We start from the raw sequence: 56521 nt of genomic DNA, 5'->3' as shown, positions 1-56521 counted from the left end.
TCCGCGCTCGCGTCGGGGCAGTGGAAGTCGTGGCCGTCGGTGGAGCCGTGGAGGTGCTGGGCGTGCGGCTGACCGGGTACCAGACCCGACGCCTCGATCTTGACGTTCAGTTCGCGGCCGTCGAGCGTCAGCATCGCGGTGCCGTGGGCAGGACGATCAGGGTGGTCAGACGCGCGGTACGCGGAGCTGTCACGAGGATGTTCCTTTCTCCACCCGGTCCGGCTGCCGCCGGGACGGGCGTCGCCGTCGGATACGGGGGGGAATCCGGGGCCGAGTGCGATGCGGATTGGTCCGCCCGTGTGAAGCCTTGCGAGTAGTCCTCGGCGCGTGACGGTGAGCGCACCGCCCCATCGGACGGCAGCCCCGCGCGGAAACACAGCGATGACACAGATAGGCGCCGCCGGTGAATTGCACTGACGGCGCCACCCATCTGTCCCTTAAATGAAGGCTAGCAAAAAAGCGCGGAATACGCCAAACATTTCACCGGGCCGCACACACGACAGAGCACCCCTTTCCGTGCTGTGCGGCACGAAAAGAGGCGCTCGAGATCATCCGGTCGTCAGTGCCGGAGACAGGTGGCTCAGAGGCCGGCGGCGACGCCGCCCAGCGACGTCTGCAGCGGCGCGGAGACACCGGCCGCGACACCACCGAGGTCGATGCCGCCCAGGTCCAGGCCGGTGGCCGGAGCGAGGTTGAGGCCACCGATGTTGCCGATGTTCAGACCGCCGGCCACGCCGTCGAGCTCCGCCTCGCCGATCTCGCGGGTCTCGATGGAGGAAGGAACGTGCTGCATATTCATGGTCCTTTTCTCAGAAAACACTTCTTGAACTCGACTCCCGTCTCCTCACGGAGAATCCGATGGCACGGACATGGCGCCAGCCGGGTGGAACCGATGAATCGTCGACCGGGAGTGCTTACTCATTGGACCATAAGATCCTGACCGAGTGAGCCTCGGCGAGCATTTTCGAGAACGTGACGGCACCCTCATGCGTGCACGGTGAAAGTATCGCCTTTCCAGCTTTTCTCAATCTTCACTGCCGCTCGCCAATCCGTTCTGCTGAACGCGGTGCGGCCTGGCAGTTCGAGCGGGCTCTCGAGGGGGTGCCGGAGGTGTGTCCGTCGCCCGACGCCACCGGCGTCACGAAGTCGTGATTCTGTGAAGGTCCTGGCGCAGCGGGTTCGGCAGCGGCAGGTAGCGGGCGGCCGCCCCGTCGGCGCCGGTCCAGCGCAGCAGGAGGTTGGTCTTGCCGGGCAGGGTGGGCGCTTGGAGCAGCTCCGGGATCTCCGGGAGCCGGTGGCGGGACAGCTCGGCGCGGACGGCGGGCCAGGGGTCGAGGCCGGGGTGGTGTTCGGCGAGGGCGCCGGCGATCTCGGTGAGGTGGTTGACGAGCAGGCAGTACACCAGCCGCTCCCACCCGGCGGCCCGCGTGACGTCGGACAGCAGCTTGGCCCCCTCGGCGTCCCGGAACAGGGCCTGCACGGGGGTGCCGGCGGCGTCGACGGCGACCAGGGTGTTCTGGAGGTGCGCCTCCAGCACGACGCCGTGCTCGTCGAAGGCGCGGAGCGCGGGCGGGACGACCTGGCGCAGGTACGCCGTCCACCAGGCGTCCGGATCGGGCGCGGCGGCCAGCGGGCTTCCGTCCCAGCCCTCCGCGAGCCCGGCCGCGAGGAGGGGGGTGGCGCCGGGCAGGAGGTGGCCGCGCAGGCCGTCGCGGACCAGGACGGCGAGTTCCTCGAAGGCGAACGCGGCGGTGCGGTAGCCGCGGTCGCTCAGCCAGGCGGCGGGCCGCCCCATGGCGGCGAAGGCGTCGCGGGCGGCGGTGTCGGTGCGGCCGAGTCTCTCCAGGTCGTGGCGCCACAGCCGGCGTATGTCGTTGGTGATGCGGACGTCCAGGCTGAACTTCAGGAACAGGTCGCGGGCGGGCTCGTACACCGTCCGCACGGCGGCCGTCGGCCACACGGCGAACCCGGTCGTGCCGAGCCGGAGCAGGCGGCGGTCCTCGAAGGCGGGGGCGAGCCGGTCGGCGAGGAGGTCCAGCTGCCAGGGGTGGGCGGGCAGCAGGCGGTAGCCGGGCGGGGCGGTGCCCAGGGCGTCCAGGGCACCGGTGTCGCCCTCCTCCGCGACCTGGTCCTCCCGGACGCCGAGCAGCGCCAGAGGGAACCGGGCGTGCGCCTCGGGGGCGTAGGGCAGCCAGGCCGCGACCGGGCCGCCGCCGCGCGCCTTGGGGGCCGGGTGGTGCGGGTGGCCGGTGATCAGCGACTGCTCGGAGCGCAGGTAGGGGTCCTCGGGAGCGAGGGTGCGGGCACGGGCGGTGAGCAGGGCGGCCACCGTGTCGCGGCTGTCCAGCATCTCGGCGGGCAGGTCGTCGCCGGGCAGCCCGGTGTGGGCGCGCAGTTCCTCGGCGACGAGTTTGACCAGTTCGGCGTGGGTCAGCCGGTGCCAGGCGCCGTCCGCGCGCACCTCGGGGCCGGCCGGGCGGCGGCCGGGGCCGACCCGCAGCAGCCTTCCGGTGCCGGGCAGCCGGTACACGGGCCGTTGCCCGTCGTCCGGGACCGGCCGGGCCACCTCGCGCAGCAGGCAGTTGAGCAGCGGCGCCGAGGCGTAGTCGTCGGCGCGCCGGGCGGCGTCGGTCGGGGGCTTGGGGTCCACGCGGTCCATTCGAATCTCGTCGTCCCGGCCGGCCTCACAGGGGCCGGCCGTGCTCGGTAAGTCTGCGGTATCCGACAATCGTGCCCTGAGCTGCCCGTCCCCGAGGAGCCGACCGTGTACCACTCCCCCACCGCCGAGGCCGAGGTCGCCGAGGAGCTGGCCGCCGTGCGGCCCGCCCTGCGCGACCGCTACACGGCCGCGCTGCCGGGAGCCCGCGCGGCGGTGCTGACCCGGCTGTGGCGGGCGCTGGCGCACGAACCGCTGCCGTGGGCCGTCTCCCGCACGCCGGGGGCGCGGGGGCTGACGGTACGGCTGGGGGACGGCCGCGCGCTGCACGGCCCGCCCTCGGACCCGTACGCCACCGGCGACCTGGTCACCGGGGTGCGTCTGGGCCGGGAGCGGTACGCGGACCCCGCGCGGCTGATGACGGACCTCGCGGTGCCGCACGCGGCCGCGTTCGCCGCCGAGCTGGCGAACAGCACGGCCTCGCTGGCGCTGTCCCGCGCGGGGGCGGCGGAGCCGGGCGCCGGTCTGCCGGAGCGGGACTGGGAGTGGGAGCAGCGGGTGGTGGACGGGCACCCCTTCCACCCCAACTGCCGTTCCCGGCCCGGTTTCTCGGTGGCCGACCAGCTGGCGTACGGGCCGGAGCACCGGCCGGTGGTGGAGCTGGGCACGGTGGCGGTGCCGGTGGACGAGTGCCTGGTGTCGGGTGCGTGGCCGGACGAACTGCGTTCCGGAGGCGACCTGTTGCTGCCCGTCCATCCCTGGCAGGCGGCGCATGTGCTCAAGCGGTCGGGCGTGCCGTGGCGTCCGGCGCATCCGCTGATGTCGCTGCGCACGCTGGCGCTGCCCGGCGGACCGCATGTGAAGACCGCGCTGAGCGCCCGGCTGACGTCCTCGGTGCGGGACATCTCCACGTACTCGGTCCGGGCGTCGGCCGCGCTGTCGGCGCTGGCGGCGGAGCTGACCGGGCGGATGGGCGGGCTGCTGGAGGTCACGCACACGATCGGCGCGGCCACGGCCCACTCGCCGGATCTGGCGGTGCTGCTGCGCGAGTCGCCCGAGGCGTACGCGGCTCCGGGCGAGCGGGTGCTCCCGGTGGCCGCGCTGGCCACCACCGCGCTGCCCGGATCGCCCGGCCTGCTGGCCGCGTTCACCCGGCTCGCGCTCACGGCGGGGCTGCGGATGCTGGATCTGGGGGTCGCGCTGGAGGCGCACGGGCAGAACCTCCTGGTGGTGCTCGGGCCGGACGACACCCCGTTGCGGCTGGTCTACCGCGACCTGGCCGACATCCGCGTCAGCCCGGCCCGGCTGGCCCGGCACGGCATATCAGCACCCGAGTTGACGGGGCGCCTGGTCACGGACGACGAACTCACCTTGCGGCGCAAGCTGTTCGGCTCATTGATCGGAGGCGCGCTGGCGACCGTGGCCGGTTCGGGGCCGGCTCTGGGTGCCGCGCTGCGGGCCGCGCTGCCGGATCTGCCCCGTACGCCCGACCTGACGGCACTGTGTGAAAATCCGCTGCCCGTCAAGGCGTTGACCCTGATGAGGCTGTCCCCCGAGACCCCGGGCGACCTGTGGACGGCGCTCCCCAGCCCCTTCGTTTTGGAGCCCGACACGTACGATCAATAAGATCCGCCGATGATCAGAAGACAACGGCTGGCGGCGGGCGTCTGCGCTCTGCTCGCCGCCCTGGCGGCCGGGATCGCGTGTCCCGGCGGGGCCGCAGCGGACGAGACCGAACCGCAGCCCGCTCCGAAGGTCGAACTCGTCCTGGATGTCAGCGGCTCCATGCGGGCGCGGGACATCGACGGCGGCTCCCGGATGGCGGCGGCCAAGCAGGCGTTCAACGAGGTGCTCGACGCGACGCCCGAGGAAGTGGAGCTCGGCATCCGCACCCTGGGCGCCAACTACCGCGGCAACGACCGCAGAACGGGCTGCAAGGACACCGAGCAGCTCTACCCCGTCGGCCCGCTGGACCGCACGGAGGCGAAGACGGCGGTGGCCACCCTGGCACCGACCGGCTGGACGCCCATCGGTCCGGCGCTGCTGAAGGCGGCCGACGACTTCGGGAACGGCGAGGGCACCCGCCGGATCGTCCTGATCAGCGACGGCGAGGACACCTGCCAGCCGCTCGACCCTTGTGTGGTGGCCCGCGAGATAGCCGCCAAGGGCATCGGCCTGACCATCGACACCCTGGGCCTGGTGCCGGACGCCAAGACCCGCGACCAGCTGAGCTGCATCGCCGACGCCACCGGCGGCACGTACACCTCCGTCCGCCACAAGGAGGAACTGACGGACCGGGTCAGCCAGTTGGTGGACCGGGCCGCCGATCCGGTGGTGACGCCGGTGGCCACCGAGGGCGCCGACGCGTGCGCCGGGGCGCCCGCGCTCAAGTCCGGTCTGTACACGGACCGCGAGGAGTTCGGCAAGCAGCGCTGGTACAAGGTCGACGTGCGACCCGGCCAGGAGCTGCGCGCCTCGGTGAGCGTCGCCGACGACCGCGCGACGAACCCCAACTACGGTGTTCTGATACGGGCGGTGACCCAGCAGGGCCGCGAGATCGTACGCGGTGAGGGCGCCGGGACCGGCCGCACCGACGCGATCTCCACCGGCCTGCGCTACCCCAGGCCCGAGGCGGACGACGACACCGAGACCCCGGAGACGGTGTGCCTCCAGGTCACCAACTCCTTCTCGGCCGCCCCCGGTGTGAAGACCACGCCGGGCATGCCGCTGGAGCTGACGGTCGACGTGGTGGACGGTCCCTCCGCCGCCTCCGACGTGGCCTCCTTCGGCCTCGGCCGCGGCTGGTGGCTGCTGGCCGCCCTGGTTCTGACCGGCTTCGTCGCGGGTCTGCTGTGGGGCTGGCTGTCCCGCTGGCGGGTCGCGGTCTGGAGGACGAACTGATGCGTGCGACACGTGTGCTGAGCGCTGCCCTGCTGATGCTGGGCCTGGCCGCGGCACCCGCCGCGGCGGACTCCTCCCCCTCCCCGAGCGCGTCGGCGGACGGCAAGGCCCCCACCCAGGCGGGCACGTCCTTCCGTACGGCGGCCGAGATGGAGCAGGGCCAGACGGCCACCGCTTCCGCCTCCACGGGTGACTACCTGTACTGGTCGTTCCCGGCCGACACCGGCCAGCGCCCGACCGTCAAGGCGACGGTAGAGCTGCCGGGTTCGCATGCCGCGCAGACCTGGCAGCTCGATGTGTACGACGGCCTGAGGCGCCACCAGTCCTGCCAGTACGGCGCCGCCACGCGCGTCGCCGAGCAGGGCACCTCCTCGGTCGAGCTGGCCTGCGTGCTGCGCACGGTGCGGGCCTGGTCCGAGCCGTGGGCCAACGACCCGCTGCCGGGCACGTACTACGTCCGGCTGACGGTCCTCGACCTCGGCTCCGCCGACCTCGGCCTGCCGGTGCGGGCCGAGGTCCGCGCCGACTCCAGGAACATCGGCGGCGCGGCGGCCGTGGACGGCTCGCTGGGCAAGCCGCTCGTTCCCGGCATCGCGGTCGAGTCCGGTACGGAGAAGGACGGCGAGAAGCCGGCCGTGCTCTCCGCGATCGAACCCGACGACGGCTGGTCCTCGCAGTGGTGGTCCAGCCGCTGGGTGTGGACCGCCGTCGGCGGCGTCCTGGCCGCGCTCGCGGGCATCGGCGGTTACGCGCTGACCCGTGGCCGGGGCCGTCCGCCCTACGTCCCACCGGGCGCCTGACCCGGACGAAGGCCCGCCGTCCTGGCGGGCCTTCGTCATTCCCGCACGTCATCCCCGCACGTCATTCCCGCAGCGCCTTGGCGAGGGCCCCGTCACCGGTCACCGTGACCCGCCCCGCCCGCACCGCGTCCACGATCCCCGGCTCGCCCCGGCAGACCTCCGCGCAGGTCGCCGCGTCCATCACCAGCCGGGCGTCCACGGCCCCCGGCGCCGGACCGTGCCCGTACACCGGCCCGCTCTCCGCGCCGACGTACAGATGAAACTCGCCCTCCTCCAGCGCCACTTCGACCACACCGGCACCCACCCGTGCCGCGTCCAGCGCCGCCAGCATCGGCAGTGCCGACCAGTGGGCGCGTACCGCGTCGGTGGGCCGCGGCCCGGCCAGCTCCGGGCTTCCCCACTCCCCCAGGGCGTGCAGCACGGGCAGCAGGTCCCGGCCGCGCGGGGTGAGTTCGTACACGTACACGGCGCCGGGCGGGGGCAGTTTCCGCCGGGCGGTCAGACCGTCGCGCTCCATGTCCTTGAGCCGGGAGGCGAGCACGTCCGTGCTCACACCGGGCAGGTCCGCGTGCAGGTCGGTGTAGCGGCGGGGCCCGGCCAGCAACTCCCGCACGATCAGCAGGGTCCAGCGGTCCCCGACGAGGTCGAGGGCGCGGGCCGTGGAGCAGTACTGGTCGTAGCGTCGGCGAGGTGGCATGCGACGCAGTCTAGACATGTTGTTGGACTTTCCAAGCTCCCACTTGGTAAAACCAAGTGACATCAGTCGGCGGAGAGGTCGCGGCGCATGGAGTTCCGGCAGTCGAACAAGCTCAGCGAGGTCTGCTACGAGATCCGCGGTCCGGTGATCGAGCACGCGGACGCGCTGGAGGAGGCGGGGCACAGCGTGCTGCGCCTGAACACCGGCAATCCCGCGCTCTTCGGTTTCGAGGCGCCGGAGGAGATCACCCAGGACATGATCCGGATGCTCCCCCAGGCCCACGGCTACACCGACTCGCGCGGCATCCTCTCGGCCCGCCGGGCGGTGGCCCAGCGCTACCAGACCCTCGGCCTGGAGGTGGACGTCGACGACGTGTTCCTGGGCAACGGCGTCTCCGAGATGGTGTCCATGGCGGTGACGGCGCTGGTGGAGGACGGCGACGAGATCCTGATCCCGGCCCCGGACTTCCCGCTGTGGACGGCCGTCACCAAGCTGGCCGGCGGCAAGGCCGTGCACTACACGTGCGACGAGCAGGCCGACTGGGCGCCCGACCTGGCCGACATGGCGTCGAAGATCACCGACCGCACCAAGGCGGTGGTCCTCATCAACCCGAACAACCCGACCGGCGCGGTGTATCCGAAGGAGGTCGTCGAGGGCATCCTCGACCTGGCCCGCCGCCACGGCCTGATGGTGTTCGCGGACGAGATCTACGACCAGATCCTCTACGACGACGCCGTCCACCACTCGGCCGCCGCCCTCGCCCCCGACCTGGTCGTCCTCACCTTCTGCGGACTGTCCAAGACCTACCGGGTGGCGGGGTTCCGCTCCGGCTGGCTGGTGGTCACCGGGCCCAAGCAGCACGCGAAGAGCTATCTGGAGGGCCTGACCATGCTGGCCTCCATGCGGCTGTGCCCCAACGCGCCCGCCCAGTACGCGATCCAGGCCGCGCTCGGCGGCCGCCAGTCCATCCGCGAACTCACCGCGCCGGGCGGCCGGCTGTACGAGCAGCGGAACGTGGCCTGGGAGAAGCTGAACGAGATCCCCGGCGTGTCCTGCGTCCGGCCCAAGGGCGCGCTGTACGCCTTCCCGCGCCTGGACCCCAAGGTGCACAAGATCCACGACGACGAGAAGTTCGTCCTCGACCTGCTGCTCCGCGAGAAGATCCAGGTCGTCCAGGGCACCGGGTTCAACTGGCCCACCCCCGACCACTTCCGCATCCTCACCCTCCCCCACGCCGACGACCTGGAGGCCGCCATCGGCCGCATCGGCCGCTTCCTGAGCGGGTACCGGCAGTAGCTCCAGCGGGGGCTGTCAGTGCCTGGTCGTACGCTTCGAGGACCAGCAGCGGACCGGAGGGAGCAGCGCGATGGCACGTCCGCCCACCGCCGCACAGCGGCGCGTCGTCGAGGCCGCCGACCCGGGCACCGGGCGGCTGCGGGGCACGGACGCCCAGCTCGCCGCGCTGGTCCGACACGGCCTCGCCTTCCGCCACCCCCGCCCGCCCCACGACCACTTCCTGACCCCGGCCGGCCACCGCCTGCGCGAGACCGAGCCGGAGCCCGGGCCCGCGTCCGCCGGAACCCCCGCTGACGCCAGCGGTGTCTTCTCCGCGCGGGTCGGCGGCGAGGAGGCACCCGCCGGACCCTCCCGGGCCCGCGAGGTGCGCGACGCCTGGCAGGGCCTGCTGGAGCTGCGCCGCATGACCAACCCGGACGGCGCCACCGACCGGCCCTGCGGCTGGGAACGCACCCATCTGGTGCGGGCCGCCGCCCTGGCCCTGGAGGCGGCGGGCCACCCGCCCATGACCCCGGACACCCCCGGTTACCAGGTCCGCGCGACCCCGCAGCCGGAGGCGGTCGCGGTGCACGGCCCGGAACTCGGGGCGTACGCGCGGACCCTGGAATCGGCGGGCTGGCAGTGCGGCGAGTACACCGAGGCACGCACCAGGACCCGTCAGCTGCTCGCCTCCCCGCGCCGGGTGTGACGGACATGCCAAGATCGACGGGTTGGACCAGGAGCGTACGAAGGGGAAGCCGTGAGCGAGCCGTTTTCCGTCCCGATCACCGTCCGCGGGTACGAGACCGACACCCAGGGCCATGTGAACCAGAGCGTGTATCTCAACTACGCCGAGCACGCCCGCTGGTCGCTGCTGCGGGCGGCGGGCATCAGCCAGGCCGAGCTGGTCGGCGCGGGTGTGGGACCGGTCGCCCTGGAGACCACGATCCGCTATCGCCGTGAACTCCTCGCGGGCGACGAGATCGTCGTGACCTGCACCTTCGTGTGGGGTGAGGGCAAGACGTTCCGGATCGAGCAGACGGTCGCCAAGGCGGACGGCACTCTGGCCGCCGAGATCACCGCGACCGGCGGCCTGATGGACCTGACCGCCCGCAAGCTGGTGCCGGACCCCCGGGAGAGCTTCCGGAAGCTCGCCTCGGACCCGGCCCGGCTCGGTCTGTGAGCGCGGGGCCGGGCGCCCCCTGATCAGTCCCCGGCGGCGATCCGCGCGAGCCGCCGGGCCTGTTCGCGGGTGGTGCGGGCCAGGCGCTCCTCGTCCACGTGCAGCAGCCCGCCCTCCGCCACGATCTGCCGGCCGCCCACGAAGGACGCCGTGACGGGGGCGGGGGCGCCGAGGACGAGGGCCGCCACCGGGTCCGCGACGGAGGCGTGGGCGAGGGTGTCCATGCGCCAGAGGACCAGGTCGGCGAGTTTGCCGGGCTCCAGGGAGCCGGTCTCCGCCGCCCGGCCCAGGACCTGGGCGCCTCCGTAGGTGCCGAGGCGCAGGGCCTGGCGGGTGGTCAGGGCGCGCTCCCGGTGCGGGCCGAGGCGGTTCACGAGGAGGGCGTTGCGGAGTTCGGTGTGCAGTTCGCCGGACTCGTTGGAGGCGGTCCCGTCCACGCCCAGGCCGACCGGGACGCCCGAGGCCAGCAGGTCCGGCACCCGCGCGATCCCGGCCGCCAGGCGGGCGTTGGAGGAGGGGCAGTGGGCGACGCCGGTCCCGGTGCGGGCGAAGGCGGCGATGTCGGAGTCGTTCATGTGGACGCAGTGCGCCATCCACACGTCCTCGCCGAGCCAGCCGGTGGACTCGAAGTAGTCGGTGGGGCCCGTGCCGAACAGTTCGTGGCAGAACTTCTCCTCCTCCACCGTCTCCGAACCGTGGGTGTGCAGCCGCACCCCCAGCCGTCGGGCCAGCTCCGCCCCCTGCCGCATCAGTTCGGTGGAGACGGAGAAGGGTGAGCAGGGCGCGACCGCGACCTGGGTCAGCGCGCCGAAGGAGGGGTCGTGGTGTTCGCGGACGGTGGCCTCGGTGGCGGCCAGCGCGTCGTCCAGGCTCTCCACCGCGAAGTCCGGGGGCAGTCCGCCGTCCGACTCGCCCCGGTCCATGGAGCCGCGGGCCAGGGTGAAGCGGACGCCGGTGTCGCGGGCGGCGCGCACGATCGCGCCGGACAGGTCGCCGGTGCCACGCGGGTACACGTAGTGGTGGTCCATCGCGGTGGTGACACCGCCCCGGGCCATCATCGCCAGCGAGCCGCGCGCGGCCGCGGACACCATGTCCTCGTCGATGCGCGCCCAGGTCGGGTAGAGGGCGACCAGCCAGTCGAAGAGGTTGTGGTCGGTGGCCAGCCCCCTGGTGAGCCACTGGTAGAAGTGGTGGTGGGTGTTGACCAGGCCGGGGGTGGCCAGGTGGCCGGTGGCGTCGATACGGCGGGTGACACCGGTGAGCCCCGCGGGGGCCGGGCCCGCGCCGACCGTCTCGATCCGGTCGCCCGCGATGACGATGTGTCCCGTGGCGTACTCGGTGTCGTCGGCGTCCACGGTGGCGATCGCGCAGTTCTCGATGACGATGCGCTCGGCTGCTGCCACGGTTCGTCCTTCGCTCTCGGAGTTCTCGCAGAGGTTGCTCAGAGGTTGGTGAGGTCCACCGGGATCGCCGCCTCGCGGCCCTCGCGCAGGACGGTCGCCTCGATCAGGCCGTAGGGCCGGTCGGCGGCGAGGTACACCTCGTTGTCGTTGGTGAGCCCGAAGGGCGTCAGGTCGGCCAGGAAGTGGTGCTTGTTCGGCAGGGAGAGCCGGACCTCGTCGATCTCGGCGCGTTCTCCGATCACCCGCGCGCCCATCTCGTACAGGGTCTGCTGGAGGGAGTACGAGTAGGTCCCGGCGAAGGCTTCCAGCAGGTGGCGCCTGGCGTCGGCGTAGGAGGCGTCCCAGTCCGGCGCGTCGCCCTCGCCCGTCCAGCCGTACCGCCAGCGGGCGTTCACCTCGGTGGCCAGCACCCGGTCGTACGCCTCGGGCAGGGTGGTGTACTCGTCCTTGGCGTAGCCCCAGAACTCGGAGTCGGTGGAGTTGAGCACCACCAGGCCCCCCAGCCCGGAGACGACCTGCCAGGCCGTGCCGTCGTAGGAGACCTGGGTGTGCCGGACCTCCTGGCCCTCGCGGACGAAGGAGTGCCCGCCGTCCTCCGCTCCGATCCGTTCCCAGGCGTACTCCTCGATCCGGACGCGGGCCGTGCGGATCGCCTCCTGGGAGGTGACGAAGTGCCGGGCCAGGTGGATGCCGAACCGCTCGGCGGACTCGATGCCGTACCGCTTGGCGAACGCGTACACGGTGTTCTTCGTGGTGTCGGTCGGCAGCACGTGGGCGTTGGAGCCGGAGTAGTGGACGTCGTCCATGTCGCCGCTCAGGGTGACGGAGACGTTGAGGTCCTTGATGTGGTGGGTGGCGCCGTCGCGCGTGATCCGGACGACCCGGTTCTCGGCCTTGCCGTACTGGTTCTGCGCCAGGACCGCGGGCCCGGCCGGGCGGGACGTTTCTGCCATGGGGCTAGCTCCCTCGGTATACGGAGTAGCCGAACGGGCTGAGCAGCAGCGGGACGTGGTAGTGCTCCCCGGCCCGGACGGCGAAGGTGACGGTCACCTCCGGGAAGAACGCGCTCCCGCTCAGGTACGGCTCCACGTCGAAGTCGAGCCGGACGTGGGCGGTGCCCTCCGGCGGGGCCGGCAGGTCCCGGCAGCGGCCGTCGGTGTCGGTGGTCCCCCCGCCGAGCGGCTGCCAGTCGGCGCCGGACCCGGTCCGCGCGGAGAGCCGGACGGCGACGCCCGGGGCGGGGCGGCCGAGCGAGGTGTCCAGGATGTGCGTGGACACGGAGGCGGTGGTGGTCATGGGGCGGGTGTCCTTCAGGCGACGAGGCGGGCGAGGCGGATGCGGTTGATCCTGCCCAGTTCCGCGCGGGCGGTCTCCCGTTCCCGCTCCGGCGTGTTGCCGAGCCGCTCCCGCAGGGCGTCGCGCATCTCCTCCCCGGTCAGGCCGGTGGCGCAGATGAGGAAGACATGGCCGAAGCGGTCCTGGTAGGCAAGGTTCAGTTCGAGCATCTCCGCGCGCAGGGTGTCGGATGCGCCGGCCATGCCGCGCTGCTCCCGTGCGGAGGCGGGGTCGCCGGGTTTCGGGCGGCCGATCGGGGGGTGGCCCGCCATCGCCTCGGCCAGGTCGTCGGCGCCGAGTCCGGCGAGGGCCGCGTCGGCGGCGAGGTACAGGTCGTCCGGGGTGGCGTAGGGGCGGGCGACGAGGAGCAGGCGGGCCCAGGCGGTGGAGGCGCACACCTCGTGCAGGGCGGCGAGGGCCGCGTCCTCCCCGAGGGCGTTGAACCTGGCCAGGGCCAGGGGTGTGGCGGGCGATGTCACGGGCGCCTCCGTGGCCGCGAGGGCCGTCGTGCCGGACGGGTGCCGTCAGCTAACGCCTCACGGCGACGGCACGTCAACACTTTGTTGAAAATTCTGGGTTACCTGCCCCGGACGGCCGCCGCGGCTCAGCGGCCCTTCTCCCGGTTGAGGTAGTTGTAGATGGTGAAGCGGCTGACGCCGAGCGCCCCCGCCACGGTCTCCACGCCGTGCCGTACGGCGAAGGCCCCGCGCGCCTCCAGCGACCGGACGGCCTCCTGCTTGGACTTGCGGTCCAGGTCGGCCAGCGGCCGTCCGTGCCGGCGCTCCAGGGCGGCCAGGATGCGGTCGAGCGAGTCGGCGAGCTGCGGCAGCCGTACGGCGACCACGTCGGCGCCCTCCCAGGCCAGCACCACGTCGTCCGGCCCCGCCTCGCCGGGCGGGAGCAGCTCCCCGCCCATGGCGTCCACGAGGGGTTTCACGGCCGCGACGAAGGGCTGCTCCTCGGCGTCCACCTACCGGCCCTCCCCGACCACGTTGACCTGGAGGGATATCCGGGTCGCCCCGGCCTCCAGGCTCCGCCGCAGCAGGGCGTCCACGGCACCGAGCACGCCGTCCGCGCCGCCCTCGGCCATGGTGCCGAACGGTCCCACGTCCACGGTGTCCAGCCCGGCGCCCTCGACGACCTCGCGGGCCGCCACGGCGTGACCGGGAGGCACGTCCAGGTCGAAGGGTTCGGTCGTGAACTCCACGCGCAGTCTCAACGGTGCTCCCGTGTCTAGGTCGTACGACCTTAGTGGACGCCCCCGGGACGTCACCGGCCCCGCGGGGGGGGGGGGCTCCCGCGGGGCCGGTGAGGTCATCCGGGCAGGTCCTCCGTCGCCCAGCCGGTGTCGGGTTCGGTGGTCAGGGTGAAGTCCAGCCGGCCGCCCGAGAGCGCCTCGGCCCCGGTGAGCCAGGAGCGGGTGAGGGGGTGGCCGTCGCGGCTCGCCGCGGCGATGTAGGCGTGGGTGTCGTCGGCGCCGGGTGCGGTGATGACGAGGTCGGCCGGGCCCGGCCGGTCCACGGTCGCCCTCGGGAACAGCGGGGCGCCGAGCAGGAGGTCGGCGCTGCCGGGGGTGCGCGGGTAGACGCCGAGGGCGGAGAGGACGTACCAGGCGGACATGGTGCCGAGGTCGTCGTTGCCGGGGAGTCCGGCGGGGCCGGTGCCGTAGACGGTGTCGAGGACACGGCGCACCGTCGCCTGGGTCTTCCAGGGCTGCCCGAGCGCGTTGTAGAGCCAGGGGGCGTGGATGCCGGGCTCGTTGGTGGGGTCGTAGCGCAGGGGGTCGCCGCCGCGTACGGACCAGGAGCCGTCCGGGTTGTGGAAGAAGCCGTCGAGCCGGGCCGCGGCCGCGCTCCGGCCGCCCATCGCGCCGGCGAGCCCCTGGACGTCGTGCGGCACCATCCAGGTGTACGTGGCGCTGGTGCCCTGCGCGAACCCGAGGTCGCTCGCGGGGTTGAACGGCGTCACCCAGCTGCCGTCGAGCTTGCGGGCCTGGACGTAACCGGTCGCGGGGTTGAAGACGTTCCGCCAGTAGGCCGCGCGGTCGGTGAGAACCTTCGCGTCCTCGTCCCGGCCGAGCCCGCGCGCCCACTGGGCCAGGGAGAAGTCCGCGACCGCGTCCTCCAGGGTCTCCGCCGCGCCGCCCCAGCAGTGGCAGGCGTCCTGGGGCGCGTAGTGCGACACCAAGTACTGCGCCAGGCCCGGACGCTGGCCCTCGCACTGGCCGGGGCAGCCCGCGTCGGAGAGGCCGTCCGGGGTGGGGACGGTGGCCTGGCGGGCGAGGGAGGCGTAGGCGCCCCGGTGGTCGAAGCTGCGTACCCCCATGGCGTAGAAGGTGGCCAGGGTGGCGGCGGACGGGTCTCCGGTCATCACATGGGTGGCGCCGCTGATGTGCACCCAGCGGTCCCAGACGCCGCCGTTCTGCCGGGCGAAGTTGTACAGCGACTGGGCGAAGTCGCCCGCCACCGTGGGTCTCAGCAACGCGAGCAGCTGGACCTGCGCCCGGTACTGGTCCCAGCCGGAGAAGTTGCTGTACTGCGCCCCCTGCCCGCGCGCCAGCCGGTGCACGGCCTGGTCCATGCCCCGGTAGCGCCCGTCGGTGTCGCTGATCAGGTTGGGCTGCATGAGGGAGTGGTAGAGCGCGGTGTGGAACGCGGTACGCCGGGCCGGGCTTCCTCCTTCGACGCGTACGGTGCTCAGCTCGCGGTCCCAGGCCCGCGCCCCCGCCTCGGCCACGTCGGCGACGCTCGCCCGCGCCGGGATCTCGTGGCGGAGGTTGGCCTCGGCGCCCGCGAGGCTGACGTAGGAGATGCCGAGCCGCATGTGGACATCGTTGTCAGCCGCCGGGTCGAAGCCGACCCAGCCGCCGGAGCCGCGTCCGGCGCGGTCGGCGCCCGTGGCGTAGCCCTCGCCGCCGGAGGCCGTGGTGGAGCCGGGCGACAGGGTGCCGTCGTGCCAGGTGCCGGTGCTGGTGAAGGCGCGGTCGAAGGACGCGCTGAAGTGCAGCCGGTAGTAGCTCTTGCGGTTGTTGGTCCCGCCGTTGGCGCGGCGGCCGCAGAACGCGCCGGTCAGCACCCAGCCGGTCACCTTCTGATGGGCGGCGTCGATGTCGATGTGCGCGTCCTCGCTGCCGTTGAGGGAGTTGGAGACGCGGAAGAGCAGGCTCGCCGGACGGTCCGCGGGGAAGGTGAAGTCGGCGACCCCGGCCCGCCTGCTCACCGCGAGGTCGGCCGAGGCGCCGGAGGCGAGGCCGAGGGTGTAGCGGCCGGGTACGGCCTTCTCGTCGGCGTGGGAGAAGTCGGCCGCGTAGAGGGCGTCCCTGGTGTCGGCGGACGGGGAGGAGGTGATGTCGCCGGTGAACGGCATGATCGGGATGTCCCCGGCCGCGCCGGGGTTGCAGCCCGCGCCGTTGACATGGGTGAGGCTGAGGCCGCGTATCCGAGTGGTGTTGTAGGCGTACCCGTTGGCCGCTCCCGTGCTGGTCTGGTCACCCGTGGTGCTGGTGGGCGACCAGGCGATCATGCCCTGGGGCAGGGTGGCGCCGGGGAAGGTGTTGCCGCCGTTCGCGGAGCCGATCAGCGGGTCCACCAGGGAGGACGGCCGCTCCGGCGGGCCCGCCGCGACGGCCGGGAAGGGGGCCGCCACGGCGAGGGCGGTGGTCACGGCCGTGACGGCCGCTGTGGTGCCGAGCCGTCTCGTGGCGCGGAGGAGGGCGTGGCGCATGCGTCGGGCCGCCTTTCTGCGGGGGTCGCGGGCGCCGTGAGGTTAGAAGCCCCGACCGTACGGCGGAAGGGGGCCGGGGGCGCGTGCGGTGAAACCCGGGCGAATTCCCGGCCCGCGCCCGGCGCCGGTCCGGGTACGGTCCGAGTAGCGGCGCCGGGCGTTCCGCAGGACGCTGAACTCATGGCCGATCCGACGCGGTATCCGCACATCGTGGTCCACGCCCCGGCGCTGGACGGCTCCCGCCGGGTCACCGAGGGGCCGGTGACACTCGGGCTCGCCTCCCACCTGGACGACGTGATCGAGATCCTCCGGCTGGCCGACCTCGACCGCATCGAGGTCGAGGAGAGCGACCTGATCGACTGGCAGGGCGGCGGGCCGGACGACTGGCCGGGGCTGTCGGAGCACGAGCTGTGAGGCGGCGGGCCGGCCGGGGCCAACCTCAAATCAACCTCTGAAGAACCCCGGAAAGGCTTCAACCGCCCACGCACAGGGGCAGATTGAGGGTGCGAGGTCCCGCCGGGACGGGGGTGGCGGGCCTCGCCCACGGGGGAATCGTGGGGCGCGGTCACGGCCGTACGGCCACGGGGGCGACCGCGCCCCGCGAGCGGATCAGGCGTCGCGGTTCTCGCGCAGCTCGACCTTGCGGACCTTGCCCGACACCGTCATGGGGAAGGCGTCCATGAGCTGGAGCCGGCTCGGGATCTTGTAGTGGGCGAGCCGCTCCCGGCAGAAGGCGCGCAGTTCCTCCAGCGTGAGCGGGTCGGCCGCGTCGAGCGGGATGACGCAGGCGAGGACCTCCTCGCCGTAGCGCTCGTGCGGTACACCGACCACCTGGACGTCCCGGATTCTGGGGTGGGCGTAGAGGAACTCCTCGATCTCGCGCGGGTAGATGTTCTCGCCGCCCCGGATGATCATGTCCTTGATCCGGCCGACGATCTCCACGTAGCCGTCCTCGCGCATGACGGCGAGGTCGCCGGTGTGCATCCAGCGGCCGGTGTCGATGGCCTCGGCGGTCTTCTCCGGCTCCTCCCAGTAGCCGAGCATGACGCTGTAGCCGCGGGTGCACAGCTCGCCCGCCTCGCCGCGGGGCAGGGTGACGCCGGTGGCCGGGTCGACGACCTTGACCTCCAGATGGGGCAGGACCCGGCCGACGGTGCCGGTGCGGTGCTCCAGGTCGTCGTCCACGCGGGTCTGCAGGGACACCGGCGAGGTCTCGGTCATGCCGTAGCAGATGGATACCTCGGCCATGTGCATCTCGGCGACCACCCGCTTCATCACCTCCACCGGGCAGGGCGAGCCCGCCATGATGCCGGTGCGCAGGGTGGAGAGGTCGTACGCGGCGAACCCAGGGAGGTTCAGCTCGGCGATGAACATCGTGGGCACCCCGTACAGCGAGGTGCAGCGCTCCCGCTGGACGGCCTCCAGGGTGGCCGCCGGCTCGAAGGACGGGGCCGGGATGACGATGCAGGCGCCGTGGGAGGTGGCCGCGAGGTTGCCCATGACCATGCCGAAGCAGTGGTAGAAGGGCACGGGCACGCAGATCCGGTCCTGCTCGGTGTAGGCGACCGACTCCCCCACGAAGAAGCCGTTGTTGAGGATGTTGTGGTGGGAGAGGGTGGCACCCTTCGGGAAGCCGGTCGTGCCCGAGGTGTACTGGATGTTGATCGGGTCGTCGCAGGACAACCCGGCCTCGCGGGAGCGCAGTTCCTCTTCAGGGAACTCGGCGCCGAGGGCGGTGAACTCCTCCCAGCCCGGGTCGCCGAAGTACACCGCCCGCTTCAGCTCCGGGCACTTCGGGCGGACTTCGTCCACCATCGCCCGGTAGTCGCTGCCCTTGTGCTCGGTGGAGGCGAACAGCAGCGAGACACCTGCCTGCCGCAGGACGTACTCGACCTCGTGGGTGCGGTAGGCCGGGTTGACGTTGACCATGATCGCGCCGACCTTGGCGGTGGCGTACTGGACGAGCACCCACTCCGCCCGGTTGACCGCCCAGACGCCCACCCGGTCGCCCTTGGCCACCCCGTCGGCGAGCAGGGCGCACGCCAGCCGCTCGACGTCGGCGGCGAACTCGGCGTAGGTCCAGCGCCGTCCGGCGGGGATGTCGACCAGGGCGTCCCGGTCCGGCCAGGCGGCGGCCGTACGGGCGAGGCTGGCGCCGATGGTGTCACCGAGCAGGGCGGTGCCGCCGGTGCCGTGCGTGTAGGAGAGGGTCACCGGAAGTCCTCCTCGCGGTACTCGTCCGCCGAGCCCGCGGCCGTGGCCTCGCGCAGCTCGATGCGGCGGATCTTGCCGGATACGGTCTTGGGCAGCGGCCCGAACTCCAGCCTGCGCAGCCGCTTGTAGGGCGCGAGCACCTCGCGGGAGTGTTCGAAGAGCGCCTTGGCGGTGCCGGGTCCCGGCTCCCAGCCCTCGGCGAGGACGACGTACGCCTTCGGTACGGCGAGCCGTAGTTCGTCCGGCGCGGGGACGACGGCCGCCTCGGCCACCGCCTCGTGCTCCAGCAGCGCGCTCTCCAGCTCGAAGGGGCTGATCTTGTAGTCGCTGGCCTTGAAGACGTCGTCGCTGCGGCCCGTGTAGTAGACGTACCCGTCGGCGTCGCGGGAGCCGATGTCACCGGTGCGGTAGTAGCCGTCGGCCATCGCCTCGCCGGTGCGCTCGGGGTCGCCGTGGTAGCCGGTCATCAGGCCGACCGGGCGCGCGGCGAGGTCCAGCGCGATCTCGCCCTCGGCGGCGCCGGGTGCGCCGGTGACCGGGTCGAGGAGTTCGACGCGGTAGCCGGGGCTGGGCCGGCCCATGGAGCCCGAACGCAGCTCCTGGCCGGGGCTGTTGGAGATCTGCACGGCCGTCTCGGTCTGCCCGAACCCGTCCCGGACGGTGACCCCCCAGGCCCGCCGGACCTGTTCGACCACCTCGGGATTGAGCGGTTCCCCGGCGGCGACGGCCTCGCGGGGCGGGGTGGCGAGCTGGGTCAGGTCGGCCTGGATGAGCATCCGCCACACGGTGGGCGGCGCGCAGAAGGTGGTGACCCGGGCCCGGTCCATCTCGGTCATCAGCCGGGCGGCGTCGAAGCGGGAGTAGTTGACGACGAAGACGGTCGCCTCGGCGTTCCAGGGCGCGAACAGGTTGGACCAGGCGTGCTTGGCCCAGCCGGGCGAGGAGATGTTGAGGTGCACGTCGCCGGGCTTCAGCCCGATCCAGTACAGGGTGGCGAGATGGCCGACCGGGTAGGAGGTGTGGGTGTGCTCGACCAGCTTGGGGCGGGCGGTCGTGCCGGAGGTGAAGTACAGCATCAGCGGGTCGTCGGCGAGGGTCGGGCCGTCGGGCAGGAACCCGGCGGGGAGCGCGTAGGCGTCCTCGTACGGCTCCCACGCCTCCTCGGGCAGGCCGCCGACCGCGATCCGGGTGTAGGTGCCGGGCACCTCGTCGAACTTGGCCGTGTCCTCGGCGCGCGCGATGACGTGCGCGACCCCGCCCCGGTCGACCCGGTCGCGCAGGTCGGCGGGGCCGAGCAGCGGGGTGGCCGGAATGACCACGGCGCGCAGCTTCATCGCGGCGAGCATGGTCTCCCACAGCTCGGCCTGGTTGCCGAGCATGACGAGAATCCGGTCACCGGCACCGACGCCGAGTGCCCTGAGGTGAGTGGCCACCCGGTCCGAGCGGCCGGACATCTCGGCGAAGGAGAGCCGAGTCTCGGTGCCGTCCTCCTCGACGATGTGCAGGGCGGTGCGGTCGTTGCCCTCCGCGATCACGTCGAACCAGTCCAGCGCCCAGTTGAAGTGCTCGAACCCGGGCCAGCGGAAGCCGTCACAGGCACCCTGGTAGTCCTCCCGGTGTTCCAGCAGGAAATCGCGGGCGCTGCGGAACAGCTCCGTGGGGGTCGTCATCCGTGTCCTCCTCGCTGCCGGGGCCGTCCACCGCCGGAGCTTTCTCGGGTGCACTCCCGCGTCCCGGACCATTGCCGGGCGGCTCTCCCCCATCGTCTAATCCGTGATGCGGGTCTCACCACCCCCGAACGGGGGTGGCGGCACGAAGGAGCGAGAAGGTGGCAGCAGATGCCGTGGCGACGGCGGAGATCCGGGGTGCGCTGGCGGGGCTGCGGCGGGCCACGGGGCTGCCGGTCGCGTTCGGCGGGGCGGTCGGCCCCGGCGCGGCGCAGATCAGGATCAGCGAGCTGAGCGGCACGGCGACCCCCGCGCTGCGTTCGCTGGTGGTGACCTCCGGCACCGGTCTGGGCGGCCGGGCGGTGGCGCTGGGCCGGGCGTGCGCGGTACCGGACTACTCCAGTTCCCGGCGGATCAGCCACGAGTACGACGCGCCGGTGGCCGCCGAGGGCCTGCGCTCGGTGCTCGCGGTGCCGCTGGTGGTCGGGCACCGGGTGCGCGGGGTGCTGTACGGCGCGCTGCGCACCGCCGAGCCGCTCGGGGACCGGGCGCTGGGCGGGGCGGTGGCGGCGGCGCGGGAGGTCGAACGGGCGCTCGCGGTACGGGACGAGGCGCGGGGGATGCTGGCCGCGCTGCGGCCCGCCGCTCCCGTGGCTCCGGCCGCCGCGCCCGCCGTACCGGAGCCGGGGGCGGGCCGGGAGCAGGTGCGCGAGGCGCACGCGGCGTTGCGGGCGCTGGCCCCGCGCATCGCCGATCCGGAGCTGCGCGCCGAACTGCTGGCGGCCTGCGGCCTGCTGACGGCACCGCCGCCGGCCGGCGGCCCGGTGCTCGCCCCGCGTGAGCTGGACGTGCTGACCTGGGTGGCGACGGGCGCCACCAACGCGGCCGTCGCCGACCGGCTGGGGGTGCGTCCGGAGACGGTGAAGGGCTATCTGCGCGCGGCGATGCGGAAGCTGAGCGCACACACCCGGGGGGAGGCGGTGACGGCGGCGCGGCGGGCCGGGCTCCTCCCCTAGGGGGCGTCCGCGAGCCGGGCCGGACCCTCCGGCAACCGCCCCCGAAACATGCCATTCACATACGCCCGGATTGAATTTGCCGATGTCTGACGAGCTGTTATTTCCCTCACCACGACTACGGGCCGAATTCCGGGCTCCGTTGCCTAGAATTTGGCCCGGACACGACACACGAGGGGAGCGGGCGACCGTGCGACGGGACTTCCAGGAGCCTGCCCGATGCCGCCCCGACCTGCTCATCGGCCGAGCGGATCTGTTCGCCGACGCGAAGGAACAGCTCGTCTCCGGCGGCAGTGTGCTGGTGCACGGCCCCGCCGGAATAGGGAAATCGACCTTCCTGCGGGCATTGGCCGAGGAATACGGCGCCACCGCGCACACCGTGTTGCGCTGCTCGGCGACCGAGTCCGAATCCCATCTGCCCTTCCTGGCGCTCGCCGACCTCCTCGGGCTGGTGCTGGACCAGATCGCGCCCCAGCTCCCCTCGGCCCAGCTGACGGCGCTGGAGTCGGCGCTCACCGGCCGGGGCGAGTCCAGCCTCCAGCGCGACGGCCTCGCCCTGCGCCTCGCGGTGCTCTCCGCGCTGCGCGCCCTCGCCGCGCGCGGCCCGGTCCTCGTCGTCGCCGACGACCTCCAGTGGCTGGACCCGGCCAGCGCCGAACTGCTCGGCTTCGCCGCCCGCCGCCTGGAGGGCACGCCGGTGCAACTGCTGTGCGCGGTGCGCACGGAGGGCCCGGAGAGCCAGGCGTACGACCGTCACCTGCGCGCCTGCCCGCCCGACACGGCCGCCGTACGGCTGGGCCCGCTGAACCGCGCCGAGGTGGCGCGGCTGCTGGACCACCGGGGGCACGGGGCGCTGCCCCGCTCCACGGTCCGCGAGGTCCACCGCACCAGCGGCGGCAACCCGCTGTTCGCGCTGGAGCTGAGCCGTGCGCTCGCCGACAGCCCCACCCCGCCCCGCCCGGGCGAGCCGCTGCCGGTGCCGACCTCGCTGCGCGCCCTGGTGCTCAGCCGGCTGGACATGCTCTCCGTGGAGGCCCGCCGCACCCTGCTGGTGGCGAGCGCGGGCGCCCGCCCGACCCCGGCCCTGCTGCACGCGGCCGGCCGGGAGAACGCCGAGGCGGAGTGCGCCCAGGCCGCCGAACTCGGGCTGCTGGCCACCGAGCCGGAGGCCCCGGCCGTGCGGTTCGCGCACCCGCTGATCTCCGCCGCCCTGTACGCCGAGGCACCCGCGCCGGAGCGCCGGGCCGCGCACGCGGCGCTGTCCCACGCCGCCTCCGACCCGATCGAGCGCGCCCGGCACCTGGCGCTGGCCACCACCGGGACCGACCCGGAGGTGGCGGCCAGACTCGCCGGGGCCGCGACCCTCGCCCGCGACCGAGGGGCGCCCTCCGTGGCCGCCCAGCTCGGGCTGCTGGCCGCCCGCCGCACCCCCGCCGACGGCACGCCCGGCCCGGAGGAGCGGCGGCTCACCGCCGCCGAGGACGCGATCACCGCGGGCGAGGTCGACCTCGCCCGGGACATCGCCCGCGAGGTGCTGGGCCGCACCGCCGTGCCCGCCGAGCGGGTACGGGCCTGGATCGTCGTCATCGACACCGCCGGCCACACGATGGCCGAGGTCGACGCCGTCTTCCCGCAGGCGCTGGCCGACGCCGGGGAGGACCCCCGGCTGCTGGGCCTGGTCAACTACCAGCTCGCCTGGCGCGCGCTGATCGTGCAGGGCGACTTCACCGAGGCCCGTACGGCCGCCGCGCACGCGGCCGCGCTGGCCGCGCACGCCGGGGACCGGCGCACCGAGCTGCTGGCTCTGGCCTTCCAGGCGCAGACGGAGACCCTGATGGGCCATCCGGAGGCGCCCCGCACCATCAAGCGGGCCCTGCGCGAGCCGCAGGACGCCTCGGTGGCGTGTCATCACAACGGGGCGGGCAGCGCCCGGTTCCGCTGGCTGGTGATGGGCGACCGGCTGTCGGAGGCGCGCGGCACGGTGACCGCGCTGCTGGGCGAGGTGCGGCGGCGCGGCTCGGTGGAGAGCGAGGTGCACTTCCTGCGCGGGCTCGCCGAGACCGAACTGCGCGCCGGGCACTGCGGCCGCGCCCTGGAGCTGGCCCGGGAGAGCCTGCGGCTGGCGCGGGACTCGGGTATCGGGGAGACCGCCTGCGCGATGCTGACCTCGCTGGCCGAGGCGTCCGGCGGGGACGTGGAGGCGGCGCTGGCACTGGCCCGGGAGGCGGTGGCCCATGCCGAGCAGGACGGCGACCAGATGTATCTCTCGCGGGCGCTGGGCGCGCTCGGTCACGCCCAGTTGGTGGCGGGGGACGCGGCGGGCACGGTCCGTTCGCTGCGCCGGGTACGCCGTCTGGAGCAGGACCTCGGCATCACCGACCCGGCCCGCGGCCGCTGGCACGGGGATCTCGCCGAGGCGCTGGTCCGGGTCGGGGAGCCCGCCGAGGCGCAGGACGTCATCGACGCCAGCCGGGAGCACGCCGACCGGCTCGGCCGGGCCAGCGTGCTGGCGGTCCTGGACCGCGCGGAGGCGCTCGTACGGGCGGCACGCGGGGACCGGGAGGGCGCGCTGACCCGGCTGACGTCCGCTCAGGACCGGCTCACCGAGCTGGGCTACGGGCTGGAGGCGGCCCGCGCCGCGTTCGCCCTGGCCCAGCTGCGGGCCCGCTCCCCCGAGGGGTCCCGCCGCAGGGGCACCGGGTACGACGAGGCGACGCGGCTGTTCCGGCGCTGCCGGGCACTGCCGTGGCTGCGTCAGGTGGACGAGGCCCGTACCGCGCCCGAGTCCGCACCGCCCGTACCGGAGCCGGACGCCCTGGAGGCGCAGGACGCGCTGGCGGGACTGGCCGCGATGGAGCGTCAGGTGGCCGCGCTGGTGATGGAGGGCGCCACCAACCGGGAGATAGCGGCACGGCTGTTCGTGAGTGTGAAGACGGTGGAGGCGACGCTGACACGGGTCTACCGGAAGCTGGGCATCCGGTCGCGGGTGGACATCGTCCGATTGGCCGCAGGTCGCCGCGCGAAGTGACGGCACCCCCGGTTAACTGAGCCGGACCGAGGGTTTTCCCTCACCCGGCCCCCTAGGGGGTTCCCTCATTGGGAGGCGGGAGTTCCGGGTCCTAGCGTGAGGGGCGTGCCGCTCGCCGGGCACACGGGTTCGGGAACTCTCCCTCTCCGCTCCACCGGAGCCGGGGGTGCCCCGTCCCGTGCACCACCCCCACACCCGCGCGACCCCCACCGGCAACCCCACCTGAGGAGACTCATGTCCGGGCTCAGACGTGCCAGAAAGACCGCCGCGACGCTGCTGGCCACCGCCGCCGCCGCGGCGACCGCGCTCGTGGCCGCCCCCGCGGCGAGCGCCGCGCCCCAGCCCATCGTGGGCGGCACGACCACCACCACGACCGCGTACCCGTACGTCATGCAGATCACGGACGCGTCCGGCAGCCAGTTCTGCGGCGGCACCCTGGTGTCCGCCAAGAAGGTGGTCACGGCGGCGCACTGCATGGTCGGCGAGTCGACGAGCAGCGTCCGCGTGGTCGGTGGCCGCACCTATCTGAACGGCACCAACGGCACGGTGAGCCGCGTCAGCAAGATCTGGGTCAACCCGGACTACACCGACGCCACCAACGGCGACGACGTGGCCGTGCTGACCCTGTCGACGTCGATGCCGTACACCCCGGTGTCCTACGTCTCCTCCTCCCAGACCGGTGTCTACGCGGCCGGCACGACGGCCCGCATCCTCGGCTGGGGCACCACCTCGGAGAACGGCAGCTCCTCCAACCAACTGCGGACCGCGACCGTGCCGACGGTGTCCGACTCCAGTTGCCGCACCTCCTACGGTTCGGACTTCGTCCAGTCCGACATGGTCTGCGCCGGACTCACGTCCGGTGGCGTCGACACCTGCCAGGGCGACAGCGGCGGTCCCCTGATCATCGGGGGCGTCCTGGCAGGGATCACTTCCTGGGGCGAGGGCTGCGCGGAGGCCGGTTATCCGGGGGTCTACACCCGGCTGACCACCTTCTCCAGCCTGGTGACCGCACAGGTCAACTCGTGACCGGAAGGGTTTCCCGAGTGCGCTCGGGTGCATGACCAGGGGGGCGCTGCGAGCCACCACGAGCGGCCCGCAGCGCTTCCCTGTCCAATCGCGCGGCGAGGGGCGTGCCGGTGGGCGTGCGCGACCCTCTGCGCGCCGGTGGCACTTCCGTCCGTCCACCGGGCAGGTGACCCGCCGGGGTGAACCTCCGGCGGGCGGACGGCGATTCCCTACGATCGTGGTGTGGCTCTCTTCTCGCTCGAACGCACGGTCCCGCTCCCCCTCGACGAGGCGTGGCGGCGGCTCACCGACTGGCCCCGCCACGGCGACCTGGTGCCGCTCACCCGGACGACGGTGGCCACGCCCCCGCCGACCGGTGTGGGCACCCGCGTCGTCGCCCGGACCGGGGTCGGCCCGCTGCTCTTCGACGATCCGATGGACATCACCGTGTGGTGTCCGCCGCAGGACGACGAACCGGGGCTGTGCCGCCTGGAGAAGCGCGGCCGGGTGGTCCTGGGCTGGGCGGAGATCGAGGTGCGGCCGGGGCCCGGCGGGCGGACCCGGGTGCTGTGGCGCGAGGAGCTGCGGGTGGCCCGGCTGCCGCGCGCCTTCGACGGCGTGGTGACGGGCGCGGCCCAGTCCATGTTCGGACGGGTGGTGAACGGGCTGCTCAGGCAGGAGTGAACGGGGCCTTCAGTCCTTGCGGCCGGTGACCGCGACGGTGACGCCGAGGCCGATCATGGCGAGGCCGCCCGCGCCGCCGACCGCGGCGAGCCGGCGCGGGGAGCGGGCGAACCACTGCCGCGCGGCGGAGGCGACCAGCCCCCACGCGCTGTCGCAGGTGAGGGCGATGACGTTGAACACCAGCCCGAGCAGCAGCATCTGGAGCGGTACCCGGCCCTCGGCGGGGTCGGTGAACTGGGGCAGCACGGCGGCGAAGAAGACGATCGTCTTGGGGTTGGCCACCCCGACCGCGAAGCCGTCCCAGAGGGTGCGCGGCCCGCTGTGCGCCGGGGCGTCCCCGGCGAACGCGCCCCGCAGCGAGCCGCGCCGGCGCCACGCCGTGACGCCGAGGTACACGAGGTAGGCGGCGCCCGCGAGCTTGAGCGCGGTGAAGGCGAGGACCGAGCGTTCCACGACCGCCCCGACGCCGAGCGCCACGGCGGCGACGAGGACGCAGGCGCCGAGCGTGTTGCCGACGACGGTGGTGAGCGCCGCGCGGCGGCCGTGGGCGAGGGCCCGGCCGATGACGAACAGCACGCTCGGTCCGGGCACCACGATCAGCAGCAGGGACATCGCGGCGAAGGCGAGCAGACGGTCGGCGGGGAGCATGCCGTCATGCAAGCACGGCGGCCGTCCGGCCGGGAAGCGCTTTTCGGCGCGCTCAGGCCGGTGACGCCACCCGCGGCGGGATGTCGTGGTGGATCGGGGTGTGCGCGCCGGTCAGCGAGGTCCCGCCGCCGCCGCGCCGCGCCGCGACGATCTCCGCCGCGATGGACAGCGCGGTCTCCTCGGGGGTACGGGCGCCGAGGTCGAGCCCGATCGGCGAGCGCAGCCGGGCCAGCCGGCGGTCGGTGACGCCCGCCTCGCGCAGCCGCTCCAGCCGGTCGAGGTGGGTGCGGCGGGAGCCCATCGCGCCGACGTAGGCCACCGGCAGGCCGAGGGCATGACGGAGCAGCGGTACGTCGAACTTGGGGTCGTGGGTGAGGACGCAGAGCACCGTGCGGGCGTCGGTCGCGGTGCGCTCCAGGTAGCGGTGCGGCCAGTCGACGACGACCTCGTCGGCCTCGGGGAACCGGTCGCGGGTGGTGAACACCGGCCGGGCGTCGCACACCGTGACATGGAAGCCGAGGAACTTGCCGACGCCGACCAGCGCGGCCGCGAAGTCGACGGCGCCGAACACGATCATCCGGGGCGGGGGCAGCGCGGACTCGATCAGGACGGTGACGGGGGCCCCGCAGCGCGCGCCGCTCTCGCCCGCCTCCACGGTGCCGGTGCGGCCCGCGTCCAGGAAGGCGGCGGCCTCGGCGGCGATCGTGCGGTCCAGTTCCGGGTGGCCGCCGAAGCCGCCGTGCCGGGTGCCGTCGCCGTCAAGGAGGAGGGTGCCGCCGAGCAGGGCGGGCGGTCCGGCCACGATCCGGGCGAGCGCGACCGCCCGGCCGTTCGCGGCGGCGGCCAGCGCGGCGGCGAGCACCGGCCGGTCCGGGCTTTGGGCGCGGACCGGCACGACCAGGACGTCGATGGTTCCGCCGCAGGTCAGTCCGGCGCCGAGGCCGTCCTGGTCGTCGGGGTCGTCGTAGCCGAAGCGTTCGAGCACGGGCCGTCCGTCGGCCAGTGCCTGCCGGCACATCTCGTACACCGCGCCCTCCACGCAGCCCCCGGAGACCGAGCCGACGGCGGTGCCGCCGGCGTCGACCGCGAGGGCGGCGCCGGGCAGGCGCGGGGCGCTGCCGCTGACGGCGACCACGGTGGCCACCGCGAAGTCCCGGCCGCCGGCGGCCCACGCGTTCAGTTCCTCGGCGATGTCCAGCATCTGTCGGTCTCCTGACGGATCGCTCTCAGGCCGTGCCGGTGAGGTGCTCGGGCCGTACCGGGGTGCGGTTCAGTTCGAGCCCGGTCGCGGCGCGGATCGCGGCGAGCACGGCCGGGGTGGACGACAGGGTGGGTGCCTCCCCGACGCCCCGGAGGCCGTAGGGGGCGTGGTGGTCGGCGAGTTCGAGGACGTCGACGGGGATGACCGGGGTGTCGAGGATGGTCGGGATCAGGTAGTCGGTGAAGGACGGGTTGCGCACCTTCGCCGTGACCGGGTCGACCAGGATCTCCTCCATCACCGCGACGCCGAGGCCCTGCACGGTGCCGCCCTGGATCTGGCCGAGCACGGAGAGCGGGTTGAGGGCCTTGCCGACGTCCTGGGCGCAGGCCAGCTCGACCACCTTGACCAGGCCGAGTTCGGTGTCGACCTCGACGACGGCGCGGTGCGCGGCGAAGGAGTACTGCACGTGCCCGTTCCCCTGGCCGGTGTGCCGGTCGAAGGGCTGGGTGGGCCGGTGCCGCCACTCCCGCTCGATCTCGACGCTCTCCCCCTCCAGCACGTCGGCGAGGTCGGCGAGCACCTCGCCCCCGTCGGTGACCACCTTGCCGCGCTCCAGCAGGAGTTCGGCGGTCGCCCAAGCGGGGTGGTACGTACCGAACTTGCGGCGCCCGATCTCCAGCACCTTCTCCCGCACCAGCGCGCAGGCGTTGCGGACGGCGCCGCCGGTGACGTACGTCTGGCGGGACGCGGAGGTCGAACCGGCGCTGCCCACGCGGGTGTCGGCGGGCTGGATGGTGACCTTCTCCACGCCGAGTTCGGTGCGGGCGATCTGGGCGTGGACGGTGACGCCGCCCTGGCCGACCTCCGCCATCGCGGTGTGCACGACGGCGACCGCTTCCCCGCCGACGACCTCCATGCGCACCCTGGCGGTGGAGTAGTCGTCGAACCCCTCGGAGAAGCCGACGTTCTTGATGCCGACCGCGTAGCCGATCCCGCGTACGACGCCTTCGCCGTGCGTGGTGTTGGACAGACCGCCGGGCAGCTGCCGTACGTCGGCGCCCTCGCTGGACTCCCACTGGCGCTCGGGCGGCAGTGGCATCGCCTTGACGCGGCGCAGGAGTTCGGCGACCGGCGCGGGCGCGTCCACCACCTGTCCGGTGGGCAGGGTGCTGCCCTGTTCCATCGCGTTGCGCTGCCTGAACTCCACCGGGTCCAGCCCGAGTTCCTTCGCCAGCTTGTCCATCTGGGCCTCGTAGGCGAAGCACGCCTGGACCGCGCCGAAGCCGCGCATGGCCCCGCAGGGCGGGTTGTTGGTGTAGAGCGCGACGGCCTCGATGTCGACGTCGTCGACGTTGTACGGGCCGATGCCGAGGGAGGCGGCGTTGCCGACGACGGCCGGGGAGGCGGAGGCGTAGGCGCCGCCGTCCAGGACGATCCGGCACTTCACATGGGTGAGCAGGCCGTCCCGGGTCGCGCCGTGCTCGTAGGTGAGCTTGGCGGGGTGGCGGTGGACATGGCCGAAGAAGGACTCGAACCGGTCGTAGACGATCTTCACCGGCCGGCCGGTGCGCAGCGCCAGCAGGCAGGCGTGGATCTGCATCGACAGGTCCTCGCGGCCGCCGAACGCGCCGCCGACCCCGGCCAGCGTCATGCGGACCTTGTCCTCGGGCAGGCCGAGGACGGGGGCGATCTGGCGCAGGTCGGAGTGGAGCCACTGGGTGGCGATGTAGAGGTGGACCCCGCCGTCCTCCTCGGGCACGGCGAGCCCGGACTCGGGGCCGAGGAACGCCTGGTCCTGCATGCCGAAGGTGTACTCGCCGCGCACGATCACGTCGGCCCGCTCCGCGGCCACCGCCGCGTCGCCGCGCACGATGGGCTGGCGGTGCAGGATGTTGGGGTGGTCGACGTAGGGCGCGTGGTGGTCGGTGCGGCCCTCGTGGACCAGGGCGGCGTCGGGGGCGGTGGCGGAGAACTCGTCGGTGATGACGGGCAGTTCGCGGTATTCGATCCGGATCTTGGCGGCGGCCCGGCGGGCGGTCTCGGGGTGGTCTGCGGCGACGGCGGCGACGGGTTCGCCGTGGTGGCGTACCTTGCCGTGGGCGAGGACCGGGGTGTCCTGGATCTCCAGGCCGTAGGTGCGCACCTCGGCGGGCAGGTCCTCGTAGGTCAGGACCGCGTGCACGCCGGGCAGGGCCAGCGCCTCGGAGGTGTCGATGCACACGATCTCGGCGTGGGCGACGGTGGAACGCAGCAGGTGGCCCCAGAGCATGTCCTCGTGCCAGAGGTCGGAGGAGTAGGCGAACTCGCCGGTGACCTTGAGGATGCCGTCCGGGCGGAGCGTGGACTCGCCGATGCCGCCCGCCGCCTGGGCACCCTGGGTGATCTTCGTGGGGACGCCGGCCGGTCCGGATGCGGGCATGTCAGACCTCCTCGGCCTGCCGGGCGGCCGCCAGGCGGACCGCGTCCATGATCTTCTCGTAGCCGGTGCAGCGGCACAGGTTGCCCGAGAGCGCCTCGCGGATGTCGGCGTCGGTGGGCTCGGGGTTCTGCTCCAGGAGTTCGTCGGCGGCGACGAGCAGGCCGGGGGTGCAGAAGCCGCACTGCACGGCGCCCGCGTCGATGAACGCCTGCTGGATTGGCGCGAGTCGCGTGCCCTCCCCGGGCAGCGGCTGCCAGCGCCGGGCCTCGTCCATGCCGACGCCCGGCGTGGTGGTCCGGCGCTTGTCGGCGTGGTCGGCCAGGCCCTCCACGGTGACGACGTCGCGCCCTTCGGCCTGGCCCGCCGCGACCAGGCAGGAGCAGACCAGCTCGCCGTCCATGCGGACGGTGCAGGAGCCGCACTCGCCCTGCTCGCAGGCGTTCTTGGCGCCGGGCAGGCCGAGCCGCTCGCGCAGTACGTAGAGCAGGGACTCACCCTCCCAGACGTCGTCGGCCTGCTGCGGGCGTCCGTTGACGGTCAGACTGACGCGCATCACGCGGCTCCTTCGGTGGCCCGGCGCCCGCCCCGGTAGGACTCCCAGGCCCACATCAGCGTGCGGCGGGCCAGCACGCCGATCGCGTGGCGCCGGTAGTCGGCGGTGCCGCGCACGTCGTCGATGGGGTTGCAGGCGGCGGCGCACAGGGCGGCGAACCGCTTCACGGCCGAGGGATCGACGATCCGGCCGCTCTCCCAGCACCCGCCCTCCTCCAGGGCCGAGTTGAGGAACTGTTCGGCCACCTCCGCCCGGATCGGGGTGGGCGCGGCGGAGCCGATGCCGGTACGGACGGTACGGGTCTCGGGATGCAGGGCGAGCCCGAAGGCGCACACCGCGATGACCATGGCGTTGCGGGTGCCGACCTTGGAGTACTGCTGGGGTCCGTCCGCCCTGGCGATCCGGACGGCGCGGATCAGCTCGTCGGGCTCCAGCGCGTTGCGCTTGACCCCGGTGTAGAAGGCGTCGATCGGGATGAGCCGGGTGCCGCGCGCCGCCGACTCCGCCTCCACCTCGGCCCCGGCCGCGAGCAGCGCCGGGTGGGCGTCACCGGCGGGCGAGGCGGTGCCGAGGTTGCCGCCGACGCCGCCCCGGTTGCGGATCTGGGGGGAGGCGACGGTGTGCGCGGCGAGCGCGAGACCGGGCAGTTCGGCGCGCAGGTGGCGCATGATCCGGGCGTACGGGACGGAGGCGCCGAGCCGTACGGAGTCCGCGCCGGTCTCCCACTCGGTCAGCTCGCCGATGCGGGTGAGGTCGAGGAGGTGGGTGGGGCGGCGGTGGTCGAAGTTGATCTCCACCATCACGTCGGTGCCCCCGGCGATCGGCACGGCGGCGGGGTGCTCGGCCTTCGCGGCGAGCGCCTCCCGCCAGCTTGCGGGGCGGAGGAATTCCATGGCCCGGCTCTCTTCTTCCGTCTCATGACACGGGGGTCGTGAAGTCAGTACACCGGTCCTTCTTCCAGCGCTGTCAGTCACCGAAAACCCGAAGGAGTTGGCTGGCCACGGCGGTCATCTTGTAGATTCGTATGAACGAAGGCCATCGGCAACCTCTCTGATTTCCCCGTGAAACACAGGAGACACCGCAGGTGCGGGGCACGGCCCGCGCGCCCCGCACCCGCTCCGCCTCCGTCACCCATCCAGATCAAGCGAAGTTTCGACACAGAACGGCGGCGACGAGATGCGGCTGCGCGCACTGCTGGACACCGACGCGCTGGGGCTGCGGCTGCTCGGCGGCGAGGACGAGCTGGACCGCACGGTCCGCGGGGTCATGACGACCGACCTGCGCGACCCGAGCCGCTACCTCTCGGGCGGCGAGCTGGTCCTCACCGGCCTCGCCTGGCGCCGGGACGCCGGGGACTCCGAGCCGTTCGTCCGCCTCCTGGTGCAGGCCGGGGTCACCGCGCTCGCCGCCGGGGAGGCCGAGCTGGGCGACGTGCCCGAGGACCTGGTGCTGGCCTGCGCGCAGCACCGGATGCCGCTGTTCGCCGTGCACGAGTCGGTGGCCTTCGCCACCATCACCGAACACGTCGTGCGCCAGGTCTCCGGTGAGCGCGCCGGTGACCTGGCCGCCGTGGTGGACCGGCACCGGCGCATGATGACCTCCGGCCCGGCGGGCGGCGGCCCGGACGTCGTCCTCGACCTGCTCGGCAGCGACCTCGACCTGCGCGCCTGGGTGCTCTCCCCCACCGGGCGGCTGATAGCCGGGTCCAAGGTCGCGGGCCCCGCGCTGCCGCCGGAGACCTGCGCGCGGCTGGCGGCGGAGCATCTCGCGGCCGTGCGCACCGGGCGGCGCGGCCCCCACCGGGTCCAGCTCGACGGCACCACGTACTCCCTGTTCCCGGTCCGCGCCTCCGGCCGCGCCCCGCAGGCCGTGCGGGACGCGCGCGAGACCGCGCTGTCGGACTGGCTGCTGGCCGTCGAGGCGGACGCCGCCGAGTGGCCCGAGGAGCGGCTCGACCTGCTGCGGGGCGTCACCCAGCTGATCGCCGTCGAGCGGGACCGGCGCGACGCCGGCCGCACGGTGCGCCGCCGCCTCGCCCAGGAGGTGCTGGAGCTGGTGCAGAGCGGTGCCGCGCCCGCCGAGATCGCGGCACGCCTCCGGGTCGCCGCGCCGGTGCTGCTGCCGGGGCTCGGGGCGGCTCCGCACTGGCAGGTGGTGGTGGCCCGGGTCGAGTGGGAGGACGGCGAGGCCGCCGCGGGGCAGGTCGCGCAGTCGCTGCTGGAGGAGGTCCTCGTCGACCCGCTGGCCACCGGGCCGGAGCCGGCCGACCGGGTCGCCGTGGCGCACACCGGGGACGAGGCCGTGGCCCTGGTGCCGCTGCCCGCGGTCTCCGCCGAGCACGACGGCTCCGAGGCCGGGCTGCACGCCGACGCCCTGCTGCGCTCGGTGCGCGAGGCGCTGTCGGCGGGCCTGGAGGGCGACGGCCGGCTCACCCTCGGCGTGAGCGCCGCGGTGCACTCGGCGGAGGGGCTGCGCGGGGCGCTGGAGGAGGCCCGGCACGCCCGCCGGGTCGCCGCGGCCCGGCCCGGCCGGGTGTGCGCCGCCGGACACCAGGAACTGGCCTCGCACGTGCTGCTGCTGCCGTTCGTCCCGGACGACGTGCGCCGCGCCTTCACCGCCCGGCTGCTGGACCCGCTCAAGGAGTACGACCGCCGCCACCGGGCCGAGCTGATCCCGACCCTGGAGGCGTTCCTCGACTCCGACGGCTCCTGGACCCGGTGCGCGACCCGGCTCCACCTGCACGTGAACACCCTGCGCTACCGGGTGGGCCGCATCGAACAGCTGACGGGCCGCGACCTGTCGCGCCTCGAGGACAAGCTGGACTTCTTCCTCGCCCTCAGGATGAGCTGAGCACACCGACGCGCCCGTGATCAGCGGCGGTCGGCGCCGGTCATCCGATTCGATCTTCCGACGCCACCGTCCGGCCGATCGGCCACCGGCCGCAACTTTGTGAAAAGTTTCACCCACCCTCTTGGCCGCGCCCGGTGATCGGTGCTGGAATGCACGCCACCACTCAACAGCTCGACGGCGCGCTCGGGGAGGGCAACGTGGCGCATTCCGCCATGTCTGGTAACGGAACGACCGCCGATGACGATCCGCTCCAGACCGCGGTGTGGCGGCTGCGCTCCCGGGCCTGCTGGGCCGACGCCGCGGCCCTGCTGCCCACGGACACGCCGAAGGCGACGCTCCAGCGGGCCGCGCTGCTGGTGGAGCGGTGCCTGTACACCGAGCGGGGCTGGGAGGCGGCGGAGGACGCCCTGCGCACCGCCGAGGCGCGGGCCCACAGCGACGAGGAGCGCGGGGCGGCGGCCTGCGAACGCGGCCAGCTCGCCTACACCGCCACGCTGCACGGCGTACGGGACCGGGCGGACGAGGCGCGGGCCGCGCTGGGCCGGGCGGCGGCCCTCATCCCGCCGGGGGCTTCGGGGCGGGCCCTGCTGGACTTCCGCCGGGGCCTGCTCGCCGAGAACCTGGCGCACGCCCCGCAGGCCGCCCGCGCCGCCTACCGCCGGGCCCACGCGGGCGCCACCGACCGGTCCGACCCGCTCCTGCTGTCCTTCACCTGGCGCCATCTCGCCGGACTGGCGCTGCGCGAGGGCGAGTTGGCCGAGGCGCGGCACGGCTTCGCCGAATCCCTCCGCCTGCGCGAGGAACTCGGCTACCTGGTCGGCACCGCGCCCGCGCTGGTCTCGCTCGCCGAGACCGAGACCGAACCGGAGGCGTCCCGGCTGCGCGAGGAGGCCCGGCGCCTCTTCCGTCTCCTCGGCGGGGTCCCCACCTGGCTCACCGGCCATCTGACGCCGCCGGCACCGGGGGCGGCCACTGCCTGAGGAGCCCTCGACCGGCTCAGGCCCGGTCCGCCGCGCCCTCAGCCCCGGTGGGGGCCTCAGTCCCGCTGTGCGAAGTGTTCCGCCACCAGTTCCCCCAGCGTGTCCAGGTCGCCGGAGGCCAGCGCGTCCAGCAGGGCGGTGTGCTGGGCCGCGTCCCGGAGCAGGACGGCCCGGTGCTGGCGGGGCGGTGTGCCGACCAGGGGCCACTGGGCGCGGCGGTGCAGGTCCTCCGCGATGCGCAGGAGCTGTTCGTTGCCCGCGAGGGCAAGGAGGGCGCGGTGGAAGGCGCGGTCGGCCTCCGCGTACCGGGCGGGACAGCCGGAGGCGGCCGCGCGGGCGGTGTCCTCGGCCAGCGGGCGCAGCTCGGCGAAGCGGGCGGCGGGCACGGAACGGGCGAGCCTCAGCAGCACCGGGACTTCGAGCAGCGCCCGTACCTCCGCCAGCTCGGCCAGTTCGCGGGCACCGCGCCGAACGACCCGGAAACCCCGGTTGGGGACGACTTCGACGGCACCCTCCAGCGCGAGTTGCTGCATGGCCTCGCGGACCGGGGTGGCCGAGACCCCGAAGCGCTCGCCGAGCACCGGTGCCGAATAGACCTCGCCGGGGCACAGTTCGCCCGTCGTGAGCGCGGTGCGCAGGGCGTCGAGGATCTGCCCGCGCACCGAGGCCCGCTGCACGACCGTACGCGGCGGGGGGAGCGGCGCCTCGCCGTGCGTGTGCTCGCCGCGCACACCGGAGGCGGTGCCGGCCGGCTCGCGGGGCGCCGCGGGGGCGGAGGGGGCCGCCGGCCGCGCGGGCGCGGGCCGTGCGGCGGGCCAGGGCAGCCCGGGACCGGGGACGTCGTGCAGGCCCTGCTTCACGGGTCCTCCTCGGGCTGGTGGCGGCCGGGACGCGCGGGCGCCCTGCCATGGGGCCGGGCCCCGGGACACGGACGACGGACCGTCACATGTCCGTCAAGCACCTTAGGCGCAGGAGGCGGCAGTTCAAATTCCCGGAAAGGCCGGTAAGGTTAGGCTTACCTGTACGTCCGCCCCCGTGTTCGAAGGATCGGTGGTCCCGCCATGCTCGCTACGGCCTCACCGCTCGCCGCCGCGTACGCCCGGCTCGGCCAGGTCTATCCGGGCCTGAACGTGACGATCCTGGACGCCTCGCGGGAGGCGCTGCCCTCGGGCGAGGGCTGGGTGACCGCCGACGGGCTCGCCGCGGGCGGGGTCCAGCTCGACTCCTTCCTCGCGTGGGACGACGCGCAGGTGCTGCGGGACTACGGCCGGCCCGCCCGCCCCGACGTCATCGCGAGCTTCGGACTGCACCGCTACGCCTGGCCCGCCTGCCTCCTGGTCACCGTCCCCTGGTTCCTGTACCGCCGGGTGCCCCGGCTGCCCGCCTCCCATGTCGCCTACCACCGCACCGAGGGCCGCATGGCCGTGCGCCCGGCCGGCTTCGCCTGCCTGCCGGACGACCCGGCGGCCGGCCGGCCCGAAGCGGTCGTCGTCGCGGACGAGGAGGCGCTGCGGGCCGAGGTCCGCGCGGCCGTCGCCGAGCACCTCCAGCCGGTGCTGGGCGGCTTCGGGCCGCGCATGCGGCGGCGCGGACGCGCCCTGTGGGGCATGGCGACGGACGAGATCGTGGAGAGCCTGTGGTACCTCGCCTCCCTCTTCGGTGAGGGCGAGGAGCGACGCGCGGTGCGCGAGCTGGAGCTGCTGCTGCCGGGCGCGACGGGTCCGTACGCGGGCTCGGCGGCGTTCCGCGAGCTGACCGGTCCGGGCGGCGAACCGCTGCCCACCCGCGACCGGGTCAGCTGCTGCATGTTCTACACGCTGCGCCCCGAGGACACCTGCGCCACCTGCCCGCGCACCTGCGACAGCGAGCGGATCGCCAAGCTGACCGCCGCCGCGGCCGCCTGAAACCCGCCGGAACCACTCGTTCGGGCAGCGTTAATCGAACTCAACCGCCCCTACACCGTGGAGAGTTCGAGCAAAACACCGTCGCCGCACCGGCCTCGGGCCCCTTTGGCGGTCCATTGCCTCGAAATCCCTGGCCGCTCGCCGGGAATGGGTCACTATGACGGGCGATACGCCCCATCCCAAGGCAAGGGACCCCTGATGCGAATGACCGACATATCGCTGAACTGGCTGCTTCCGGGCGCCGTGCTGCTCCTGGGCCTGCTGGCGGCGATCGCGGTGCTCGCGCGCGGCAAGCGCTCTTCCGGGGAGAAGACAGGCGCGGACGACTCCTGGGAACGCAGCGAGGAACGCCGCAGGCGCAAGGAGGCGTTCTACGGAACCGCCTCGTACGTCCTGCTGTTCTGCTGTGCGGCGGTGGCCGCCGCACTCTCCTTCCACGGTCTGGTCGGCTTCGGTGAGCAGAACCTCGGGCTCACCGGCGGCTGGCAGTACCTGGTGCCGTTCGGCCTGGACGGCGCGGCCATGTTCTGCTCGGTCCTCGCCGTGCGCGAGGCCAGCCATGGCGACGCCGCCCTGGGCTCCCGGATGCTGGTGTGGATGTTCGCCGCCGCCGCGGCCTGGTTCAACTGGGTGCACGCGCCCAGGGGGATGGGGCACGACGGGGCGCCGCAGTTCTTCTCCGGCATGTCCCTCTCGGCCGCGGTGCTCTTCGACCGCGCGCTGAAGCAGACCCGCCGGGCCGCCCTGCGCGAACAGGGTCTGGTGCCGCGTCCGCTGCCCCAGATCCGCATCGTGCGCTGGGCGCGGGCACCCCGCGAGACCTACCGCGCCTGGTCGCTCATGCTCCTGGAGGGTGTGCGCAGCCTGGACGAGGCGGTCGAGGAGGTGCGCGACGACCAGCGGCAGAAGGACGAGGCCCGTCGGCGCAGGCGCGACCAGCAGCGGGTGGAACGCGCCCAGTTGAAGGCGCTCAGCCGGGGCGCCCGGGGCATCGTGCCGCGGACGCCCGCGCGGACGGTGGAGGTGCAGATGGACCGCGCCCCCGCCTCCACGGCCGGGGAGCCCGCCATAGCGGCGGACAAGCCGTCCGCGCGGCCGCGGCCGCCTCTGCAATCGGTCCCCAAGAGCGGTGAGGCGGTCACGGTCGACCTCACCGCCGAGGACGACACGATGGCGATCCCCCGGCTGGACTCGCTGGAGCGCAAACTGAAGGATCTCGAGCAGCAGTTCGGCTGAGTTCCGTCACGACGGGGCGGGGAAGCGATTCAGGAGAATCGCTTCCCCGCCCCGTCGGCGTCTCCGGCTACGCGGCCTCCGCGCCCAGCTCGAACCACACCGACTTGCCCACGTCGTGCGCCCGTATCCCCCAGGCGTCCGCGAGGGACTGCACCAGGAGCAGGCCCCGGCCGTTGGTGTCCTGGTCGGGTTCGGGGGCGCGCACCCGGGGTCCGCGGGCGACGAAGTCCCGTACCTCCACGCGCAGGGCGCGCGGGGTGAGGACGGCGATGAGGACGGCGTCGTCGTCGGTGTGCACCAGGGCGTTGGTGACCAGTTCGCAGGTGAGCAGTTCCGCTATGTCGGACCGGTCCGGCCGGCCCCAGTGCCGCAGCAGGGCACGCAGTTCGCGGCGCGCCTCGGGCACCGCCGCGAGGTCGGCTCGCGCCAGCTCGCGTCTGAGCCGGTGCGCCTCACGCGTGCCGCCCGTGTCGTCGTCCCCCATGTCCGCCGGAGAGGCCCCCACCGCCACGGGACCACCCCCTCGCGCGTGCCTCGTCATGACCCCCGCCCACACGTCGCCGGCCCTCCCCCTTCTGGTCGACCGCGTCCACGTCGGATGGTTGCCCAGAGGGCTCCCGGCCAGTCATGGCCGCCGCCCGATGGCCGGGTCTTCGGCCACGCGCGGTGGCCCGGCGGCCCGTCCGCCGGGTGCGCGGGCGGCCGTACGGAGGGCGCCGGGGCGGCCGAAAGCCGCCGCAGGAGCCGACTGGCGGCTCCTGCGGCGCGATTCGGGGACCCAGCGCCCCCAACCGGTCACACGCGGTGAAACTGACCGGAAATCACCGCTGTCGGACGCGGTTCAGGGCCGGGGCACGTTACGGAGGTTGGAACGGGCCATCTGGAGCATCCGGCCGACGCCGCCGTCCAGCACGATCTTCGACGCGGACAGCGCGAACCCGGTGACCATCTCGGCCTTGATCTTCGGCGGGATCGACAGGGCGTTGGGGTCGGTGACGACGTCCACCAGCGCGGGCCCCTTGTGCCGGAAGGCGTCCTTGAGCGCTCCGGCGAGCTGCTTGGGCTTCTCCACCCGTACCCCGTAGGCACCGCAGGCGCGGGCGACCTCGGCGAAGTCGGGGTTGACGTCGGTGGTGCCGTACGAGGGCAGGCCCGCGACCAGCATCTCCAACTCCACCATGCCGAGCGCGGAGTTGTTGAACAGCACGATCTTCACCGGCAGGTCCTGCTGGACCAGGGTCAGGAAGTCCCCCATCAGCATGGTGAATCCGCCGTCGCCGGACATGGAGACGACCTGCCGGTCACGGTCGGCGAGCTGGGCGCCGATCGCCATGGGCATCGCGTTGGCCATCGAGCCGTGCGAGAACGAACCGATGATCCTGCGACGGCCGTTGGGCGAGATGTACCGGGCGGCCCAGACGTTGTTCATGCCGGTGTCCACGGTGAACACCGCGTCGTCGTCGGCCAGTTCGTCCAGCACGGACGCCACGTACTCGGGGTGGATCGGGACGCGCTTGTCGACCTTGCGGGTGTACGCCTTGACCACGCCCTCCAGCGCGTCGGCGTGCTTCTTGAGCATCCGGTCCAGGAAGCGGCGGTCCGTCTTCTCCCGCACCCGGGGGATGAGACAGCGCAGCGTCTCGCGGACGTCGCCCCACACCGCGAGGTCCAGCCGGGAGCGGCGCCCGATGACCTCGGGCCGTACGTCGATCTGCGCGATCCGCACGTCGTCGGGCAGGAAGGCGTTGTACGGGAAGTCGGTGCCGACCAGGATCAGCAGCTCGCACTCGTGGGTGGCCTCGTAGGCGGCGCCGTACCCGAGCAGCCCGCTCATCCCGACGTCGTACGGGTTGTCGTACTGGATCCACTCCTTGCCGCGCAGGGCGTGGCCCACCGGGGACTTGACGCGTCCGGCGAACTCCATCACCTCGGCGTGGGCGCCCGCCGTGCCCGCGCCGCAGAACAGGGTGACCTTGTCCGCCTCGTCGATCATCTCCACCAGGCGGTCGATCTCGGCGTCGCCGGGGCGGATGGTGGGCCGGGAGGTGACCAGGGCGCTCTCGAAGGACTGCTCGGGCGCGGGCTGGTCGGCCACGTCGCCCGGCAGGGTGACGACGCTGACGCCGCGCTGCCCGATCGCGTGCTGGATGGCGGTCTGGAGCAGCCGGGGCATCTGCTTCGGGTTGGAGATCATCTCGCTGTAGTGGCTGCACTCCTGGAACAGCCGCTCGGGGTGCGTCTCCTGGAAGTAGGAGAGGCCGATCTCGCTGGACGGGATGTGCGAGGCGAGGGCGAGGACGGGCGCCATCGAGCGGTGGGCGTCGTACAGGCCGTTGATGAGGTGGAGGTTGCCGGGGCCGCAGGAGCCGGCGCAGGCGGTCAGCTTGCCGGTGACCTGGGCCTCGGCGCCCGCCGCGAAGGCGGCGACCTCCTCGTGGCGGACGTGCACCCAGTCGATGGCGGCGTTGCGGCGCACGGCGTCCACGACCGGGTTGAGGCTGTCCCCGACGACGCCGTACATACGGCGCACCCCGGCGCGGGCGAGGATGTCGACGAACTGTTCGGCGACGTTCTGTTTGGCCATGACGCTCGTGTGCCCCTTCGCGGTCCCGGGATACGCTCTCGCGGTTCCATGAAGTCACAGGGGCCCGGGTTACGCCTCCCAAACGGCGGCGGCCGTGCGGTCGTCGGCGTACCCCTTCACCCGGGTCAGGGCATCGGCGAGGAACCCGGCGAGACCGGGCGCGGCCGCCCGCGACCAGCGGCGGCCGAGGAACGCGCGGAGGGACGGCTCCCCGCGCAGCGGGTCCGCGAGCCCGGTCGTGCACATCATCAGCACGTCACCCGGCCGGGCCACCGCCGCCCGGAACCGGAACGGCACCGGCGGCGGCCCGGCGGGGTCGGCCACCGGCTCGTACGGGCTGGGCGGAACGGGGATGCCGAGGTCCAGGGTGAGGCGGTCGCCGTCCGGGGTCTCGGCGGGCAGCGCGCCCGCGGCGGGCGGCGCGGCGCCGGGGTCGGCGGGTTCGATGTCGAGCCACTCCCCGTCCCGCAGCCGGAACAGCCCGCCCTCGCCCGCGCCGAAGAAGACCCGGGTACGGCAGTCGGGGTCGGCGGGCAGCAGCAGACAGCGCAGGCTCGCCGTGTGCTCCTCGGGGCCGAGGTCCCGTTCGGCGGCGTCGGCGCGGAGCCGGCCGAGCGTGCGGTCGGTCAGACGGTGCAGCCCGGACTTGAGGTCGCCGCGCCGGCCCGCCCGCAGGTCCTCGACCAGCCGCTCGTGGCTGCGCCCGACGGCCTGCCCGATGTACCGGCACGCCTCGGCGGCCGCCCGGTGCGCGCCGGGCGCGGCCCGCGCGCCGGTGGCCATGGCCACGAGCACGAGGGCGTGTTCGCCCGCGCCGAACCGGGCGACGAGCAGGGCGTCCCGCCGTGCCTCGCCCCGGTACCTCGCCGAGTCGCCGCGCAGCGAGACCGCGCGCAGGGTGCACGCCCCGTACCGGGCGCCCTCCAGCACGGTGTCGGACACCAGCTCGTCGAGCCGGTCGGGATCGGCGGCGGGCAGCGCGGTGGGTTCGGGGGCGTAGGTGGGCGGCCGGGAGCCGACGTAGTCGGGGGTGGGGGGTGCGGCCGGGTGGCCCGGCGTGAACCGGGCGACGCCGGTGACGACGGGGCCCCGGGGCGCGGGGACACCGGCCCGCCGGCCGGAACGGGGGTCCGGCTGCCGGGGCGCCTCGGGCGGGCCGCCGGGGGCGGGCGCGGGCCAGCCGGGCATGGGCGGCACGGCCGGTGGCCGGCCGGCGGCGGGCGCGTCCTGAGCGGGAGGGGCGGGAGCGGGAGGGACCGGAGCGGCGGGCGGGGCGGGCTGCTGCTCGCCGGTGCGCTGCGCCGGGAGGGGCGGCGGCTCGTCCGGCGGCCGGTCTCCGGAGAGGCGGGCTGGTGTGTCCTCCCCGGCGTCGTCCGTGCGGTCCGTGCGGTCCGTGCGGTCCGCGCGCTCCGTTGGCCCGGCGGCCCGTGTCGTCGCCCGCTTCGCCGAGGCGTAACGGTCGTCCAGGGAATCCGGAACCGGTGTGGGGCCCGTGTCGTCGGCCGCTTCGTCGTAGAGCTGCCGCCACCAGTCGTCGTCCTGGCGAGTGGGCCCGCCCCCCTGCTGACTCATGCCGGTAATTGTCACCGCGCGGGCCGTGCGGAAACGGGGCATCGGGAAAATCGGACGCCCCCGGCCGCCCACCGCAGCGCATCGGGCGACAGGGCGAACGGCCGTACGAGATCTGCGGTTCCGTCCGGGCTCGGGCACGCTGGGCAGATGGGAGCGTGGGAACTCCTGCTGGTCGGCCTGGTGATCGCGCTGGGCCTGTGCGGAGTGCTGGTGCCCGGTGTGCCGGGCTCGTGGCTGGTGTGGGCCGGGGTCCTGTGGTGGGCGCTGACCAACCCGGCCGCCCTCACCTGGGCGGTGCTCGTCGGCGCCACCGTCGTGCTGCTGCTGGCGCACGTCGTGCGCTGGACGCTGCCCGCGCGCCGGCTGCGGGCGTCCGGCGCGACCCCCCGGATGGCGGTGTACGCGGGCGTCGGCGCGCTCCTCGGATTCGTACTGGTGCCGGTCGTGGGCGCGCTGCCCGGGTTCATGGGCGGGATCTACCTCTGCGAGCGGCTCCGGCTCGGCCGGCACGGCGAGGCGATGGCCGCGCTGCGCACCGCGATGCGCTCGGGCGGTTCCAGCGTGTTCACGGAGCTGTTCGCCTGCCTGCTGATCGCGGGGGCGTGGCTGGGCGCGGTGCTGTGGGGCTGACGCTCACCGCGGCAGGGCCCGGCCGACGGCGTCGGCGACCGCCCGCATCCCCTCGTCGCTGAAGTGCAGGTGGTCGCCGGGGTCGTAGCGCGGCAGCAGGCGTACGGGGTCGGCGGGGTCGCGCAGCGCGGCGTCCGCGTCGGCGACCGCGTCGAAGGCGCCGCCGGTGCGGATGAAGTCGTTGACCCGCTGCCGCACCGCCTCGCGGGCCGCGGTGTGCGCCGGGTAGCCGCCGTACGGGGTGAGGGTGACGCCGACGACCCGGATGCCGCGGGCGTGGGCGCGGGAGACGAGGGTGCGGTAGGCGTCGGCGAAGGCGGCCGCGTCGGTGGCGGCCGGGTTGCCGTTGATGTCGTTGACGCCCTCCAGGACGACGAGGACGCGGACCCCGGCGCGGTCCAGTGCGTCGGCGTCGAGCCGGGCCAGGGCGCTGGGCCCGGTGCCGTCGCGCAGGAGGCGGTTGCCGCCGACGCCCGCGTTGAGGACGCCGAGGCGGCGGTCGCGCTCGGCGAGCAGGTCGGGCCAGCGGTGGTTGGCGTCGTGGGTGGAGCCGTGGCCGTCGGTGAGCGAGTCGCCGAAGGCGACGACGGCGCGGGCGCCGGTGGCGCGTACGTCGACCCCGGTGACGTAGTACCAGTTGCTGACCGGCGTCCGGAACGCCGAGCCGTCCACGTCGGCCGCGTGACCGGCGCCCACGAGGGCGACGTAGTTGGTCTGGAGGGCGGTGCCGTGCTGGGTGGCGGGGCCGGAGTCGTCCGGGGTGAGGACGGTGACCAGGAGGTCGGCGGCGGGCGGCACGGTGAGTTCGACGGGGTCGGTGAGCAGGTCCCGGCCGGGCGGGATCTCGGCGGTCGGCGCGTGGCGAAAGGTGGCGGTGCGCAGGGTGCCGGGTTCGGCGTCGGCGCCCTTGCCGTGCCTCAGGGCGACGGTCACCGCGCCGAGGCGGAGCGGGGCGGTGCCGAACCGGTTGCTGAGGTGGAGGCGCAGGGACCGCCCGCCGACGCTGAGGTGGACGACGTTGCGGATCGCGGCGCCGGGCAGGGCGGGGGCGGTGCCGGAGGGGGCGGCCTCCCATGTGCCGGTCCAGGGCCGGGATGCCTCGGTGGCCCACGCCGGGGCGGGTGTCAGTACGAGCAGCAGGACCGTGAGGAACCGTGCGACGTAGCCCATGTCCGCCTTTCCGCACCGGGCCCGCCCGCGTGCGGGCCCGCCGGAGGCGACGGTGCCACACGCGGCGGCCGGCGGGCGGGCGCCAGCGCCGGGGGCGCACCCGCTCGGCCCAGCCGGTCACACGTCCTCCAGGGCCTGTCTGACAATTCCCGTCTGCCGCGCGGCCGCCCTTCGGGCGACGACGCGAATTGTCAGACAGGCCCTAGCACTCCCTCCAGCCGCAGCAGCCAGAGCTTGCGCTCCAGTCCGCCCGCGTAGCCCGTCATCGTGCCGTCGGCCCCGATGACCCGGTGGCAGGCGCGCACGATCAGCAGGGGGTTGGCGCCGAGGGCGCCGCCGACCGCGCGGATCGCGGCGCGCGGGGCGCCGATCCGGGCGGCGATCGCGCCGTAGGTGGTGGTGCTCCCGTAGGGGACGGCGTCCAGGGCGGTCCACACCCGTTCGCGGAACTCGGTGCCCCTGGCACGGGTGGGGAGGTCGAACTCCTTCAGGTCTCCGGCGAAGTAGGCGGTGAGCTGTTCGGTGGCGTCCCGGAAGGGCCCGGCGTCCGGCCGCAGCCCTTCGGGGGCGGTCCGGCCGCCCTTCTGGCCCGGCACGGAGACGGAGGTCAGCGCGCCGTCGGCGTCGGCGGTGAGCAGCAGGGGGCCGACCGGGGAGGCCAGTTCGGTCCAGTAGGGGTCGTCCATGATCGCCATCACGCGTTCAGCTCCTCGGCGACCCGTAGATGTGCGACGGCGTAGGACCGCCAGGGCCGCCAGGCTTCGGGGAGGTCCGTACCGGGTGGGGTGACGTCCGGGTCGCCGAGCACGCGCGCCCGCAGGGCGGCGACGGCGGCCGGGGTGATGCCGGGCAGTTCCTCCATCAGGCGCCGGGCCTCGTCCCGGTCGGCGCCGGGATCGAGGCGCAGCCGGCCGTCGGCCAGGGCGGCGGCGAGCGTGCCGAGCGGTGTCCCGGCCTCCTCCTCGGCGAGGACGGAGGGTTCGGGGAAGAGGTGGGTGAGGGTGCCGCCGGGCGCGTCGAGCGCCTTGCCGTACCGGCGTACGAGCCGTTCGGTCCCGGCCGCTCCGGCCAGGACGCGGGCGGCGGTCTCCAGCGGGTCGACGGCGCCGGGCGAGCGCAGTCCGGGCCGGGCGGCGACGAGCGGGGCGAGCCGGGGGTCGGCGCCGAGGCGGGCGTCGACGGCGAAGGGGTCGGCGTCGAGGTCGTACAGCCGGCGCAGCCGGTGCACGGCGGTGGTGAGGTCGCGGGGGTCGGTGAGCCGGAGGGTCGCGTCGAGCCAGCCGCCGGGCCGGGTCCCGCCGCGCGGGCCGGACGGGTGGGCGCGCTCGTGGACGGCGGCGACGCCGGTGCCGTACGGCAGCCTGAGGGTGCGCCGGTGCACGCGGGCGCCCGGGGTGCCGGTCACCTCCTCGACGCCGGGTACGGCCTCGCGCGCGAGCAGGTCGAAGACGGCGGCGGCCTGGTAGGGGCCCCGGTGGGCGAGGCGCAGCGGGATGCCGGTGCCGGGGGCGGCGCGGCGGGAGCGCGGGGCGGCCTCGCGCACCTCGGTGGGGGTGTGGGCGTACACCTCGCGGATGGTGTCGTTGAACTGGCGGATGCTGCGGAACCCGGACGCGAACGCGATCTCGGTGACCGGGAGTTGGGTGGTCCGCAGCAGGGTGCGCGCGGTGTGGGCGCGCTGGGCGCGGGCGAGCGCGACGGGTCCGGCGCCGACCTCCCCGGTGAGCTGCCGCTGCACCTGCCGGGGGCTGTACCCGAGGCGGGCGGCGAGGCCGGTGACGCCCTCGCGGTCGACGACGCCGTCCGCGATGAGCCGCATGGCCCGGCCGACGACGTCCGCGCGGACGTTCCACTCGGCCGAGCCCGGCACGGCGTCGGGGCGGCAGCGGCGGCAGGCCCGGAAGCCGGAGCCCTGTGCGGCGGCGGCCGTGCGGAAGAACCGTACGTTGCACCGTTTCGGCGTCACCGCCGGGCAGCTCGGGCGGCAGTAGATGCCGGTGGTCCGGACGGCGAAGAAGAAGACGCCGTCGAACCGCCCGTCGCGGCTGCGCACCGCCTCGTACCTGCTGTCGTCGTCCGTCATGCGTCCAGTGTCGGACGCCGGGAGGGGGCCGGGCCAGCGGAAAACGGACATGCAGCCCGGCCCCGCTCCCGGCCTAGGCCCAGCGGCCCCGCTTGGCCTGCATCGCGGCGCGGCCCTCGGCTCCCTTGCGCTTCCAGTCCTTGCGGATCTCGGAGCGCAGGCGGGCGTCGGTCTTGGCGACGATCCACAGGTTCTCGCGGACCAGCTTGCGGTAGCTCTCCAGCCGCCGGACCGGCAGCTCGCCGGAGTCCACCGCGGCGGCGACCGCGCAGCCGGGCTCGGAGGCGTGGGAGCAGTCGTGGAACCGGCAGCGCGCCGCCAGCTCCTCGATCTCGGAGAACACCTGCCCGACCCCGGTCTCGGCGTCGTAGAGGCCGACGCCGCGCAGTCCGGGGGTGTCGATGAGCACGCCGCCGCCGGCCAGCGGCAGCAGGTTGCGGGTGGTCGTGGTGTGCCGCCCCTTGCCGTCGACGTCCCGCGCCGCCCGGACGTCCATCACGTCCGTGCCGACGAGCGCGTTGGCCAGCGTCGACTTCCCGGCGCCGGACTGCCCGAGCAGCACGGCGGTGCCGGTGCCGATCAGGGCCCGGAGCACGTCGAGTCCGTCGCCGTGCAGGGCGCTGACGCCGAGCACGGGCACGCCGGGCGCGGCGTTCTCGACGTCCTGCACGAGGTGCGCGAGCGTCACGGGGTCGGGGACGAGGTCGGCCTTGGACAGCACGACCACCGGCTGCGACCCGGACTCCCACGCCAGCGCGAGGAACCGCTCGACCCGCCCGAGGTCGAGTTCGACGGCGAGCGACACGGCGACGACCGCGTGGTCGACGTTGGCCGCGAGGATCTGTCCCTCGGACCGCTTGGAGGAGGTGGACCGGACGAACGCCGTGCGGCGGGGCAGGTAGGCCCGGACGTACCGGGGGCTGCCGCCCTCGGGGTCGACGGCGGCCCAGTCCCCCGTGCACAGCACCCGCATCGGGTCGTGCGGGGTCACGAAGGCGGTGTCGGCGCGGACGACCCCGTCCGCGGTGAGGACGTCACACTGCCCCCGGTCGACCCGGACGACGCGTCCGGGAAGGAGGCCCTGACGGGCGTAGGGGGCGAACTCGGCTTCCCAGTGCGGGTCCCAGCCGAGGGGGAGAAGAGCGTGCGAGGAGGAGAGCTGCAAGGGAGACCCTTCACAAGGGTGGCCCCGGTGGGCGCCTGCGGCGCGGTCGGATCAGCCGGTGGCCACGGAGGTGGAGTGGATGGGCTTCTGGTCGTGGGCACGACCCGTCACAGAGACAGCCATCGGTCACACCTCCCGTTCCTCGTCGCTTCTACGGCGCGCGGCGGACTCCCGCCGCGCGAAGTGGTCCTCACTCTAGAGCGCGCCGGAGGAGGCCGCCATCGAATTACCCGCGGGTGCGCGGACGGCCCGGGGAACGCCGGCGCGCACCGGCGACCGGTCCAGCACGCCGTCCGACGACCGGGTCAACCCGTCGCGCAGGGAGCGCCGTTGAGGCTGAACCCGCTCGGCGCCCCGTTGCCGCCGTCCCGCTTCCCCACGAAGCCGAAGGCGATCGTGCCGTGGGCCGGGACGGCGCTGTTGTAGCTCTTGGCCTCCGCCGTGACGGCGGAGCCGTCCTGGTGCGGGGTCGCGTCCCACATCTGGGCGATGCGCTGGCCGTCGGGGAAGGTCCAGGCGATCCGCCAGCCGGAGAGGGACTCGTCGGTGGTGACGTGGAGGCTCGCCTGGAAGCCGTCACTCCACTCGTCGTCCAGGTGGTAGGAGACCTGGCAGGTGGGGGGAGCGCTCGGCCCGGGTGCCCGGGAGGGGGTCGCGGAGGGTTTGCGGGAGGGGGGCCGGGACGCCCGCCGGGTGGGGTCCGGCTTCGGGGTCGGGCTGACCGGGAGGGTGCGGGTCGTGGCCGGCGCCGCCGAGCGGGAGGAGCGGGAGGGGGCCGGGGTGGGCTCGGGGGTGTCGGGGGCGGCGATCGGTTTCTGGTCGTCGCGGCCGCCGGCGTCGTCGTCGGACGTGCCGAACGGCATCAGGGAGACGCCCAGCGCGACGGCGGACAGCAGCCCGGCCGCCGCCAGGAGGCTGCGGCGCAGTACGCGGCCGTGGTTCGCCTCGTCGTCGGCCCGCGCCCCGGGTCCCCTGGGCGCGCCCACGCCCAGGCGGGCGTCGGCGGCGCGGCGGCGGCGTTCCAGGTAGGCGAGGGCACCCCAGCCGATGACGCCGCCGGCGAGGGCGGCCGGGATGCCGCCGCCGTGCAGACGCAGGCAGGCGGCGGCCTCGGCACAGGGGACGCAGGTGGCGAGGTGGCGGGAGAGGTCCTCGGGGGCCTCGGCGCCGGGTGAGCGGGTGACGGCGTCCAGCAGGCGGGCGTAGCTGCGGCACTCGGCGTCCAGCGGGGTGTCCCGGTGGGCGCGGTGGCAGCGGTCGTGGAAGAGGACGCGGACCTGGTCGAGTTCGGCGGCGGTGGTCAGCGGGTCCAGGCCCAGCCGGCGGGCGACGGTGGGCAGCGGGAGCGCCTCCACCTCGGCGAGCCAGAGCAGCGTGGCGTCGCCTGCGGACATGTCCCTGAGGCCGCGCAGGGCGATGGGGCGGCCCAGCGGCGGGCCGGTGTAGCGGGCGGCGGCTTCGGAGTTGAGCCAGAGGCGGAGGTCGGGGTCGAGTCTGTGGCCGTTGCCCGCGCTTTCCCATCCGGCCGCCGTCTCCCGTACGGAGGTGAGGAGTTGGGGGATCATCGGCAGCCTGCTGGTGCGGCCGCGCACGGCGCTCTGCGCGGCGCGCAGTTCCCGCATCCCCGAGGTGAACGCCTCGTCGGCGAGCTGGCGTGCCGTCCCCGCACCCGATGTGCACAGGTCCGCGTAGGAGAGGACCGCGTCCCAGCACTCGGCGAACAGCGCGGCCTCGGCGGCGTCCTGAGGGGGCGGCAGATCGGGCATCGGTCTCCAGCGTCCACGAGCGAGGGGCAACTCTTCCGAGCGGGGGTGGAGTTGGGGGCCTCGCGGAGGCAGGAGCCTTTCACGCCGCCGCCGGGCTGACAAGCGGCTCAGGCGGATCGGGTGAACCACTCGTCGCACGGGGTGACCGTGGCCGCCGCCGAGCGCCCGCCACTCCGATAGGGGGTACGCGGGACGGCGCCCGGCGGTTCAACGGGCGGGTGTCAGACCTCCACCGGCTCCTCGGCGGAGAGGCTGTCCATGAAGGAGCTGACGGAGAAGACCGCGTTGCCGGGGCCGGGCGGGCCGTAGCCGGGCGGGTAGGCGAGGCCGAAGTCGTCCATGGTGTTGCGGTACGCCTCCAGCAGCCGGATGTGGTACTCCAGCGGCGCGCCCTGCGGGTTGGCCTTGCCGAGCGGGGTGGTGGGTTCGGGGCACCAGGTGGTGAAGCGGGGCGTGATGCCGTGCGACATGAAGAAGCGCAGGCCCTCGGTGGTGGAGGCGATGGCCTCGTCGACGGTGGTGAAGCCGAAGGGCTCGGCCATCTCCACGCCCGCCACGAAGTTGGGGATCACGTTGCGCGCGCCGAACACGTCGGCGGAGTCCAGGATGCGCTTGTGCCATTCGTCCCGGCCGACGTACCGCTCCTTGCCGGGGCAGTACATCTTGAACAGGTACTCGTCCCACACCTCGAAGTTGGGGTGGTAGATCTGCACGCCGTAGTCCTTGAAGCGCTGCACGTCCGGCTTGGGCAGCGCCTGGGCGACGACCTTGCCGATCCAGCGGCCCGGGAAGTGCTCCTCGATGGCCTTGGCGTACCGCCCGTAGAAGTCGGCCTCGTCCAGCCCCTGGACCTTCGACGTGATGGCGCCGCCGGTGAGGGTGTACGCGGTGGAGATCTTCGCGGTGTCGTACTTGTCGATGATCTCCAGCGCCTCGAGGACCTCGTCGACGTCCTTCACGCCCGTGTAGGGCCGGCCCGCCGCCTTGTGCTGGCGCCAGTTGTGGTTGATGTCGCAGTACTGGCACTCCTCCTTGGCGCCGAAGTACTGGCAGACGCGGAACGCGGTCAGGTAGATCAGGTAGCCCCACTGGATGGTCGGGGCCACCTCCATGACCGACTTCCCGTTGGAGAGCTTGTGCCGGTAGTACTCCGGCATCGGCGGCACGCCGACGTCGGAGATCCGCTTGCCGTCGAGGTACAGGCCGAGCTGGCCGTGCTCGTCGGCGGCGACCCGGTAGGGGGAGGCGGGGTTCACCCGCACGGAGACGACGGTGCGGCGCAGGTCGTAGGGGCCGCCGGTGAGGATGATCTCCTCCGGGGGCCTGCGCAGCGCGGCCTCGCCCAGCTCCGGCAGGGTGCCGTGGTCGAAGGAGAAGATGAAGTACGACTTCGGCTTGACCTCGCCGCCCTCGTTGTCGCTGAGGGCCGAGGCGTCGAAGGCGACTCCGCCCCGGAGCAGGTCCTCCTTGAAGACGGCTTCCCGCGGCACGTGCGGGAACCGCTCCATCAGATCTTCGACCAGCGCGGTGCGGCTGCCCATCCCTGTTCTCCTCCCGGCTCACGCGTACATCTCTCACCGTATGCCCCCACTTCCCGGCGAGCCCTCCCGGGGGCCTCGTGTTGCCTCCGGCGATCTTCCGTGACTGGGGGTCTCCCCAGGTCGCGGGGGTGATGAGAGGGTCTGGGCACAGGCACTCTCGGGGAGGGACGGCAAGGATGACCAAGTCGGCGCGGGCGGTCACCAACTGGGCGCGGAACATCACCTACACGGCCGCCGGGTTCCACCGGCCGGAATCGCCCGAGGCGCTGCGGGCCCTGGTCGCGGGGTCCGCCCGGGTGCGGGTGCTGGGCAGCGGGCACTCCTTCAACCGGATCGCGGACCCCGGCCCCGGGGGCGTGCTGCTGTCGGTGGCCGGGCTGCCCGAGGTGATCGACGTGGACACCAGCGCCCGTACGGTGCGCGTCGGGGGCGGGGTCCGGTACGCGGAGCTGGCCCGCACGGTCCACGCGCACGGCCTCGCGCTGGCCAACATGGCCTCCCTGCCGCACATCTCGGTGGCCGGGTCGGTGGCGACGGGCACCCACGGTTCCGGTGTGGGCAACGGGCCGCTGGCCTCGGCGGTGCGCGAGGTGGAGCTGGTCACCGCGGACGGCGGCACGCTGCGGATCGGCCGGGGGGACCGGCGTTTCGACGGCGCCGTGACCTCGCTGGGCGCGCTCGGCGTGGTCACCGCCCTCACCCTGGACCTGGAGCCGGCGTACGAGGTCGAGCAGCACGTCTTCACCGAACTGCCCCTGGACGGGCTGGACTACGAGACGGTCGCGGCCTCGGCGTACAGCGTGAGCCTGTTCACCGACTGGCGGGCGCCGGGGTTCCGGCAGGTGTGGCTGAAGCGGCGCACCGACCAGGCGCCGGTGGACTTCCCGTGGGCGGCGCCCGCGGCCGGGCCGGCGCATCCGGTGCCGGGGATGCCCGCGGTCAACTGCACCGCGCAGGGCGGGGTGCCCGGCCCCTGGCACGAGCGGCTGCCGCACTTCCGGGCCGAGTTCACGCCCAGCAGCGGTTCGGAGCTCCAGTCGGAGTACCTGCTGCCGAGGGCGGACGCGACGGCCGCGCTCCAGGCCCTCGACGCGGTACGGGCGGGGCTCGCCGGGGCGGTGCTGACCTGCGAGGTGCGCACGGTCGCCGCCGACACGCAGTGGCTGAGCCCCGCGTACGGGCGGGACTCGGTGGCCCTGCACTTCACCTGGACCGAGGACACGGCGGTCGCGCTGCCCGCCGTGCGCGCGGTGGAGGCGGCGTTCGGCGCCCTCGACGCCCGGCCGCACTGGGGGAAGGTGTTCGAGATGCCGCCGGCGCTGGTGCGGGAGCGGTTCCCGAGGCTGGCCGACTTCCGTGCGCTGGCCGCGGAGCTGGACCCGGCGGGCAAGTTCGCCAACGCCTTCGTCCAGGACATTCTTTCCTAGAGCCTCTAGGATGTGAGCTGGACATCCAAGGAGGTGCGTTGATGGCGCGTGCGGGGATCACCGCCGACCGGCTGGTCGCGGCCGCCGCCGAACTCGCGGACGAGGCCGGCTTCGAGCGCGTCACCCTGTCCGCGCTGGCCCGGCGCTTCGGGGTGAAGGACGCGAGCCTGTACTCGCACGTCCGCAACCTGAACGACCTGCGCACCCGGCTGGCGCTGTACGCGGGCGGCGAGCTGATCGACCGCATCGCGGCGGCGGTCGCCGGACGCGCGGGCCGGGACGCGCTCACCGCGTTCGCCGGTGCCTACCGCGCCTACGCCCTCGAACACCCCGGCCGGTACGCCGCCACCCAGATCCGTATCGACCAGTCCCTGGTCGCGGACTCCCCCGCCCTGCGCCGCACGGCCGAGATCACCTACGGGATGCTGCGCGCCTACGGCCTCGCCGAGCCCGACCTCACCGACGCGGTACGCCTGCTGCGCAGCACCTTCCACGGCTACTGCGTGCTGGAGTCGGCAGGCGGCTTCGGCGCCGGGCGCCCCGTGGACGCCTCTTGGGACAAGGGGGTCGAGGCGCTGCACCGGGCGCTGGAACACTGGCCGAGGGAGACACCGTGAGCACACCCGACTTCGACGTCACCGGCACCGGCCCCGTGCTGCTGGTCGTGCCGGGCGGCGCCGGGCACCCCATGGGCCTCGGTCCGCTGACCGCGCGGCTGGCCCGCCGGTTCACCGTGGTGACCTACGACCCGCTGGGCCTGGCGCACGGCCGCCTCGGGCAGCCGGCGCCCGACCAGCGTCCCGAGGACTGGGCCGACGGCGCGGACCGGGTGCTGGCGGCGGTGCTGCCGCCCGGCGAGCGGGCGTACGTCTTCGGGACCAGCTCGGGCGGGATCGCGGCGCTCGCGCTGGCCGCGCGGCACCCGGAGCGGCTGCGGCACGTGATCGCGCACGAGCCGCCCTGCGCGCTGGTGCTGCCGGACGGATCGGAGCGGCGCCGGGAGCTGATCGCCGCGCTGGACGGTCCGCACCCGGCGCCCGCCGAGGGACCGGAGGCGACCCCGATGGGGGTCTTCGTCGCACGGGTGCTGCGTCCCTTCACCGCGTACGTCCCCGGGCCCCTGCCGGAGCGGCTGACGCTCGCCGCGGGAGCGGAATCGCACGGCCAACTCCCCTATCGCACGGCCGACTTCCTGTCCGGCGGAGCCCTCCTGGAACTCCCCGGCGGCCACCTCGGCACGCTGGAGCACCCGGTGGAGTTCGCGGACGGGCTGACCGAGGCCCTGGAGTCGAGGGGCGCCGAGGGATGAGCGACAGCCTGGCCACCGCCCTGACCGAGGGGCCTCCGCTCGTCCTGGACGGCGGGCTGTCCAACCAGCTGACGGCGGCCGGGCACGACCTCAGCGACGAGCTGTGGTCCGCACGGCTGCTCGCGGAGGCCCCGGAGGCGATCACCGAGGCCCACCTCGCCTACTACGAGGCGGGCGCCGACGTGGTGATCACCGCCAGCTACCAGGCCACGTTCGAGGGCTTCGCGCGGCGCGGCATCGGCGGGCCGGAGGCCGCGCGCCTCATGGCGTCGAGCGTGGACCTGGCCCGCGAGGCCGCCCGGCGCGCCCGGGCCGACCGCCCCCTGTGGGTGGCCGCCTCGGCGGGCCCGTACGGCGCGATGCTCGCGGACGGCTCGGAGTACCGGGGCCGCTACGGGCTGACCCGCGCCGAACTGGAGCGCTTCCACCGCCCCCGCCTGGAGGTCCTGGCCGGGGCGGGCCCCGACATCCTGGCCCTGGAGACCGTCCCGGACACCGACGAGGCGGAGGCGCTGCTGCGCGCGGTGCGCGGCCTGGGCGTTCCCGCCTGGCTCTCCTACAGCGTCGAGGGCGATCGCACCCGCGCGGGCCAGCCCCTGGAGGAGGCGTTCGCCCTGGCGGCGGACGCCGACGAGATCGTGGCGGTGGGCGTGAACTGCTGCGCCCCCGAGGACGTCCCGCGCGCGGTGGAGACCGCGGCACGGGTGACGGGCAAGCCGGTGGTCGTCTACCCCAACAGCGGCGAGAGCTGGAACGCCGCCGCCCGCGCCTGGGACGGCGCCCCCACACTCACCCGCGCCGACTTCCCCGGCTGGTCGGCGGCGGGCGCCCGTCTGCTGGGCGGCTGCTGCCGGGTGGGCCCGGAGACCGTCACCGCGATCACCCGCGCGCTGGGCCGTACCTGACCGGGCCCGAAGGGGCGGCTCACCGCCGCCGCAGCACCGCCGACCTGCGCAGTCGCCGCACCGCCGCGAGGCGGTCCGGGGAGGAGGGCTGGGGCGGGACCACGGGGCGGGTCCACAGGGCGAGCTCCGCGTCCCGGGGGCCGTGGACCAGGTGGGGGCCCTCGGTGCCGAAGACGCGGGTGGGGTGGGAGTCGTCCCAGGACGGCCAGCCCGGGTCCCCCTTGGTGACGAAGTCGACCCAGGACGCGTGCATGGTGTCGGCCAGGGACTGGGGGGCGCCGCTGCCCGCCAGCCTCACCGCCTCCTCGACCTCGCCGGTGTCGAAGACGAAGCCGAGTTCCAGGCTGTGGCAGGCCCCGAGGCCGGGGCGCAGGGACGGCCAGGCGAACTCGTACAGGTGGGAGCGCGCGGGGCGGGCGTCCGCGAGGCGGTGCAGGGGGAGGCGGAGCATGTGGTCGGTGACCATCTGGCCGACGAGTTCGGCGGCGCCCGCCGACGGGTGCAGGGCGCGGTAGCCGCGTGGGACGTCGTGGCCGACGTGGCAGCGGGCCATCGCCCCGGCCAGCGCGACCGCGCCGAGCCGGTCGACGTGCTCGACCAGGCCGCCGGGCACCAGCCACAGCCGGTACTCGTCGCGGGTCCAGCCCATCAGCAGGTCGACGCCGGGGGCCGCGTCGCCGTCGACGAGGGCGCGCAGCGGGTCGGCGGGTACGAGGCCGCCGTCGGTGACGATGCCGAACCCGGGTCCGCCCAGCACCGGGCTGCTGCGCCGGCTCACCTCGGCCTGGGTGCGCAGCAGCAGGCCGCGGTCGACGTCCGCGAAGGCGGCGGCGGTCGCGGGGACCTTCAGCCGGGCGGCCATCCGGCGCACCATGCGCCGTACCTTCTCCCGGTCCGACACCTCGGGGGCTCCGCTCTGCAGCACGGCCCGCCGGACCAGGCCCCGCGCCTGCGGGGCCGCGATCAGGACGCCCGTGCTGATCGCGCCGGCCGACTGCCCGGCCAGGGTGATGTTGCCGGGGTCGCCGCCGAAGGCCGCGACGGACTCGTGCACCCAGCGCAGGGCCGCGAGCTGGTCGCGCAGGCCGAGGTTGGCGGGGGCGTCGGGGAAGAGTCCGTAGCCCTCGACGCCGAGCCGGTAGTTGACCGAGACGACCACGACGCCGTCGCGGGCGAAGGCCCGCCCGTCGTACACCGGCACCGCCGAGGAACCCCTGGTCAGCGCGCCGCCGTGCAGCCAGACCAGCACCGGGAGCCGGGCGCCCGGCCCCGGTTCGGGGGTCCAGACGTTGAGGTTGAGGCAGTCGTCGCCGGGCACGGTGGGGTCGGCGAGGTACTGGGCGAACGCCTCGGAGTACGGCGGTTTCGGCGGGGTCGGCCCGAAGGAACCGGCGTCGCGGACACCGTCCCAGGGCTCGGGCGGCTCGGGCTCGCGGAAGCGGCGGGGGCCGAAGGGCGGGGCCGCGTAGGGGATGCCCCGGAACACCGCGATGCCGTGTTCGAGGCGCCCGCGCACCGCACCGTACGGGGTTCGGGCCACCGGGCCCGTCCGGTCTGCCGCCATCGCACACCAGCCCTTCGTCGCCGGTGCGGCCGCCACGGCGGCACGCACCACATCTGTCTGCCAGAGCGCCGTGCGCGACGGATGTATTCCGGCGCACCGACCGTCCGTACGGTCAGCCGTCCTGGGAGCCCTTGGGCGGCTGGTGGCCGCTGCGGGTGTGGCCGCGCAGCCGGCCGGTGATGTCCTCCGGGGGCAGGAAGCGGGACCAGCGCTCGGGGAACTCGGACGGCATGTCGGGGTCGTCCGGGTCGGACTCGCGCAGCGCGGCCGCCCAGGCGACGTACTCGGCGACCTGGGCCTCGCGCTGGCGCTCGTTGGCCTCGCGGGCGGCGGCGGTGGCCGCGGCGGGCCAGACCCGGTCGATGGCGGCGTTGACGGCGGCGCCGACGAGCACGGCGAACGCGGACACGCCGATCCACAGCAGCACGGCGACGGCGGCGGCGAGGGAGCCGTAGATGGTGGCGCCCTCGATGGTGTGGGTGAGGTAGACGCGCAGCAGGAGGCTGCCGACGACCCACATGGCGAGGGCGACCAGCGCGCCGGGCACGTCCTCGATCCACGGGGAGCGGACCGGGACGGAGACGTGGTAGAGCGTCGTCAGGAAGACGATGGACAGCACGATGACGACGGGCCAGTACAGCACCTGGACGACCGTCTCCGACCAGGGCAGCACCCCGACCACCGCGTCCGGTCCGGCGACCATCAGCGGCAGCGCGACCGAGCCGATCAGCAGGGCGACGACGAACAGCAGGAAGGCCATGAGCCGGGTCTTGACGATGCCGCGGACGCCGTCCAGGCCGTACATGACCGTGATGGTGTCGATGAAGACGTTCACCGCGCGCGAGCCCGACCAGAGGGCGAAGAGGAACCCGATGGAGATGACGTCGGGCCGGCCGCCGCGCATCACGTCGTCCAGGATCGGCTCGGCGATCTCCTTGACCCCCTTGTCCGACAGGACCGTGCGGGAGGCTTCCAGGAGGTTGGTCTCCAGGCTGTGGATGGTGTCGGCGCCGGTCCAGTCGTCGACGTAGCCGAGCAGGCCGATGAGGCTGAGCAGCAGCGGGGGCACGGACAGCAGCGTGAAGAACGCGGCCTCGGCGGCCAGGCCCAGGATGCGGTACTCCATGCAGGAATTGACGGTGTCCGTCAGCAGCAGCCAGGCCGTCCTCCGCTTGGAGACGTTCCGGTACAGGGCCTTGGCCCGGTGGAGGCGGCCGTGGGGCCGCTGGGGGGATTCGCTTGCTGGCTGCACGTCCTAACGGTATCCGCCGCACCACGCGCCCCTCACCTCGCGGGGCGCGCGGGGGCACGCCCGGCCGGGCGCCGCGGTGCCGCGGGGGCGGCGCCGCGCCCTCTCGGCCCCGCCCCCGCGCCCCGGGCCCCCGCGCGGGCCCCGGCACCCCCGGGGACCGGCGCGGGGCACAAGTATG

At 74.1% G+C, this 56521-nt stretch carries 49 protein-coding genes and 1 pseudogene (1 of these 50 cut by a window edge); 20 read left to right on the top strand and 30 right to left on the bottom strand.

Annotation, left to right across the window (positions count from 1 at the left end; all coding sequences use genetic code 11):
* The 3 genes and pseudogenes from ABZ898_RS24605 to ABZ898_RS24595 form a co-directional block, all read right to left on the bottom strand.
* Positions 1 to 149, bottom strand: a pseudogene (locus ABZ898_RS24605) (hypothetical protein); its annotated part reaches 502 nt to the left of the window's first position; the annotation flags it as partial.
* A 431-nt stretch (positions 150 to 580) separates the two neighbouring features.
* On the bottom strand, positions 581 to 793 hold the full coding sequence (locus ABZ898_RS24600) for a hypothetical protein (protein WP_361662801.1): 213 nt from the start codon (positions 791 to 793) through the stop codon (positions 581 to 583).
* A 345-nt stretch (positions 794 to 1138) separates the two neighbouring features.
* Positions 1139 to 2659, bottom strand: coding sequence for an IucA/IucC family protein (locus ABZ898_RS24595; protein WP_361662799.1), 1521 nt, complete (start codon positions 2657 to 2659; stop codon positions 1139 to 1141).
* Positions 2660 to 2764: 105 nt separating this feature from the next.
* Between ABZ898_RS24595 and ABZ898_RS24590 the strand changes: the two genes are divergently transcribed.
* From ABZ898_RS24590 to ABZ898_RS24580, 3 genes are read left to right on the top strand one after another with little or no spacing between them, the layout of a single operon-like run.
* Entirely contained in the window at positions 2765 to 4282 is a 1518-nt protein-coding gene (locus ABZ898_RS24590; RefSeq protein WP_361662796.1) for an IucA/IucC family protein, read from the top strand.
* Positions 4283 to 4291: 9 nt separating this feature from the next.
* Positions 4292 to 5557, top strand: coding sequence for a VWA domain-containing protein (locus ABZ898_RS24585; protein ID WP_361662793.1), 1266 nt, complete (start codon positions 4292 to 4294; stop codon positions 5555 to 5557).
* Positions 5557 to 6357, top strand: a complete 801-nt coding sequence (locus ABZ898_RS24580; RefSeq protein WP_361662790.1) for a hypothetical protein — start codon at positions 5557 to 5559, stop codon at positions 6355 to 6357. Before ABZ898_RS24585 ends, ABZ898_RS24580 begins: the two co-directional genes overlap by 1 nt.
* A gap of 61 nt (positions 6358 to 6418) precedes the next feature.
* On the opposite strand, the gene ABZ898_RS24575 is transcribed toward ABZ898_RS24580, so the two are convergent.
* Complete coding sequence (locus ABZ898_RS24575; protein ID WP_361662787.1) at positions 6419 to 7054, bottom strand: helix-turn-helix domain-containing protein; 636 nt, start codon at positions 7052 to 7054, stop codon at positions 6419 to 6421.
* A gap of 87 nt (positions 7055 to 7141) precedes the next feature.
* Between ABZ898_RS24575 and ABZ898_RS24570 the strand changes: the two genes are divergently transcribed.
* From ABZ898_RS24570 to ABZ898_RS24560, 3 genes are all read left to right on the top strand, one after another.
* Positions 7142 to 8350, top strand: coding sequence for a pyridoxal phosphate-dependent aminotransferase (locus tag ABZ898_RS24570; protein WP_361662784.1), 1209 nt, complete (start codon positions 7142 to 7144; stop codon positions 8348 to 8350).
* Between the two features lie 70 nt (positions 8351 to 8420).
* A complete protein-coding gene (locus tag ABZ898_RS24565) occupies positions 8421 to 9038 on the top strand; it encodes a hypothetical protein (RefSeq protein WP_361662781.1) in 618 nt (205 codons plus the stop codon).
* 51 nt (positions 9039 to 9089) lie between these two features.
* Positions 9090 to 9512: an acyl-CoA thioesterase gene (locus ABZ898_RS24560; protein WP_361662778.1), complete on the top strand. Its 423-nt coding sequence runs from the start codon at positions 9090 to 9092 to the stop codon at positions 9510 to 9512.
* Between the two features lie 23 nt (positions 9513 to 9535).
* On the opposite strand, the gene ABZ898_RS24555 is transcribed toward ABZ898_RS24560, so the two are convergent.
* From ABZ898_RS24555 to ABZ898_RS24525, 7 genes are all read right to left on the bottom strand, one after another.
* Positions 9536 to 10915 carry an 8-oxoguanine deaminase gene (locus tag ABZ898_RS24555; RefSeq protein WP_361662776.1) on the bottom strand — a complete coding sequence of 460 codons (1380 nt, stop codon included), beginning with the start codon at positions 10913 to 10915 and terminating at the stop codon, positions 9536 to 9538.
* A 38-nt stretch (positions 10916 to 10953) separates the two neighbouring features.
* Positions 10954 to 11868 carry a factor-independent urate hydroxylase gene (pucL, locus tag ABZ898_RS24550; RefSeq protein ID WP_361662773.1) on the bottom strand — a complete coding sequence of 305 codons (915 nt, stop codon included), beginning with the start codon at positions 11866 to 11868 and terminating at the stop codon, positions 10954 to 10956.
* 4 nt (positions 11869 to 11872) lie between these two features.
* On the bottom strand, positions 11873 to 12211 hold the full coding sequence (uraH, locus tag ABZ898_RS24545; protein WP_361662770.1) for a hydroxyisourate hydrolase: 339 nt from the start codon (positions 12209 to 12211) through the stop codon (positions 11873 to 11875).
* 14 nt (positions 12212 to 12225) lie between these two features.
* Positions 12226 to 12729, bottom strand: a complete 504-nt coding sequence (uraD, locus tag ABZ898_RS24540; protein WP_361662767.1) for a 2-oxo-4-hydroxy-4-carboxy-5-ureidoimidazoline decarboxylase — start codon at positions 12727 to 12729, stop codon at positions 12226 to 12228.
* A gap of 125 nt (positions 12730 to 12854) precedes the next feature.
* Positions 12855 to 13166 (bottom strand): helix-turn-helix domain-containing protein, encoded by a 312-nt coding sequence (locus tag ABZ898_RS24535; RefSeq protein WP_361662925.1) that lies wholly within the window; start codon positions 13164 to 13166, stop codon positions 12855 to 12857.
* Between the two features lie 54 nt (positions 13167 to 13220).
* Entirely contained in the window at positions 13221 to 13469 is a 249-nt protein-coding gene (locus ABZ898_RS24530) for a hypothetical protein (protein ID WP_361662764.1), read from the bottom strand.
* A gap of 95 nt (positions 13470 to 13564) precedes the next feature.
* Positions 13565 to 15973, bottom strand: a complete 2409-nt coding sequence (locus ABZ898_RS24525) for a GH92 family glycosyl hydrolase (RefSeq protein WP_361662761.1) — start codon at positions 15971 to 15973, stop codon at positions 13565 to 13567.
* Positions 15974 to 16153: 180 nt separating this feature from the next.
* Between ABZ898_RS24525 and ABZ898_RS24520 the strand changes: the two genes are divergently transcribed.
* Positions 16154 to 16387 (top strand): hypothetical protein, encoded by a 234-nt coding sequence (locus ABZ898_RS24520; RefSeq protein WP_361662758.1) that lies wholly within the window; start codon positions 16154 to 16156, stop codon positions 16385 to 16387.
* A gap of 195 nt (positions 16388 to 16582) precedes the next feature.
* Here the strand turns inward: ABZ898_RS24520 and ABZ898_RS24515 are convergent, their stop codons facing one another.
* Positions 16583 to 18187 (bottom strand): AMP-binding protein, encoded by a 1605-nt coding sequence (locus ABZ898_RS24515; RefSeq protein ID WP_361662755.1) that lies wholly within the window; start codon positions 18185 to 18187, stop codon positions 16583 to 16585.
* The gene (locus ABZ898_RS24510; RefSeq protein ID WP_361662752.1) at positions 18184 to 19857 is read right to left on the bottom strand and encodes an AMP-binding protein; all 1674 of its coding nucleotides are present in this window, start codon (positions 19855 to 19857) and stop codon (positions 18184 to 18186) included. The genes ABZ898_RS24515 and ABZ898_RS24510 overlap by 4 nt, the downstream gene beginning before the upstream one ends.
* 158 nt (positions 19858 to 20015) lie before the next feature.
* On the opposite strand from ABZ898_RS24510, the gene ABZ898_RS24505 reads away from it, so the two are divergent.
* From ABZ898_RS24505 to ABZ898_RS24490, 4 genes are all read left to right on the top strand, one after another.
* Positions 20016 to 20870 carry a LuxR C-terminal-related transcriptional regulator gene (locus ABZ898_RS24505; protein WP_361662749.1) on the top strand — a complete coding sequence of 285 codons (855 nt, stop codon included), beginning with the start codon at positions 20016 to 20018 and terminating at the stop codon, positions 20868 to 20870.
* A 187-nt stretch (positions 20871 to 21057) separates the two neighbouring features.
* The gene (locus tag ABZ898_RS24500) at positions 21058 to 23895 is read left to right on the top strand and encodes an AAA family ATPase (protein WP_361662746.1); all 2838 of its coding nucleotides are present in this window, start codon (positions 21058 to 21060) and stop codon (positions 23893 to 23895) included.
* A 234-nt stretch (positions 23896 to 24129) separates the two neighbouring features.
* Entirely contained in the window at positions 24130 to 24921 is a 792-nt protein-coding gene (locus ABZ898_RS24495) for a serine protease (RefSeq protein ID WP_361662743.1), read from the top strand.
* Positions 24922 to 25143: 222 nt separating this feature from the next.
* Positions 25144 to 25584 (top strand): SRPBCC family protein, encoded by a 441-nt coding sequence (locus ABZ898_RS24490; RefSeq protein ID WP_361662740.1) that lies wholly within the window; start codon positions 25144 to 25146, stop codon positions 25582 to 25584.
* A 9-nt stretch (positions 25585 to 25593) separates the two neighbouring features.
* On the opposite strand, the gene ABZ898_RS24485 is transcribed toward ABZ898_RS24490, so the two are convergent.
* Genes ABZ898_RS24485 through ABZ898_RS24465 form a run of 5 tightly spaced genes read right to left on the bottom strand, consistent with a single transcriptional unit; the run spans position 25594 to position 31298 of the window.
* On the bottom strand, positions 25594 to 26232 hold the full coding sequence (locus ABZ898_RS24485; RefSeq protein WP_361662737.1) for a LysE family translocator: 639 nt from the start codon (positions 26230 to 26232) through the stop codon (positions 25594 to 25596).
* A gap of 52 nt (positions 26233 to 26284) precedes the next feature.
* On the bottom strand, positions 26285 to 27433 hold the full coding sequence (locus tag ABZ898_RS24480; protein ID WP_361662734.1) for an XdhC/CoxI family protein: 1149 nt from the start codon (positions 27431 to 27433) through the stop codon (positions 26285 to 26287).
* A gap of 25 nt (positions 27434 to 27458) precedes the next feature.
* The gene (locus ABZ898_RS24475; protein ID WP_361662731.1) at positions 27459 to 29852 is read right to left on the bottom strand and encodes a molybdopterin cofactor-binding domain-containing protein; all 2394 of its coding nucleotides are present in this window, start codon (positions 29850 to 29852) and stop codon (positions 27459 to 27461) included.
* Between the two features lies 1 nt (position 29853).
* A complete protein-coding gene (locus tag ABZ898_RS24470) occupies positions 29854 to 30405 on the bottom strand; it encodes a (2Fe-2S)-binding protein (RefSeq protein WP_361662728.1) in 552 nt (183 codons plus the stop codon).
* The gene (locus tag ABZ898_RS24465) at positions 30405 to 31298 is read right to left on the bottom strand and encodes an FAD binding domain-containing protein (RefSeq protein WP_361662725.1); all 894 of its coding nucleotides are present in this window, start codon (positions 31296 to 31298) and stop codon (positions 30405 to 30407) included. Before ABZ898_RS24465 ends, ABZ898_RS24470 begins: the two co-directional genes overlap by 1 nt.
* 283 nt (positions 31299 to 31581) lie before the next feature.
* Here ABZ898_RS24465 and ABZ898_RS24460 point away from each other — a divergent pair, with 283 nt between their 5' ends.
* Entirely contained in the window at positions 31582 to 33255 is a 1674-nt protein-coding gene (locus ABZ898_RS24460; protein WP_361662722.1) for a PucR family transcriptional regulator ligand-binding domain-containing protein, read from the top strand.
* Positions 33256 to 33467: 212 nt separating this feature from the next.
* Positions 33468 to 34235, top strand: coding sequence for a hypothetical protein (locus tag ABZ898_RS24455; protein ID WP_361662719.1), 768 nt, complete (start codon positions 33468 to 33470; stop codon positions 34233 to 34235).
* Between the two features lie 56 nt (positions 34236 to 34291).
* On the opposite strand, the gene ABZ898_RS24450 is transcribed toward ABZ898_RS24455, so the two are convergent.
* A complete protein-coding gene (locus ABZ898_RS24450; RefSeq protein ID WP_361662716.1) occupies positions 34292 to 35095 on the bottom strand; it encodes a GntR family transcriptional regulator in 804 nt (267 codons plus the stop codon).
* A gap of 201 nt (positions 35096 to 35296) precedes the next feature.
* Here ABZ898_RS24450 and ABZ898_RS24445 point away from each other — a divergent pair, with 201 nt between their 5' ends.
* Together ABZ898_RS24445 and ABZ898_RS24440 are read left to right on the top strand one after the other, a co-directional pair.
* Positions 35297 to 36139 (top strand): (2Fe-2S)-binding protein, encoded by an 843-nt coding sequence (locus ABZ898_RS24445; RefSeq protein WP_361662713.1) that lies wholly within the window; start codon positions 35297 to 35299, stop codon positions 36137 to 36139.
* Between the two features lie 198 nt (positions 36140 to 36337).
* Complete coding sequence (locus ABZ898_RS24440) at positions 36338 to 37375, top strand: DUF2637 domain-containing protein (protein WP_361662710.1); 1038 nt, start codon at positions 36338 to 36340, stop codon at positions 37373 to 37375.
* A 67-nt stretch (positions 37376 to 37442) separates the two neighbouring features.
* On the opposite strand, the gene ABZ898_RS24435 is transcribed toward ABZ898_RS24440, so the two are convergent.
* The 3 genes from ABZ898_RS24435 to ABZ898_RS24425 form a co-directional block, all read right to left on the bottom strand.
* Positions 37443 to 37859, bottom strand: a complete 417-nt coding sequence (locus tag ABZ898_RS24435) for an ATP-binding protein (RefSeq protein WP_361662707.1) — start codon at positions 37857 to 37859, stop codon at positions 37443 to 37445.
* Between the two features lie 357 nt (positions 37860 to 38216).
* Positions 38217 to 39959, bottom strand: coding sequence for a pyruvate dehydrogenase (locus tag ABZ898_RS24430; protein ID WP_361662704.1), 1743 nt, complete (start codon positions 39957 to 39959; stop codon positions 38217 to 38219).
* Between the two features lie 69 nt (positions 39960 to 40028).
* Positions 40029 to 41531, bottom strand: coding sequence for a protein phosphatase 2C domain-containing protein (locus tag ABZ898_RS24425; RefSeq protein ID WP_361662701.1), 1503 nt, complete (start codon positions 41529 to 41531; stop codon positions 40029 to 40031).
* Positions 41532 to 41678: 147 nt separating this feature from the next.
* Between ABZ898_RS24425 and ABZ898_RS24420 the strand changes: the two genes are divergently transcribed.
* Positions 41679 to 42161, top strand: coding sequence for a DUF456 domain-containing protein (locus tag ABZ898_RS24420; RefSeq protein WP_361662698.1), 483 nt, complete (start codon positions 41679 to 41681; stop codon positions 42159 to 42161).
* A gap of 3 nt (positions 42162 to 42164) precedes the next feature.
* Here the strand turns inward: ABZ898_RS24420 and ABZ898_RS24415 are convergent, their stop codons facing one another.
* The 6 genes from ABZ898_RS24415 to ABZ898_RS24390 all read right to left on the bottom strand — a co-directional run bounded on the left by ABZ898_RS24415 (position 42165) and on the right by ABZ898_RS24390 (position 49886).
* Entirely contained in the window at positions 42165 to 43331 is a 1167-nt protein-coding gene (locus ABZ898_RS24415; protein WP_361662695.1) for a GDSL-type esterase/lipase family protein, read from the bottom strand.
* Between the two features lie 191 nt (positions 43332 to 43522).
* The gene (locus tag ABZ898_RS24410; protein ID WP_361662922.1) at positions 43523 to 44017 is read right to left on the bottom strand and encodes a methylated-DNA--[protein]-cysteine S-methyltransferase; all 495 of its coding nucleotides are present in this window, start codon (positions 44015 to 44017) and stop codon (positions 43523 to 43525) included.
* A gap of 8 nt (positions 44018 to 44025) precedes the next feature.
* Positions 44026 to 45414, bottom strand: coding sequence for an AlkA N-terminal domain-containing protein (locus ABZ898_RS24405; RefSeq protein ID WP_361662692.1), 1389 nt, complete (start codon positions 45412 to 45414; stop codon positions 44026 to 44028).
* Between the two features lie 73 nt (positions 45415 to 45487).
* Entirely contained in the window at positions 45488 to 46579 is a 1092-nt protein-coding gene (rsgA, locus tag ABZ898_RS24400; protein WP_361662690.1) for a ribosome small subunit-dependent GTPase A, read from the bottom strand.
* 305 nt (positions 46580 to 46884) lie between these two features.
* Positions 46885 to 48345 (bottom strand): cellulose binding domain-containing protein, encoded by a 1461-nt coding sequence (locus ABZ898_RS24395; RefSeq protein ID WP_361662687.1) that lies wholly within the window; start codon positions 48343 to 48345, stop codon positions 46885 to 46887.
* 221 nt (positions 48346 to 48566) lie between these two features.
* Entirely contained in the window at positions 48567 to 49886 is a 1320-nt protein-coding gene (locus ABZ898_RS24390; protein WP_361662684.1) for a radical SAM protein, read from the bottom strand.
* A 176-nt stretch (positions 49887 to 50062) separates the two neighbouring features.
* On the opposite strand from ABZ898_RS24390, the gene ABZ898_RS24385 reads away from it, so the two are divergent.
* From ABZ898_RS24385 to mmuM, 4 genes are read left to right on the top strand one after another with little or no spacing between them, the layout of a single operon-like run.
* Entirely contained in the window at positions 50063 to 51313 is a 1251-nt protein-coding gene (locus ABZ898_RS24385) for an FAD-binding protein (protein ID WP_361662681.1), read from the top strand.
* Positions 51314 to 51354: 41 nt separating this feature from the next.
* Positions 51355 to 51930 carry a TetR-like C-terminal domain-containing protein gene (locus ABZ898_RS24380; protein ID WP_361662678.1) on the top strand — a complete coding sequence of 192 codons (576 nt, stop codon included), beginning with the start codon at positions 51355 to 51357 and terminating at the stop codon, positions 51928 to 51930.
* Positions 51927 to 52622 (top strand): alpha/beta fold hydrolase, encoded by a 696-nt coding sequence (locus ABZ898_RS24375; RefSeq protein WP_361662675.1) that lies wholly within the window; start codon positions 51927 to 51929, stop codon positions 52620 to 52622. Before ABZ898_RS24380 ends, ABZ898_RS24375 begins: the two co-directional genes overlap by 4 nt.
* A complete protein-coding gene (gene mmuM / locus ABZ898_RS24370; protein WP_361662672.1) occupies positions 52619 to 53527 on the top strand; it encodes a homocysteine S-methyltransferase in 909 nt (302 codons plus the stop codon). The genes ABZ898_RS24375 and mmuM overlap by 4 nt, the downstream gene beginning before the upstream one ends.
* Before the next feature lie 19 nt (positions 53528 to 53546).
* Here mmuM and ABZ898_RS24365 read toward each other — a convergent pair whose 3' ends face one another.
* Positions 53547 to 55091 (bottom strand): carboxylesterase family protein, encoded by a 1545-nt coding sequence (locus ABZ898_RS24365; protein WP_361662669.1) that lies wholly within the window; start codon positions 55089 to 55091, stop codon positions 53547 to 53549.
* Between the two features lie 112 nt (positions 55092 to 55203).
* Entirely contained in the window at positions 55204 to 56343 is a 1140-nt protein-coding gene (locus ABZ898_RS24360) for a YihY/virulence factor BrkB family protein (RefSeq protein WP_361662666.1), read from the bottom strand.
* Positions 56344 to 56521: the final 178 nt, after the last annotated feature.

Origin of the sequence: Streptomyces sp. NPDC046860 (genome assembly GCF_040645115.1) — a bacterium.
In the GTDB taxonomy this organism is placed as follows: domain Bacteria; phylum Actinomycetota; class Actinomycetes; order Streptomycetales; family Streptomycetaceae; genus Streptomyces.
Note: the sequence above shows the minus strand (reverse complement) of the source record. Positions and strands in the feature narration are given on the sequence as shown.

Excerpts from the sequence above, each read along its gene's own strand:
- ABZ898_RS24485 (WP_361662737.1), bottom strand. The coding sequence starts at position 26,232 with ATGCTCCCCGCCGACCGTCTGCTCGCCTTCGCCGCGATGTCCCTGCTG.
- uraH (WP_361662770.1), bottom strand. The coding sequence starts at position 12,211 with ATGACCACCACCGCCTCCGTGTCCACGCACATCCTGGACACCTCGCTC.
- ABZ898_RS24585 (WP_361662793.1), top strand. The coding sequence starts at position 4,292 with ATGATCAGAAGACAACGGCTGGCGGCGGGCGTCTGCGCTCTGCTCGCC.
- ABZ898_RS24565 (WP_361662781.1), top strand. The coding sequence starts at position 8,421 with ATGGCACGTCCGCCCACCGCCGCACAGCGGCGCGTCGTCGAGGCCGCC.
- ABZ898_RS24395 (WP_361662687.1), bottom strand. The coding sequence starts at position 48,345 with ATGCCCGATCTGCCGCCCCCTCAGGACGCCGCCGAGGCCGCGCTGTTC.
- pucL (WP_361662773.1), bottom strand. The coding sequence starts at position 11,868 with ATGGCAGAAACGTCCCGCCCGGCCGGGCCCGCGGTCCTGGCGCAGAAC.
- ABZ898_RS24435 (WP_361662707.1), bottom strand. The coding sequence starts at position 37,859 with ATGGGGGACGACGACACGGGCGGCACGCGTGAGGCGCACCGGCTCAGA.
- ABZ898_RS24480 (WP_361662734.1), bottom strand. The coding sequence starts at position 27,433 with ATGCTGGACATCGCCGAGGAACTGAACGCGTGGGCCGCCGGCGGCCGG.
- ABZ898_RS24460 (WP_361662722.1), top strand. The coding sequence starts at position 31,582 with ATGCGGCTGCGCGCACTGCTGGACACCGACGCGCTGGGGCTGCGGCTG.
- mmuM (WP_361662672.1), top strand. The coding sequence starts at position 52,619 with ATGAGCGACAGCCTGGCCACCGCCCTGACCGAGGGGCCTCCGCTCGTC.
- ABZ898_RS24415 (WP_361662695.1), bottom strand. The coding sequence starts at position 43,331 with ATGGGCTACGTCGCACGGTTCCTCACGGTCCTGCTGCTCGTACTGACA.
- ABZ898_RS24600 (WP_361662801.1), bottom strand. The coding sequence starts at position 793 with ATGCAGCACGTTCCTTCCTCCATCGAGACCCGCGAGATCGGCGAGGCG.
- ABZ898_RS24410 (WP_361662922.1), bottom strand. The coding sequence starts at position 44,017 with ATGGACGACCCCTACTGGACCGAACTGGCCTCCCCGGTCGGCCCCCTG.
- ABZ898_RS24470 (WP_361662728.1), bottom strand. The coding sequence starts at position 30,405 with ATGCGCGTCAGTCTGACCGTCAACGGACGCCCGCAGCAGGCCGACGAC.
- ABZ898_RS24475 (WP_361662731.1), bottom strand. The coding sequence starts at position 29,852 with ATGCCCGCATCCGGACCGGCCGGCGTCCCCACGAAGATCACCCAGGGT.
- ABZ898_RS24420 (WP_361662698.1), top strand. The coding sequence starts at position 41,679 with ATGGGAGCGTGGGAACTCCTGCTGGTCGGCCTGGTGATCGCGCTGGGC.
- ABZ898_RS24575 (WP_361662787.1), bottom strand. The coding sequence starts at position 7,054 with ATGCCACCTCGCCGACGCTACGACCAGTACTGCTCCACGGCCCGCGCC.
- ABZ898_RS24525 (WP_361662761.1), bottom strand. The coding sequence starts at position 15,973 with ATGCGCCACGCCCTCCTCCGCGCCACGAGACGGCTCGGCACCACAGCG.
- ABZ898_RS24465 (WP_361662725.1), bottom strand. The coding sequence starts at position 31,298 with ATGGAATTCCTCCGCCCCGCAAGCTGGCGGGAGGCGCTCGCCGCGAAG.
- ABZ898_RS24430 (WP_361662704.1), bottom strand. The coding sequence starts at position 39,959 with ATGGCCAAACAGAACGTCGCCGAACAGTTCGTCGACATCCTCGCCCGC.
- ABZ898_RS24510 (WP_361662752.1), bottom strand. The coding sequence starts at position 19,857 with ATGACGACCCCCACGGAGCTGTTCCGCAGCGCCCGCGATTTCCTGCTG.
- ABZ898_RS24390 (WP_361662684.1), bottom strand. The coding sequence starts at position 49,886 with ATGGGCAGCCGCACCGCGCTGGTCGAAGATCTGATGGAGCGGTTCCCG.
- ABZ898_RS24365 (WP_361662669.1), bottom strand. The coding sequence starts at position 55,091 with ATGGCGGCAGACCGGACGGGCCCGGTGGCCCGAACCCCGTACGGTGCG.
- ABZ898_RS24425 (WP_361662701.1), bottom strand. The coding sequence starts at position 41,531 with ATGAGTCAGCAGGGGGGCGGGCCCACTCGCCAGGACGACGACTGGTGG.
- ABZ898_RS24535 (WP_361662925.1), bottom strand. The coding sequence starts at position 13,166 with ATGGGCGGGGAGCTGCTCCCGCCCGGCGAGGCGGGGCCGGACGACGTG.
- ABZ898_RS24405 (WP_361662692.1), bottom strand. The coding sequence starts at position 45,414 with ATGACGGACGACGACAGCAGGTACGAGGCGGTGCGCAGCCGCGACGGG.
- ABZ898_RS24570 (WP_361662784.1), top strand. The coding sequence starts at position 7,142 with ATGGAGTTCCGGCAGTCGAACAAGCTCAGCGAGGTCTGCTACGAGATC.
- ABZ898_RS24385 (WP_361662681.1), top strand. The coding sequence starts at position 50,063 with ATGACCAAGTCGGCGCGGGCGGTCACCAACTGGGCGCGGAACATCACC.
- ABZ898_RS24520 (WP_361662758.1), top strand. The coding sequence starts at position 16,154 with ATGGCCGATCCGACGCGGTATCCGCACATCGTGGTCCACGCCCCGGCG.
- ABZ898_RS24595 (WP_361662799.1), bottom strand. The coding sequence starts at position 2,659 with ATGGACCGCGTGGACCCCAAGCCCCCGACCGACGCCGCCCGGCGCGCC.
- ABZ898_RS24580 (WP_361662790.1), top strand. The coding sequence starts at position 5,557 with ATGCGTGCGACACGTGTGCTGAGCGCTGCCCTGCTGATGCTGGGCCTG.
- ABZ898_RS24455 (WP_361662719.1), top strand. The coding sequence starts at position 33,468 with ATGTCTGGTAACGGAACGACCGCCGATGACGATCCGCTCCAGACCGCG.
- ABZ898_RS24495 (WP_361662743.1), top strand. The coding sequence starts at position 24,130 with ATGTCCGGGCTCAGACGTGCCAGAAAGACCGCCGCGACGCTGCTGGCC.
- ABZ898_RS24380 (WP_361662678.1), top strand. The coding sequence starts at position 51,355 with ATGGCGCGTGCGGGGATCACCGCCGACCGGCTGGTCGCGGCCGCCGCC.
- ABZ898_RS24440 (WP_361662710.1), top strand. The coding sequence starts at position 36,338 with ATGCGAATGACCGACATATCGCTGAACTGGCTGCTTCCGGGCGCCGTG.
- ABZ898_RS24445 (WP_361662713.1), top strand. The coding sequence starts at position 35,297 with ATGCTCGCTACGGCCTCACCGCTCGCCGCCGCGTACGCCCGGCTCGGC.